Annotated in this window: 31 protein-coding genes (1 of these 31 only partly in view); 17 read left to right on the top strand and 14 right to left on the bottom strand. The window is 72.4% G+C overall.

Annotated features, from left to right (window positions below):
- Positions 1-62 carry the end of a LacI family DNA-binding transcriptional regulator gene (locus tag ACZ6CV_RS28310; protein ID WP_469253507.1) on the top strand. Its footprint begins 1,108 nt before the window's first position, so the window shows 62 of its 1,170 coding nt (coding positions 1,109-1,170); its start codon lies off the left edge, out of view; the stop codon is at positions 60-62.
- Between the two features lie 301 nt (positions 63-363).
- Here the strand turns inward: ACZ6CV_RS28310 and ACZ6CV_RS28315 are convergent, their stop codons facing one another.
- The 3 genes from ACZ6CV_RS28315 to ACZ6CV_RS28325 all read right to left on the bottom strand — a co-directional run bounded on the left by ACZ6CV_RS28315 (position 364) and on the right by ACZ6CV_RS28325 (position 2,338).
- Positions 364-1,368 carry a YdcF family protein gene (locus ACZ6CV_RS28315; RefSeq protein WP_469253509.1) on the bottom strand — a complete coding sequence of 335 codons (1,005 nt, stop codon included), beginning with the start codon at positions 1,366-1,368 and terminating at the stop codon, positions 364-366.
- 52 nt (positions 1,369-1,420) lie between these two features.
- On the bottom strand, positions 1,421-1,993 hold the full coding sequence (locus tag ACZ6CV_RS28320) for a dihydrofolate reductase family protein (protein WP_469253511.1): 573 nt from the start codon (positions 1,991-1,993) through the stop codon (positions 1,421-1,423).
- 195 nt (positions 1,994-2,188) lie between these two features.
- Entirely contained in the window at positions 2,189-2,338 is a 150-nt protein-coding gene (locus ACZ6CV_RS28325) for a hypothetical protein (RefSeq protein WP_355819660.1), read from the bottom strand.
- A 185-nt stretch (positions 2,339-2,523) separates the two neighbouring features.
- On the opposite strand from ACZ6CV_RS28325, the gene ACZ6CV_RS28330 reads away from it, so the two are divergent.
- The 12 genes from ACZ6CV_RS28330 (at position 2,524) to ACZ6CV_RS28385 (ending at position 22,711) form a co-directional block, all read left to right on the top strand.
- Complete coding sequence (locus tag ACZ6CV_RS28330; protein WP_469253513.1) at positions 2,524-3,090, top strand: DoxX family protein; 567 nt, start codon at positions 2,524-2,526, stop codon at positions 3,088-3,090.
- A 206-nt stretch (positions 3,091-3,296) separates the two neighbouring features.
- Positions 3,297-4,064 (top strand): heparin lyase I family protein, encoded by a 768-nt coding sequence (locus ACZ6CV_RS28335; RefSeq protein WP_469253515.1) that lies wholly within the window; start codon positions 3,297-3,299, stop codon positions 4,062-4,064.
- A 72-nt stretch (positions 4,065-4,136) separates the two neighbouring features.
- Positions 4,137-4,409, top strand: a complete 273-nt coding sequence (locus tag ACZ6CV_RS28340) for an LPXTG cell wall anchor domain-containing protein (RefSeq protein WP_469253516.1) — start codon at positions 4,137-4,139, stop codon at positions 4,407-4,409.
- A 64-nt stretch (positions 4,410-4,473) separates the two neighbouring features.
- Positions 4,474-5,853, top strand: coding sequence for a mycothione reductase (locus ACZ6CV_RS28345; protein WP_469253518.1), 1,380 nt, complete (start codon positions 4,474-4,476; stop codon positions 5,851-5,853).
- 358 nt (positions 5,854-6,211) lie between these two features.
- On the top strand, positions 6,212-6,451 hold the full coding sequence (locus ACZ6CV_RS28350; protein ID WP_469253520.1) for a phosphopantetheine-binding protein: 240 nt from the start codon (positions 6,212-6,214) through the stop codon (positions 6,449-6,451).
- The gene (locus tag ACZ6CV_RS28355; RefSeq protein ID WP_469253522.1) at positions 6,448-7,299 is read left to right on the top strand and encodes a siderophore-interacting protein; all 852 of its coding nucleotides are present in this window, start codon (positions 6,448-6,450) and stop codon (positions 7,297-7,299) included. Before ACZ6CV_RS28350 ends, ACZ6CV_RS28355 begins: the two co-directional genes overlap by 4 nt.
- A 125-nt stretch (positions 7,300-7,424) precedes the next feature.
- Complete coding sequence (locus ACZ6CV_RS28360; protein WP_469253524.1) at positions 7,425-8,420, top strand: ABC transporter substrate-binding protein; 996 nt, start codon at positions 7,425-7,427, stop codon at positions 8,418-8,420.
- Positions 8,417-9,451 (top strand): FecCD family ABC transporter permease, encoded by a 1,035-nt coding sequence (locus ACZ6CV_RS28365; RefSeq protein ID WP_469253525.1) that lies wholly within the window; start codon positions 8,417-8,419, stop codon positions 9,449-9,451. Before ACZ6CV_RS28360 ends, ACZ6CV_RS28365 begins: the two co-directional genes overlap by 4 nt.
- A 71-nt stretch (positions 9,452-9,522) precedes the next feature.
- A complete protein-coding gene (locus tag ACZ6CV_RS28370; protein ID WP_469253560.1) occupies positions 9,523-10,452 on the top strand; it encodes a FecCD family ABC transporter permease in 930 nt (309 codons plus the stop codon).
- 34 nt (positions 10,453-10,486) lie between these two features.
- Positions 10,487-11,272 (top strand): ABC transporter ATP-binding protein, encoded by a 786-nt coding sequence (locus ACZ6CV_RS28375; RefSeq protein ID WP_469253527.1) that lies wholly within the window; start codon positions 10,487-10,489, stop codon positions 11,270-11,272.
- Position 11,273: 1 nt separating this feature from the next.
- Complete coding sequence (locus ACZ6CV_RS28380) at positions 11,274-21,296, top strand: amino acid adenylation domain-containing protein (protein ID WP_469253529.1); 10,023 nt, start codon at positions 11,274-11,276, stop codon at positions 21,294-21,296.
- Positions 21,293-22,711: an MDR family MFS transporter gene (locus ACZ6CV_RS28385; protein WP_469253530.1), complete on the top strand. Its 1,419-nt coding sequence runs from the start codon at positions 21,293-21,295 to the stop codon at positions 22,709-22,711. The genes ACZ6CV_RS28380 and ACZ6CV_RS28385 overlap by 4 nt, the downstream gene beginning before the upstream one ends.
- Positions 22,712-22,761: 50 nt before the next feature.
- Here ACZ6CV_RS28385 and ACZ6CV_RS28390 read toward each other — a convergent pair whose 3' ends face one another.
- Genes ACZ6CV_RS28390 through ACZ6CV_RS28400 form a run of 3 tightly spaced genes read right to left on the bottom strand, consistent with a single transcriptional unit; the run spans position 22,762 to position 26,499 of the window.
- Positions 22,762-23,655 (bottom strand): geranyl diphosphate 2-C-methyltransferase, encoded by an 894-nt coding sequence (locus tag ACZ6CV_RS28390; RefSeq protein ID WP_469253531.1) that lies wholly within the window; start codon positions 23,653-23,655, stop codon positions 22,762-22,764.
- Between the two features lie 16 nt (positions 23,656-23,671).
- Entirely contained in the window at positions 23,672-25,027 is a 1,356-nt protein-coding gene (locus ACZ6CV_RS28395; protein WP_469253532.1) for a family 2 encapsulin nanocompartment cargo protein terpene cyclase, read from the bottom strand.
- A gap of 59 nt (positions 25,028-25,086) precedes the next feature.
- Positions 25,087-26,499 carry a family 2B encapsulin nanocompartment shell protein gene (locus ACZ6CV_RS28400; RefSeq protein WP_469253533.1) on the bottom strand — a complete coding sequence of 471 codons (1,413 nt, stop codon included), beginning with the start codon at positions 26,497-26,499 and terminating at the stop codon, positions 25,087-25,089.
- A gap of 475 nt (positions 26,500-26,974) precedes the next feature.
- On the opposite strand from ACZ6CV_RS28400, the gene ACZ6CV_RS28405 reads away from it, so the two are divergent.
- Positions 26,975-28,357 (top strand): FAD-dependent oxidoreductase, encoded by a 1,383-nt coding sequence (locus ACZ6CV_RS28405; protein ID WP_469253534.1) that lies wholly within the window; start codon positions 26,975-26,977, stop codon positions 28,355-28,357.
- 12 nt (positions 28,358-28,369) lie between these two features.
- Here the strand turns inward: ACZ6CV_RS28405 and ACZ6CV_RS28410 are convergent, their stop codons facing one another.
- Both ACZ6CV_RS28410 and ACZ6CV_RS28415 read right to left on the bottom strand, forming a co-directional pair.
- Positions 28,370-28,999, bottom strand: a complete 630-nt coding sequence (locus ACZ6CV_RS28410) for an alpha-ketoglutarate-dependent dioxygenase AlkB (protein ID WP_469253535.1) — start codon at positions 28,997-28,999, stop codon at positions 28,370-28,372.
- A 177-nt stretch (positions 29,000-29,176) separates the two neighbouring features.
- Positions 29,177-29,443 carry a GlsB/YeaQ/YmgE family stress response membrane protein gene (locus tag ACZ6CV_RS28415; RefSeq protein WP_362369543.1) on the bottom strand — a complete coding sequence of 89 codons (267 nt, stop codon included), beginning with the start codon at positions 29,441-29,443 and terminating at the stop codon, positions 29,177-29,179.
- Between the two features lie 258 nt (positions 29,444-29,701).
- Here ACZ6CV_RS28415 and ACZ6CV_RS28420 point away from each other — a divergent pair, with 258 nt between their 5' ends.
- Positions 29,702-31,747 (top strand): SpoIIE family protein phosphatase, encoded by a 2,046-nt coding sequence (locus ACZ6CV_RS28420; protein WP_469253536.1) that lies wholly within the window; start codon positions 29,702-29,704, stop codon positions 31,745-31,747.
- A gap of 118 nt (positions 31,748-31,865) precedes the next feature.
- On the opposite strand, the gene ACZ6CV_RS28425 is transcribed toward ACZ6CV_RS28420, so the two are convergent.
- The 6 genes from ACZ6CV_RS28425 to ACZ6CV_RS28450 all read right to left on the bottom strand — a co-directional run bounded on the left by ACZ6CV_RS28425 (position 31,866) and on the right by ACZ6CV_RS28450 (position 40,556).
- Positions 31,866-33,389, bottom strand: coding sequence for a catalase (locus tag ACZ6CV_RS28425; protein ID WP_469253537.1), 1,524 nt, complete (start codon positions 33,387-33,389; stop codon positions 31,866-31,868).
- Positions 33,390-33,671: 282 nt separating this feature from the next.
- Positions 33,672-35,405, bottom strand: a complete 1,734-nt coding sequence (locus ACZ6CV_RS28430; protein ID WP_469253538.1) for a thiamine pyrophosphate-dependent enzyme — start codon at positions 35,403-35,405, stop codon at positions 33,672-33,674.
- 51 nt (positions 35,406-35,456) lie between these two features.
- On the bottom strand, positions 35,457-37,040 hold the full coding sequence (locus ACZ6CV_RS28435; protein ID WP_469253539.1) for an FMN-binding glutamate synthase family protein: 1,584 nt from the start codon (positions 37,038-37,040) through the stop codon (positions 35,457-35,459).
- Between the two features lie 97 nt (positions 37,041-37,137).
- The gene (locus ACZ6CV_RS28440) at positions 37,138-37,782 is read right to left on the bottom strand and encodes an endonuclease (RefSeq protein ID WP_469253540.1); all 645 of its coding nucleotides are present in this window, start codon (positions 37,780-37,782) and stop codon (positions 37,138-37,140) included.
- A 48-nt stretch (positions 37,783-37,830) separates the two neighbouring features.
- Entirely contained in the window at positions 37,831-39,951 is a 2,121-nt protein-coding gene (gene glgX / locus ACZ6CV_RS28445; protein ID WP_469253541.1) for a glycogen debranching protein GlgX, read from the bottom strand.
- 122 nt (positions 39,952-40,073) lie between these two features.
- Positions 40,074-40,556 carry a pep a2 gene (locus tag ACZ6CV_RS28450; protein ID WP_469253542.1) on the bottom strand — a complete coding sequence of 161 codons (483 nt, stop codon included), beginning with the start codon at positions 40,554-40,556 and terminating at the stop codon, positions 40,074-40,076.
- A 304-nt stretch (positions 40,557-40,860) separates the two neighbouring features.
- On the opposite strand from ACZ6CV_RS28450, the gene ACZ6CV_RS28455 reads away from it, so the two are divergent.
- Entirely contained in the window at positions 40,861-41,106 is a 246-nt protein-coding gene (locus ACZ6CV_RS28455) for a DUF5133 domain-containing protein (protein WP_355819589.1), read from the top strand.
- A 58-nt stretch (positions 41,107-41,164) separates the two neighbouring features.
- Entirely contained in the window at positions 41,165-43,276 is a 2,112-nt protein-coding gene (locus ACZ6CV_RS28460; protein WP_469253543.1) for an alpha-1,4-glucan--maltose-1-phosphate maltosyltransferase, read from the top strand.
- Positions 43,277-43,433: the final 157 nt, after the last annotated feature.

Consider the following 43,433-nt stretch of genomic DNA (forward strand, 5'->3'; position numbering starts at 1 on the left):
CCCGCACCGAGCCGACCTCGTTGATCTTCGAGCCGGAGCTGGTGGTGCGGGACTCCGCCTGAGGGCTGACGCGCACGGCCTGAGGGCTGCCACCCCCGGACTGAGGGCTGCCGCTCACGGTGGCGCCGGGTCCCGGACAGAACGTGAGCGGCCGCGTCCCTGTCCCACGAAGGCGCGGCCGCTCAGCTCGGAGGTGGGCCGCCCACTGACCATTCTCAGCGGCCCCAGCAGGATGTCACCCCTGCACTGGTGCGACTGCCCACGACGGATGGGGTTACACGGATCTTTTCCGAGAGATCTCGGACGGCTTTCTCCGAGAGGCCTCGGACGGCTGTCTCCGACACATCTCGGACGGCGTTCCGGTCAGCGCGTGGCCCAGGCCAGGACCCCGCAGAGGACGAAGAACAGACTCATGGCGATGTTCGTCCGCTTGTAGGCGACGAGGACGGCCGCGAACTCGCGGATCGTCGCGTTGGGCCAGAAGTACGCCGCCGTGGTCGAGCCCACCACCTGCCCCCGTACGCCGACCCGGCGCGCCGTGAGCGCGGCACGGAAGGCGTGGTAGTTGTTCGTGACGACGACGCACCGGTAGCCGGGATCGGTCTTCTCCATGATCGCCTTGCTGAACCGCAGGTTCTCCTCGGTCGTCGTCGACCGGTCCTCCCGCTCGATCAGGTCGGCGGGGAAGCCGCGCTCCGTGAGGAAGTCGGCCATCGCGTGGGACTCCGGCAGCTCCTCGTCCGGCCCCTGACCCCCGGAGGCGATGAGCACGGGTGCGCCGCCGCGCTTGCTGAGCAGCGTGTGCACCTCCTGGGCCCGCAGGAGCCGGCTGGCGAGCAGCGGGGGCACCTTGGAGCCGCCGATGAGGCCGGACCCCAGGACGACCACGAAGTCGGCCTTGCGGCGGATCCGCATGCGGCCGTACAGGAACGCGTACACGACGAAGCTCAGGAACAGGAACGAGACGTAACAGGCCAGCCCCAGCGCCGCCACCCCTACCCCGACCAGCACGGGCGTGCGCAACACCGCCGCGGTGATCACGAGGGCCACGACGGCGACGACGCACACCGCGCCCATCAGGGAGAGCAGATTGGTGGGGCTCCTGCCCTCCTTGCGGACCATGTTCAGGCCGTTGAGGAAGAGCAGGCAGACGAGGACGAGGATGCCCAGCGCGCCGAGGCCGAGCAGCGCGGCGGCCACCACCCGCCCCGATGTGGAGCCCGCCGTGACCAGCTGGTACATCCACGCCGCGAGCCCGCACAGGGCGGCGAGGCCGAGCAGTACGGCGTTGCCGAACCGGCGGCGCTCGCGCACCATGCGCCAGCAGAAGACGAGGAACAGCAGCGCCGCCGGGGCGTAGATGACCATCCGCACAGGGTCTCCGAGTTTCCGATGGTTCAGGTCTCCGGTCGTCCGGGCCTCAGCGGACGACGTCGAAGACGTTTTTCTGCAGGCCGTTGGCGTAGACCTCGTGCTCGACCAGGCGCAGCTTCTGGGCGTCCTTGTCCGTGTCGCTGAACAGCCGCTTGCCCGCCCCGAGCAGCAGGGGGAAGACGAGCAGGTGATAGCGGTCGATGAGGCCCGCGTCCGAGAGGCTCCGGTTGAGGGCGGCGCTGCCGTGGACGATGATCGGGCCGCCCTCGGTCTCCTTGAGCGCGGCGACGTCGTCCGGCGAGCGCAGGATCGTGGTCTCGCCCCAGTTCTCCACCAGGTCCTTCTCGTCGAGGGTCGTGGAGACGACGTACTTCGGCAGCACCTTGTACCGCGCGAACTCCGCCATGTCGGGCCAGACGGCGCTGAACGCCTCGTAGCTGGCGCGGCCCAGCATCATCGCGGCGGCCTCCTGCTGCTCCCGGCCCTTGATCTCGTACGCCTCCGGGAGGAACTCGACGTCCTTGAACGTCCACCCGGAGTTCCGGTAGCCCGGCTCGCCGCCCGGGGCCTCCACCACGCCGTCGAGCGAGACGAAGGCGGTGCTGATGAGGGTGCGCATGGGCTTCTCCTGGGTGCATCGGGTGTTCGGGACACGGTCGGTCGGTGCCCCGAAGGCCGACGGTCCGGCCCGGTGCACCAACTATCCCTGAAGACCCCGGGACGTGGAGAAACTCATCGCAGGGAGACTCATCGGACTCCGCCCGGTTCGCCGTGCGAGGGCGGCGGGTCAGTGGCCGCGGTCAGGGGCCGGGGGTCAGTGGCGGCGTCCGCGCAGACGCGTGAGCAGCGAACGGGCCTGCGCCCGCTTGCGCGGGTCGGCGGCGGCGCGGCGCACCGTGTCGACGGTCTGCCGGCCCTGCGGGGTGCGGCTGTAGGCCTTGAGACGTGCGATCAGTCCGGCCATGAGGTCCTCCCGGGTTCTCACCGCCGTGGCGGCGGATGTGTGGTTGTCGTCGGGCTGCTGCTCCGGTACCCCGTAGCCGCGCCCGTACCCAGATCGGCCCGTGCGGACGCCGGGGGAGTGCGGCCCTGTGACCCGTTCGGCGCGAAAACGTGTCTGGAGGCGGCCTTTGCGGGAAGCCGAAAGACATGGCTCTTCTCAGGAAATGCGCACGTCCGATGCTCGCCTCCGTCTTCGTCAGCGGCGGGGCGCAAACCCTCCGTAACCCGGAGCGCGCGGCACCCGCCGTCGAGCCGCTCGCGGCCCCCGTCGCCTCCCGGGTCTCCTGGCTGCCCGAGGACCCCGAGAAGCTGGTCCGCATCAACGGTGCGGTGCAGCTGGGCGCAGGCCTGATGCTCGCGACCGGGCGGGTGCCGCGGGTGGCCGCCCTCGCGCTGGCCGGCACGCTGGTGCCGACGACCCTGGCCGGGCACGCCTGGTGGAAGGAGAAGGACCCCGAGCAACGGGCCACCCAGCGCACCCAGTTCATCAAGAACGTCTCGCTGTTCGGCGGACTCCTGATCGCGGCGGCCGACACGCACGGCAAGCCGTCCGTCGCCTACCGCGGCCGCGCCGCCGCGGTGACGGGGCGGCGCACCGCCCGGCGCGCCCGACGCGACGCCGTGAACGCGCTGAGCGGGGCGGCGGAGGGCGCCGTGGGGACGGTCCGCTCGATGTCCGAGAGCGCGCAGCAGGCCGTCACGCGGCATCTGTGAGGAGGGGCCGGGGCTGCGACCGGCCGACCCGACAGTGGACCTGACGGCGCGTCATCGGTACTCCGGTGGTGCGCCGTTCGGGTGTCGCGTGCCGGAGTCGTGAAGGTCGGAATCTCCGGTGTGAAAGCGCTTGCTGTCCCTGCGGGCCGGTGCCATTCTCGGCCGGTGGCCGAATCCGCCACCCTCCCCGACGCGCAGGAGCAGCCGTGCACCGTACCGGGAAGACACTGACCTCGGCGGGCGGCGTCGCCGTCGCCGTCCTCGCCGCCTGGGTCCTCGCCGCCCCCGAGTCCAGCGGCGCCCCGGCCCCCGAGCGCGACAAGAGGCCCGGCGAGACCAGGAGTGTGCTGTGGGACGGAGACGCCTCGAACGGACTCGGCGTGTTCGGCACCACCCTGTGCGAGTCGCCGGGGAGCGTCACCGTCGACAACTGGGGCGGCTCGCGCGGCGACATCTTCAAGTTCAACAAGCCCATCGGCGTGCCGCGTTGTGAGGCGCACAACGTGCGGACCGCGTCCGGCGAGTACCCCTGGCGGGAGGGCGGCACCTACTGGTTCGGCTGGGACTCGATGACCAAGACGGGCGAGGCCCAGACCGTCTTCCAGTGGAAGTCGAACGGCACCAACGACCAGCACAGCCAGAACTATCCCGTGATCATGAAGGTGGAGGACGGGAAGCTGAAGGTCTGGTACGTCGCGCCCGGCGAGGTGTGGACGCCCATCGGCTCCGCCGCGTGGTCGGCCGGTGCCTGGCACGCGATCCAGCTCGGCATCACCACCAGCTCGGGCAGCTCGGGCAAGATCTCCGTCTACCTTGACGGAGAGGAGATCGCCTCCCGCACCGGCGCCCGCACCTGGGACGACCTCGGCAACAAGCCGCGCTGGGGCACTTATTGGGGCACCGACACGAGTACGGCGTCCATCAACTGGATCGACGGGCTCGCGCTGGGGCAGGCCCGGTCGGACGTCGACTGACCGCGCTGCGGCGGAAGTTGGACCATCGCGCCGTGGAGGTTGGTTCACGGAGTCCGGGGCATTCGGCGGAGTATGACGACGCATGAAGAGCACAGTGGACCGCCCGCCATGGGGGAGATGGAACGCGGTACGTCGCAGCGACTCGAGGCGCGCCAGCGGATGTGGGGCGTGGCCTGGACGGGTCTGTGCGTCCTGCTGGCCTTGTGGTCGCTGGTCTGGGCGATCGGCGCGGCCACGGGCGAGACGAACGCGTGGGTGTACTCGTTCGCCGGGCTCGTGCTCCTGGGGTGCGCGCTGTGGGCCCGCCGCTCGGTGATCCGCAACAGCCCGCCGCGCCACCTGTAGGTGCGTACGGCCCGTAGGTGCGTACAAGAGGTGTGCGAGCGGCATACCTGGATACGCTCCGCATATGCGACACCATGATCTTCTCGTCCTCGGCGTGGGCACCGGCAACGCGGTGATCGACGACCGCTTCGCGCACCTCGACGTCGCCCTCGTCGCGGAGGGGCCCTTCGGCGGCACCTGCCTCAACGCGGGCTGCATCCCCAGCAAGATGCTCGCCGTGACGGCCGAGGTGGCCGACACGGTCCGCGATTCCGGCCGGCACGACGTACGGGCGAACCTGGAGGGCATCGCCTGGCCGGACGTCCAGGAGCGCGTCTTCGGGCGGCTCGACGCCACCTCGCGGGACGGCGAGGACGGCCGTCGCGACGACGACTTCGTGACCGTGTACCGGGGGCGCGCACGGTTCACCGGCGAGCGGGAACTGCTGGTGGACACGGCGGACGGTCCCGTGCCGGTGAGCGCGGACCGGATCGTCGTGGCCGCGGGCGGGCGCCCCGTGGTGCCGCCCGTGGTCGCCGAGTCGGGGCTGCCCTACGAGACGTCCGACACCGTGATGCGGCTCGACGAGGTGCCCCGGCGCATGGTGGTCCTCGGCGGCGGCTACATCGCCGCCGAGCTGGCCCACGTCTTCCACGCGGCGGGCACCTCCGTGACCGTCGTGGAGAAGCGGGACAAGCTCCTCGCCGAGCAGGACACCTCGGTCGCCTCGGCGTTCACCGAGATCGTGCGCCCCGTCCACGACCTGCGGCTCGGCCGCGAACTGGTCCGCGTGGAGGGGAGTCCCGGCGCGCTGCGGCTGACGCTCGACGACGACTCGGTGATCGAGGCCGACACCCTGCTCGTCGCCGTCGGGCGCACGCCGAACAGTGACCGGCTCGACCTGGACCGGGCCGGCGTCACCTGCGACGACAACGGCCTGATCGAGGTCGACGAGCAACTGCGCACGAGTGCCGACAACGTGTGGGCCCTCGGCGACATCGTCCCCGGGCCGCCCCTGAAGCACGTGGCCAACCGGGAGGGCGAGGTGGTCGCCCACAACCTCCTCCACCCCGACGAGCCCCGCACGATGTCGTACGACGTGGTGCCCTCGGCCGTCTTCACCCGCCCCCAGATCGCCCAGGTCGGCCTCACCGAACAGGCGGCCGCGGAGCAGGGCCTGGACTACGCGATCGGGACGTGCCGCTACGAGGACGTGGCGTACGGCTGGGCGCTGGAGGACACGCAGGGATTCTGCAAGGTGCTCGCCGACCGCGCTTCCGGACGCCTGCTCGGCGCGCACGTGCTCGGTCCGCAGGCCGCCACCCTCATCCAGTCGTTCGTCCTCGCCATGACCTTCGGGCTGGGGGCACGGGAGCTCGCCGAACGCCCGCTGTGGATCCACCCGGCCCTCACCGAGGTCGTCGACAACGCGCTGCGTGATCTTGACGTGGGGGAGGGCGCGTGACGGTCACGGGTGGTACGGCGGGAGTTGCCGGCCCGCCCTGTGCGGTCAACGGGCCGGTCGCTGCCGCGATGTGACGCGGCGGCGCAGGCGTGGAGTCAGGGGAGGTCACAGGGTGTGCCTCCCCTTCTTCACGCCCTTCTGCTGCGTAAGTTAGGTTAGCCTTACCTCGGTAGCTGTGGGGGAGGGGAGGCGCGTGCTGCGCTGCGTCGACGCTGCCTGTTTCGCCGCGCCGGGTGGGGGAGCGCCCCCCGTATCCCCATGCCCGTATCCCCGTATCCATGTATGCCCGTACAGCCACCGCTCGTCGGCGCGCGCAGACCGCGGCGGCGAGCAGTGACCGTCCCGAAGGAGTCATCCGATGAGCCAGACCCTGTCGCCCGAGCGTGTCCGCGCCGACATCGCGGAGCTGCTCGACTGCGACCCCGCCGAGATCATGCCCGGGGAGGACCTCTTCGACCTCGGGCTCGACTCGGTGCGGATCATGACGCTGGTTCAGCGGTGGCGCGCCGCGGGTGCCGGGGCGCTGGAATTCCCCGACCTGGCCGAGCAGCCCGAACTGGCCCACTGGACCGTGCTCCTGACGGGGCGTGCCGCATGAGACGGGTCGACCACCGCCACCGGCACCTGGAGCGGATCGCCGAGGTGCGGGAAGGGCTGCACGCCGAGAAGGTGGCCTACCCGATCGGTCTGCGCGAGGCCGAGGTCGTCCGCACGGCGATGGTCGGCGCCGGTCTGTTGCGGCTGACCCTGGGCGGCACGGGCGTCGAGGGGTTCGAGTCGCACGCGCCGGACGAGCACGTGAAACTCATCTTCCCCGAGCCGGACGGGTCGTTGCGGCTGCCCGAGCGGAACGGGTCGATGCTGCGCTGGCCGCGGCCCGCCCCCACCTCGCGGGAGTACACCGTGCGCCGGTACGACCCGGCCGCCCGTGAGCTCGACATCGACATCGTCCCGCACGACGGCGGACTCGCCTCGGACTGGGCGCACCGGGTCGAGCCGGGCGCACGCGTGCACGTGGCGGGCCCGCCCGGCGGTCTGATCGTCCCGCACACCTACGACCGCTACCTCCTCGCGGGCGACCTCACCGCCCTGCCCGCCATCGCCCGTCGCCTCGAAGAGCTGCCCCGGGCCGCGAAGGGCTGGGCCTTCGTCGAAGTCGCGGGCGCCGCGGAGGAGATCGAGCTCGCGGCGCCCGAGGGCTTCGAGGTGCACTGGCTGCACCGGGGAGCTCTCCCGGCGGGCACCGGCGGCGCGTTGGAGCGTGCCGTGACCGCGGTGACCGTACCGGAGGGGGAGCGGCTGTACGTGTGGGTCGCCGGCGAGGCGGGACAGATCAAGCCGCTGCGCCGCTGGGTCCGTGACGAGCTGGGGCTCGGCAAGGCGGACCACGACATCACCGGTTACTGGAAGCGCGGCGTCGCCGACTTCGACGAGGACGACCACTGACGCCACGGCCGACCGGCCGAGGCCGCTGACCGGAGGTCGGGCGGAACGGTTCGGATCCCGGGGTGTCCTGTCCCCCGAAAACATCAACTAAGGTGAGCCTTACCTAAGCAACAAGGAGTGAACGTATGTCCATACGCAGATCGTCGGGGCTGATCGGTGCCGTGGCGCTGGCCCTGGCGCTGACCGGGTGCGGGTCGTCGGACGGTGGCTCGAAGGACTCCGGGAAGGGCTCGACCCGGGTGTTCGCCGCCGACAACGGCAAGATCAAGATCCCCGCCGACCCGAAGCGTGTGGTCGCCACCGGCTACGCCGTGCCCGTCCTGATCGAGGCCCATGTGCCGCTGGTCGGGGTCTCGTCGTGGAAGCGCGGCGAGCCGATGATGAGCAAGCGGGATCTCACCGCGTACAAGAAGCTCCCCAAGGTGGCGGGCGAGCAGGCGGCCGAGACCAACTACGAGGCCGTCGCCGAGGCGAAGCCCGACCTGATCGTGATCGGCGTGCCGAAGCCGGCCCTCGGCGACGTCGACGTCAAGCGTCTCGAGTCCATCGCGCCCGTCGTGGCGATCGGTCCGACCGTGCCGTCCATGTGGCGTCAGCAGTCGCGTCAGCAGGCCGACGCGGCGGGCGGGCTCGAGAAGTTCGACGCCATCAAGGACACCTACGAGGCCAAGGCCGCGAAGCTGGCGAAGAAGTACCGCAAGGTGCTCCCGCAGCTGAAGCTGGGCCACGTCGGCGCGTACGGCGAGAGCGCCAAGGGCACCTGGCAGCGGGAGTTCGGCCACTCCTGGGGCACCAACATCGCCGAGGACGTCGGCGCGACGTACTACGGCAAGGTCAAGAAGAAGGGCCCCGGCTCGCGCGCCGTCAGCGAGTACCCCTCCCTCGAAGAGCTCCCCGACGCGCTCGGCGAGGCCGACGCCATCACGTACTCGGTCAACGCCGACGGGAGCATCCCGCAGCCGGTGAAGTACGTCATGGACTCCAAGCTCTGGAAGAACCTGCCCGCCGTCAAGGCCGGCAAGACCTTCCCGCTGCGCTACACCGAGGCCGCCACCTACGGCCAGGCCATGCGGACCCTGGACGCGATCGACACGTCGTTCGCGCCGCTCCTGAAGCGGTGACCGTCGCGGGCCGCGCCCCCGAGGCGCTCGCAACCCGGCGGGCCGGCCCACGGATCGGACCGCAGATCGCCCTCCTCACAGGCGGAGTCGTCCTGCTCCTGGTGGTCGCCGTGCTGAGCGTCGGCGTCGGCGCCCGGCACATCGCACCCACCGAGGTCGTCCGCGCCCTCGTCGACAGCCGGGGCACCGACGACCACGTGATCGTGCGCGACGTCCGCGCGCCCCGCGCGCTGCTCGCCGTCGCGGTGGGCGCGGCCCTCGCGGTGGCGGGCGCGCTGATCCAGACGCTGGCCCGCAATCCGCTGGCCGAGCCCGGCATCCTCGGGGTCACCGCGGGCGCCGGGTTCGCCATCACCGTCGGCTCCGGACTCGGCCTCGCCGCCGGGCAGACCGGCCAGTTGGGCTGGTCGGTCACCGGCTCGGTGCTCGCCGCGCTCCTCGTCGCCGCCGTCGGGCGCAGCTCCCCGCTGCGCCTCGTGCTCACCGGCGTGGCCCTGACCGCGGTGCTCGGCGGCATCGCTCTGGGGCTGCGGTTGATGCTCCCCGACACCTTCGACGTCTACCGGTTCTGGTCGGTCGGCTCGCTCGCGTCCCGCGAACAGGCACCGCTGGCTTGGCCGTTGACCGCCATCGCGGTGTCCCTGCTCGGCGCCCTGCTGCTGAGCCGGGCCCTCAACGCGCTGGCGCTCGGCGAGAACGTGGCGCAGACCCTGGGTGCGAGCGTGGTCCGCGTACGGTCCTTCGCTCTCGTCCTGATCACCGTGTTGAGCGGGGCGGCGACGGCGGTGGCCGGGCCGATCCTGTTCGTCGGGCTGATCGTGCCGCACCTGGTGCGCAGGCCGGCCGGCGGATCGGTGCCGTGGCTGCTGCTCCACTCGATGGTCCTCGGGCCGATCCTGCTGCTGATCGCCGACATCGGCTCGCGCGTGCTGCTGCCCACCGGCGAGGTGCCGGTGGCGATCGTCACCGCCTTCCTCGGCGGCCCGATGCTGATCTGGGCCGTCCGCCGCCATGGGGCGGAGTCGCTGTGAGCCTGCTGCACGTCCGCGGACTGCGGGCCGAACGCCGCACGGTGGTGCTCGTCGCCGTACTGGTCCCCCTGATGCTCGCCCTCGCCCTGACCGGACTCTGCTACGGCGCGTCCTGGTCCACCCCCGCCGAGGTGTTCTCCGCACTGAGCGGCACGGAACCCTCCGTCGTCATCTCGGACTGGCGGCTGCCGCGGGTCCTCGCCGCTCTGGTCTTCGGCGCCGCACTCGGCGTGGCCGGGGCCCTCTTCCAGAACCTCACCCGCAACCCGATGGGCAGCCCCGACGTCATCGGCCTCGACGCGGGCGCCTACACCGGCGCCCTCGTCGCCCTCACCGCCCTGTCCGGCACCTCCGCCCAACTGGCCGTCGGCTCCGTGACCGGCGGACTCGTCGTCGCGGCCGCCATCTACCTCCTCTCCATCGACCGGGGCTTCTCCGGACTCCGCCTCGTCGTCATCGGCATCGCCGTCAACGCGATGGTGACCGCGGTCAATTCGTGGATCGTGCTCCGCGCCGACCTGGAGGTGGCGATCGCCGCGGTCAGCTGGAGCGCCGGGTCGCTCAACGGCGTCGGCTGGGCGGACCTCGGCATCCCGTTCACGGTGATCGGCGTGCTGCTGGCCTTCATGGCCATCCGGGCGCACGCCATGCACCAAGCGTCGCTCGGCGACGCCGTCGCCGTCACCACCGGCGTCGGCCTCGACCGGCTCCGCCTCGTGATGGTCCTCGTCGGCGTCGGCTGCACGGCGACGGTGACCGCGGTGGCCGGGCCGATCGCGTTCATCGCGCTCGCCGCCCCGCAGATCGGCCGCCGGCTCGCCGGCGCCGCCGGTGTCCCGCTGCTGCCCGCGGCGCTCACCGGGGCGGTGCTGCTCCTGGGCGCCGACCTGATCGCCCAGATGCTGCTGGCGCCCGTCGCGTTGCCGGTGGGCGTGGTGAGCACCGCGATCGGCGGTTGTTACCTGATCTGGCTGCTGACCAAGGAGGTGAGGCGCGCGTGAGCGCCCGCCCGCTGACCAAGGAGGTGGTGCGCGCATGACCGCACGCCTGACCGCGCGGGACCTCACCCTGCGCTACGGGGACCGCGTGGTCTCCACCCGGCTGAGCCTCGATGTCCCCGACGGCGCGTTCACCGCCGTCGTCGGCCCCAACGGCTGTGGCAAGTCAACCCTGTTGAGGGCCTTCGTACGGCTGCTGCGCCCCGACAGCGGCCACGTCGAGCTCGACGGCCGCGAGGTCGCCGGCTACCCGGCCAAGGCCCTCGCCAAGCAGCTCGGCTTCCTGCCGCAGGACCCGCAGGCCCCCGACGACATCAAGGTCCGCCAACTGGTCGGCCGGGGCCGCTTCCCGTACCAGTCGCTCCTCGCGCTGTGGTCCGCCGCCGACGAGAAGGCCGTCACCGGGGCGATGGACGCCGCGGGCGTCAGCGACCTCGCCGAACGGCCGGTGCGGGAACTCTCCGGCGGACAGCGCCAACGGGTGTGGATGGCCATGGTGCTCGCCCAGGAGACGCCCCACCTGCTGCTCGACGAGCCGACGTCCTTCCTCGACATCACCCACCAGTACCAACTGCTCGGCCTGCTGGCCGCGTTGCGCGACCAGGGCCGCACCGTCATCGCCGTCCTGCACGACATCAACCAGGCGTGCCGCTACGCCGACCACCTCGTCGCCATGAAGGACGGCCGGGTGGCCGCCGAGGGCGACCCCACGGACATCGTGGACGCCGCCCTGATCAAGGACGTCTTCGACCTGCCGAGCGTCATCGTCCCCGACCCGGTGACCGACACGCCGATGGTCGTCCCCACCCTGCAAGGAGAATGAGTTGAGCACCGCAAGCGTCTCCTCGGACGGCCTGCTCCCGCTGACCGGCGCCCAGATCGGCATCTGGAACGCGCAGCGCCTGGAACCGGACTCGCCGTACTACGTCGCCGGCGACGTGGTGGAGATATCCGGCGGCGACCCCGTCGACGTCGACGCGCTCGTCGAGGCCGTCCGGGCCACCACCGAGGAGGCCGAGACGCTACGGCTGCGGGTGTACGACACTCCCGAAGGGCCGCGCCAGAAGGTGGATCAGGAACCGGTCCCGCCGCCCCGGATCGTCGACGTGAGCGGGGAGGCCGACCCCGTCGCCGCGGCCCACGCCCTCGTCGACGCGGAGCGGGCCCGGGTGGGCGAGGCGTGCCGGGGGATGGTGGACCGGCCGCTGTACGCGCGTACCGTCATCAGGCTCTCCGACCGCGAGGTCTGGTACACCCAACTAGGCCACCATCTGGTCTTCGACGGTTACACCGCGGCGATGCTCGCCCGCCGCACCGCCGCCCGCTACACCGCCCTGGTCCACGGGACCGACCCGCGCGCGTCAACCTTCGGCGGCTTCGCCGACTTCGTGGCCGCCGACCTCGCCTACCGGGCGAGCGACCGGGCCCGCGAGGACCGCGCGTACTGGGTCGAGCGGTTCACCCCGCTGCCCGACCTCGGCGAGCACGACGCCGCCGTCGGCGCGCCCGGCACCACCCTGACCGCCCGCGCCGCCCTCTCGCCCGAGGAGACGGCCCGGCTGCGCGCCTACGCCGACGAGCAGGGCGTCACCTGGGGCGAGGCGCTGATCGCCGGCTACGCCGCCTTCCTGCACCGCATGCTCGGCCGCACCGACATCGTGTTCGCCCTTCCGCTGATGTGCCGCGCCGGCTCGGTCGAACTGCGCACCCCCGCCATGGCGGTCAACATCCTCCCGGTCCGGCTGACCGTCCAACCCGGCGACGTACTCGGCGAGTTGAGCCACCGGGTCGCCGCCGTGCTGAAGGAGATGCGCGACCACCAGCGCTACCGAGGCGAGGACCTGCCGCGCGACCTCGGCGTGCCCGGCGCGGGCGCGCTGCTGCACGGCCGCGGGATCAACCTCAAGGCCTTCGACCTGGCCCTCGACTTCGCCGGGGCGAGCGGCGTGATGCGCAACGTCGCGGGCGGGCCGCCGGAGGACATGGGCCTGAGCGTCCTGCCGGCCCGCGACGGCGGACTGCTCCTCGGTTTCGAGGTCGACGCGCGGACCAACGACCAGGCCGCCGTCGACGCCCTCCTCGCCGCGCTGCGGACCCTGCTCTCCCGGCTGATCGACGGCCTGCCCGTGGGACGCATCGCCCTGGCCGACGACGCGGACCGGCTCCTCGCGGACCGGTGCCCGCCCGCCCTGCCCGGCACACCCCTCGACGTGCCGACGGCGTTCGACGCGATGGCCGCCGCCGACCCCGACGGCACGGCACTGGTCTGCGGCGAGCACCGGCTGACGGCCGCCGCGCTGGCCGACCGCGTGCACCGCGTCGCCCGTGCGCTGCGGGCCCGCTCCATCGGGGCCGAGGACATCGTTGCGCTGGCCCTGCCGCGCTCCGCCGACTCGGTGACCGCCCTGCTCGCCGTCATGGACGCGGGCGCCGCGTTCCTGCCCCTGGACACCGCCCACCCGGCGGAGCGGCTGCGCGACCTGCTCGACGACGCCCGCCCCGCCCTCGTCCTGACCGCCACCGACGCCGTCGACGGGCTGGCCTGGCACACCCTGCTCGACGAGGCCGCCGCCCTCTCCGGCGCGCCGCTGACCGCCGCCGAACTGGCCGCGCCCCGCCACCCCGAGCACCTCGCCTACGTGATCCACACCTCCGGGTCCACCGGCCGGCCCAAGGGCGTGCTCGGCCGGGTCGGCGGACTCGCCGCGCTCCTGCACCACCAGCGCGCCACGGTCGTCGCCGAGGCCGAACGCGCCACCGGCCGACGCCTGCGCGCCTCCCACACCTACTCGTTCGCGTTCGACTCGGCCTTCGATCACCTGGTCTGGCTGCTGTGCGGCCATGAACTGCACGTCTACGACGCCGACACCGTCCGGGACGCCGACGCGCTGCTCACCGCGTACGACCGCGACGGCATCGACATCGTGGACACCACGCCCTCCATGGCCACGCCGCTGATCGACGGCGGGCTCCTGGAGCGCCGCCCGGCGCTGCTCGTCCTCGGCGGCGAGGCCACCCCGCCCGCCCTGTGGCGGCGCGTCGCCGCCTCCGGGATCACCGCGCGCAACCTCTACGGGCCCACCGAGGCCACCGTCGACGCCACCACCGCACGGATCGAAGGCGACACCCCGACGATCGGCCACCCCCTCGCGGGCACCCGCGTCCACCTCCTCGACAGCGCCCTGCAGCCGGTGCCGCACGGTCGTACGGGTGAGCTGTACCTGGCGGGACCGCACCTCGCGCGCGGCTACCTCGGCAGGCCCGGGGCGAGCGCCGAACGGTTCGTCGCCGACCCCTTCGGCGCTCCGGGCGAACGGATGTACCGCACCGGTGACCTGGCCCGCTGGGTGCCCGGCCGGGGCGTGGAGTACCTGGGCCGCGCCGACGGACAGGTCAAGATCCGCGGCCACCGGGTCGAGACCGGCGAGGTCGAGGCCGCGCTCGGCGCGCTGCCCGGCGTCACCGCGGCGGCCGCCACCATCCGCTCCTCCCGCCTCATCGGTTACGTGGTGTCCAGCTCGGTCACCGCGGGCGCGGTGCGCGACCTGCTGGCCGAACGGCTGCCCGACCACCTGGTGCCCGCCGCGGTCGTCGTCCTCGACACGCTCCCGCTCACCCCCAACGGCAAGCTCGACCGCGCCGCCCTGCCCGCCCCCGCCTCCTTCGGCGGCGGCCGGGAGCCCGGCACCGAACGGGAGCGGCTGCTGTGCGCCGTACTCGCCGAGGTGTTCGAGGTCGAACGGGTCGGTGTCGACGACGACTTCTTCGCGCTCGGTGGCGACAGCATCACCGCCATCACCCTCAGCAGCCGGCTCCGGGCCAAGGGCCTCGACCTGCGGCCGCGCGACCTCCTGGCCCGCCGCAGCTTCGCCGCCCTCGCCGCTTCCGCCCGGCTCGTCGAGGAGGCCGCCGGACCCGTGGACGAGCCGACCGGGCCGGTCCCCGCGCCGCCCATCGTGCGCGGCCTGCTCGACCCGCACCCGGACGTGAACGTCGTCGCCGGGTACGCGCAGTGGACCGCCTTGAGCGTCGACGCACTCGACCGCGCCGACCTCGTCGCCGGCGTCCAGGCCATGCTCGACCACCACGACGCGCTGCGGCTGCGCGTGGACGACGGGCTGGAGGCGTTGCCCCGCGACGGCTTGGAGGTGCTGCCCCGCGGCGGCCTGGAGGTGCTGCCCCGCGGTGCCGTGCGTGCCGTCGTCGACGAGATGCACGGCGCGGACACGACCACCGTGGCCGAGCACCTCGCCGGTCAACTCGGCCCCCGTACCGGCGACTTGGTGCGCGCCACCCTGATCCGCACCGCTGGCGACGAAGCCGATGTGCTGGTCGTCGTCGTCCACCACCTCGCCATGGACGGCGTGTCCTGGCGCATCCTGCTCCCCGACCTGTACGCGGCCTGCACGGGCGCCGCCCTCGAACCCACCGGCACCTCATGGCGCCGCCACGCCCTGGACCTGGCCGCCCAGGGCGAGTCCGGCGCGCGACGCGGCGAACTCGACCACTGGCGGACCGCGCTCGGCTCCGCCACCCGGCTCGGCGCCCGCCCCCTCGACCCGGCGCGCGACACCGTGTCGACCGCCCACCGGTCGACCACCGTGGCGTCGCCGGAGACCACCGAGGCCCTCCTCACCACGCTGCCCGCGGCCTACCGCGCCGGCGTCGACGAGGTGCTCCTCGCCGCCCTCGCCCTCACCCTGCGCGCCTGGGGCCTGCCCGGGGACGCGGTCACCGTCTCCCTGGAGGGCCACGGCCGCGAACACCTCGAACTGTCCCGCACGGTCGGCTGGTTCACCGGCGAGTACCCGGTGCGGGTGCCCATGGAGGGCGAGGCGGGACGCGCACTGCGCGCGGCCAAGGAGGCCCGGCGCGCCGTCCCCGACGGCGGCATCGGCTACGGAGTCCTGCGCCACCTGGACCCGCAGAGCAGCCCGGAGCTCGGAGCCGTGCCGCCCCCGGACGTGCTGCTCAACTACCTCGGCCGGTTCGGGTCCCTGCCCGGCACCGGCTGGCGGCTGCCCGAGCGCGACGCGTTCTCGGTGACCGAGCCCGGCGCCAAGGCACTGGAACAGGTGCTCGCCCTCAACTGCTTCGTCCACGAGGAGGGCGCGCCCCGGCTCGCCGTCGAGTGGACGGCCGCCTCCGAGGTGCTCGACGCGGCCACCGTGACGGCCCTGCGGGACACCTGGGCCGCGACGCTGGACGCGCTGGCCGAGCACGCGCGCCACACCTCCGGCGGGCTCACCCCCTCCGACCTGGAGCACGTCGATCTCGACCAGGCCGCCATCGACGCCATCGAACGCACCGGCCGCATCGCCGACGTACTGCCCGCCACCCCGCTGCAGGTCGGCCTCTCCTTCCACACCCTGGTCCGCGACGACCAGGACGCCGACGTCTACGTCGTCCAGGCCGTGACCACCCTCGTCGGCGACCTCGAAGCCGGCCGGATGGCCGAGGCCGCCCATGAACTGCTGCGCCGCCACCCCGCGTTGCGCGTCCACCTGGCCACGGCGGGGGACGACGTCGTCCAGGTGGTCCCCGCCGACGTCACCCTTGACTGGCGCGAGGACGACCGGTTCCCGGAGGCCGCCCGCGCCGACCTGGAACGCCCCTTCGCCCCGGCACGGCCCCCGCTGATCCGCTTCCTGCTGTCCCGCGTCGGACTAGCCGAGCACAAGCTGGTCATCACCAACCACCACGCGCTGCTCGACGGCTGGTCGATGCCGCTCGTCGGCCGCGCCCTGCTCGCCCTCTACGCCGAGCTGAGCGGCGGCCCCGCCGCCCCCGCCGCCCCGCCCCTGTCCGAGTACTTCCACTGGCTGGCGGGGCGCGACCACGACGTGGCGCTCACCGCCTGGCGGGACGCGCTGGCCGGCGTCGACGACGCGACGCGCCTCGCGCCCGCGAGCGTCGAGAGCGGCGTCCAGCGCCCCTGCCGCGAAACCATCACGCTCGGAAGGGAGTTCAGCGACCGGCTGCGCGCCTTCGCCCGCGAACAGGGCGTCACCCTGACCACCGTCCTGCAGACCGCCTGGGGCCTGCTCCTCGGCAGGCTCACCGGCCGCCGCGACGTCGTCTTCGGCTGCCCCGTCTCCGGGCGGCCCGCCGAGGTCGACGGCGTGGAGTCGATGATCGGCCAGCTCGGCACCACCATCCCGGTCCGCGTCCGGCACACCCAGGACCAGACCGCGCGGGACCTCATGGCCCAGGTGCACGCCGAGAGCGTCGCACTGGCCGAGCACCACCACGTCGGACTCCCCGCGATCCAGCGGGCGGTGGGCGTCGGCGAACTCTTCGACACCATGCTGGTGATGGAGAACTTCCCGCTGTCCAGCCGTAAGCGCACCCCGCTCGCCCCGGGCCTCGACCTCGCCGGCGTCGACATCACCGACGCCACGCACTACGCCCTGACCGTGATCGTCATCCCCGACGACGAGATCACCATCGGCCTCGGCTACCAGCCGCGCGCCTTCGACGCCGCCACCGTGCGCGACCACGGCCGCCGGCTGCACACCCTGCTGCGCGAACTCGTCGCCGACCCGGCGCGCCCCGCGCTCCGGCTGCCCACGCTCGACCCCGACGAGCGCGAGCGGATCCTGCGCACCGGCACCGAGACCGTCCCCGCCAAGACCCGCGGCCACTGGCTGACGGAGTTCGCCGCCTGGGTCGACCGCAAGCCCGACGCCGAGGCCCTGGTCTGCCGCGACCGCAGCCTCAGCTATGCCGAGCTCGACCGGCGGGCCAACCGGCTCGCCCACGCGCTCATCGCACACGGGGTGCGGCCCCAGGACTCCGTCGCCGTCCTGCTCGGCCGCGACGTCGAGATGACCGTCGCCCTGTTCGGCGTGGCCAAGGCGGGCGCGGTGTACGTGCCGATGGACGCGAGCTACCCGCGCGAGCGGCTCGCGTTCATGTTCGACGACATCGCCCCGGCCGCCGTCGTCTCCACCGGCGCCGAACTGCCCGTCGCCCGCGAGATCCCGGTCCTGCGCCTCGACGACCCGGCCACCCTCGCCTCCGTACCCGACACCGACCCGGCCGAGGCCCGCGCGAAGCTCACCGACGACGCCCTCGCGTACGTCATCTACACCTCCGGTACCACCGGCAGGCCCAAGGGCGTCGGCGTGACCCACCGCGGCGTGCCCGACCTGATCGCCCTGCAGGAGGAGGTCGTCGGCGTCACCGAACACGACCGCTACCTGCACTTCGCGTCGACCAGCTTCGACGTCGCGTTCTGGCAGACCATGGTGCCGCTGCTGTCCGGCGGCACCTCCGTCATCGCCCCCGAAGAAGTGCGCGTCCCCGGCGACGAACTCCTCGACTACATCGCCGAACACCGGGTGACCGGAGTGAATTTGCTGCCGTCGTTCCTCGCCGCGATGCCCGACGACCGCACCGTCGACCCCGACGTGTTCTTCGTCGTCGGCGCCGAGCGGCTCGACCCCGAGCTGGCCCGCCGCTGGGGACACGGCCGCCGGGCGCTCTTCAACGCGTACGGCCCCACGGAGGTCACCATCAACGCGGTGACCTGGCAGTACGACCCGCAGGACGAGGGTCCGCTGCCGATCGGGCTGCCCGACCCGAATGTCCGCGCCTACGTGCTCGACGGCGGACTCCAGCCCACCGGCACCGGCGTGACGGGCGAGCTGTACCTCGGCGGGCCCAGCGTCGCCCGCGGCTACCTCGGCCGCCCCGGCCTGACCGCCGAGCGGTTCGTCGCCGACCCGTTCGGGCCGCCCGGCGAGCGGATGTACCGCACCGGCGACCTGGTGCGGTGGCGGCCCGACGGGCAGCTGGTGTTCCTCGGCCGCGCCGACCACCAGATCAAGGTCCGCGGCTTCCGCGTCGAACTGGGCGAGATCGAGTCCACGCTGACCGGCCACCCCGACGTACGGGCCTGCGCCGTGATCGTGCGCGAAGGCCGGCTCGTCGGGTATGTCATCCCGGCCGACGGCGCCGACCTGGACACCGCACAGGTGCGCGCGTACCTGGCCGACGCGCTCCCCGACCACATGGTGCCGACGGCCCTCGTCCCCATCGACCGGCTGCCGCTCAGCCCCGGCGGCAAGCTCGACCCCACCGCGCTGCCCGCCCCCGAGACGGTCACCGCCGCACGGCGCGCACCCGCGACCGAAGCCGAAGCGGTGCTGCTCGACGTCCTCCGGGACGTCCTCGGCACCGACGCCGTCGGCCCCGACGACGACTTCTTCGCCATCGGCGGCGACAGCATCGTCTCGCTCCAGGTCGTCTCGCGCGCCCGGCGCCAAGGCCTCGGCCTGACCGCCCGCGACGTGTTCGAGGGACTGACCGTCGCCGGGATCGCGGCCCGCGCCCGCGCCCTGCGGGCGGGGGAGGCGCCCGCCACCGGCGACGCGCCGCTCACCCCGATCATGCGGGACCTGCTGCGCCGGGCCGGCGCGGCAGCGGACGGGTTCTGCCAGTGGACGGAGATCTGCGTCCCGCCCGGCGGCGACGCCACCACCTGGCACACCGTGCTCGACACCCTCCTCGCCCGGCACGACGTCCTGCGCGCCCGCCTCACCGAGGATGCCCTGCACATCCCCGAGCCCGGCACGGTGACCGGCGCCGACGTACTGACCTGCGTACGGGCGACCGACGACGCCCTGCGTCCGGTCATCGACGCCCACGTCGCCGCGGCCCGCGCCACGATGAACCCGCGCACCGGCCCCCTGCTGCGCGCGGTCTGGGTCGACGCCGGGCCAGGGCGCCCGGGCAGGCTCGTCCTGATCGCCCACCACCTCGTCGTCGACGGCGTCTCCTGGCGCATCCTCCTCGACGACCTGGAACACGCTCACGCCGGAGACGCCCCGGCCCGCCACGGCGAGTCCTTCCTCGGCTGGGCGCGGACCTTGCGCGACGCCGACCGCCGGGCCGAACTGCCGCACTGGCGGCGGATGACCGCCACCCAGCCGCTCGCCGCCCGCCCCCTCGACCCCGCGCGGGACACCGTGGCGACGGCACGCCACCACGAGCTCCGCCTCGACGCCGCGTCGACCCGTGCCCTGATCACCACGCTGCCCGCCGCCTACCGCAGCACCCCGGACGCGGTCCTGCTCACGGCGCTCGCCCGGGCGGTACGGGAGTGGCGCGGCGCGCCGGAGGTGCTGGTGGCACTGGAGAGCCACGGACGACCGCACCAGGTCGACCTCTCGCAGAGCGTCGGCTGGTTCACCGCCGTCCACCCGGTACGGCTGCACGCCGACGACGACGTACGGGCGGTCCGGGAGCGGCTGCGCGCCCAGGGAGACGCGCTCGGGTACGGGATCCTCACCTCGGCGGGGCTGCTCGACCCGGTGGAGCCCGAGGTCGCCTGGAACTACCTCGGGCAGTTCCCCGGCGCACCGTCCCGGGAGACCCCCTGGCGGCCGGCCCCGGACGCCGACCCGCTCGGCTCCGGCGGCACCGACGAACTGCCCCTGCCGCACGCCCTGATGGTCAACGCCCTGGTGCGCGACGACACACTCGGCGTCCGGATCACCTGGCCCGCCGCGCTGTTCACCGCAGAGGAGATCACGGAGCTGGCCGCGTGCCTGCGGGCCGCCCTCCTCGACCTCGCCGCCGCACCGGAGATCTCCGCGCTCGACCACGACCGGGAGATCGCCGAGATCCAGCCGCTCACCCCGCTCCAGGAAGTGATGCTGCGGCACTCGCGCACCGAGCGCCCCGACCCGTACACCGTGCAGTCGACGTTCTCCCTGGCGGGCGCGCTCGACCTCGACGCCCTGCGCGGCGCGGGCGCCGACCTGCTGGCCCGTCACCCCAACTTGGGCGCCGTGTTCCCCGCCGACCTCGCGGTGATCCCCAAGTCGCCGACGCCGGACTTCCGCGTCGTCGACGGACCGGCCGACGCGGTCCTCGCGGCCGACCTGGCCGAGCCGTTCGACCTCGCCGCGGGCCCGCTGCTGCGGCTCACGGTGATCCGGACCGGACCCGAGCGCGCGGACCTGGTCATGACCAGCCACCACGTGCTGTCCGACGGCTGGTCGGCGCCGCGCATCCTCACCGAGTTGTTCGACCTCTACACCGCGCGGGTCCGCGGCACGGCACCCGACCTGCCCGCCCCCGTGCCGTTCGGCGACTACCTGCGCTGGCGCGCCGACCACGAACCCGAACTCGCGGCGTGGGTAGCCGAGTTGGACGGACTGCCCGAGGGTGCCTACCTCGCCGGGAGCGACACGGGACCGGCCTGGCAGGACCCCACCCTCATCAGCTTCGACGCGGAGCTGGTGGCCGACCTCGGCCGGCTCGCCGCACGCCGCGGACTGACCCGCAACACGCTGGTGCAGGGCGCCTGGTCGGTCCTGCTCGCCCGGCGCTCGGGCCGCACCGACGTCTGCTTCGGCGCCATGGTCGCCTGCCGCCCCCCGGAGCTGGCGGGCGTCGAGGAAATCGTCGGCCTGCTCGCCAACACCGTGCCGGTACGGGCACGGCTCACCGGCACCCTCGCGGAGACGCTCACCGAACTCCAGGCCCGGCAAAGGGCGTTGGTCGACCACCACCACGTCGCCCTCTCCGATCTGGAGCGGCTGACCGGACGGTGCAGGCTCTTCGACAGCCTCGTCGTGTTCGAGAACTACCCGGTCGACCCCGACCGCCTCCGCGAACCGGCCCCCGGCCTCACGGTCGTCGGCACCCGGTTCCGCGAGTCCACCCACCACCCGGTGACCCTGACGGTCATGCCGGACGGCGACGGCTGGACGGGTGTCCTCGCCCACCGTGCCGGAGTGGACGTCGACGGCCTCGCCGACGAACTCGTCGCCCTGCTCCGCTCCCTGGACCGCCACCTCGACGACGACGTCAGCACGTTCCTGGAGGTGCGATGACCAGCGACGTCGCACCACCGCCCGAGCGGGTCGACGGGAACCTGCTGCGGATCGCGTTCATCCTGGTGCTCGGCACCTTCATGGCGACGCTCGACGCCACCGTCGTCAGCGTCGGGATCGACAGGCTGACCAAGGAGTTCGACGCCTCCGTCGCCGACATCCAGTGGGTGAGCACCGCCTATCTGCTGGCCGTCGTCGGCGCGGTGCCCGCCTCCGGCTGGCTGGCCGACCGGTTCGGCGGCCGCCGGGTCTGGCTCACCGCCGTGGGCGTGTTCCTGCTCGGCTCGGCGCTCTGCGCGCTGGCGTGGTCGGCGGCCGCTCTGATCGTCTTCCGGGTGGTCCAGGGCCTCGGTGGCGGGCTGCTGCCCGCCACCGGGCAGGCGCTCCTGGCCCGGGTCGCGGGACGGCACCGCACCGGCCGGGTGATCAGCGTCGTCGCCGTCGTCCCGCTGCTCTCCCCGGTGTTCGGCCCGCTCGTCGGCGGCGCCCTGCTCGGGGTGGCCTCCTGGCCGTGGCTGTTCCTGGTCAACCTGCCGATCGGCGTGGTCGCTGCCGTCCTCGCCCGCCGGTACGTGCCCGACGTGCCGCCCTCGCCGCGGCGCACGGCGTTCGACCTCAGGGGCGCCGCGCTGCTCTCGCCCGGTCTGGCCGTCCTGGTCTACGGGCTGACCGAGGTGGCCCACGGCCGCACCCTGCCGGCCGTCGTCGGTGTGGTGGCGGGCGCGGCGATGCTGGCCGCCTTCACCGTGCACGGGCTGCGGACCGCAGGGACGCCGCTGGTCGACCCGCGCCTGTTCACCCGGCCGCCGTTCGGCGCCGCCGCGCTCGCGCTGCTCGTCCTGGGCGCGTCGGTGTTCGGCACGACGTTCCTGCTGCCGCTGTACTTCCAGACGGGCCGGGGCCTGACCCCCTGGGAGGCGGGACTGCTGCTCGCGCCCCAGGGGCTCGGGGCCGTCGCAGGATCGGTCCTGGTCAACCGGACCATCGACACGGTGGCGCCGCGGACCCTGGTGGTCACCGGCATCGTGCTGATCGTCGCCGGCACGGTCCCGTTCACCCAGCTCGGCCACGCACCTCCCGATGCGGTGATCATCGCGGCGCTCGCGGTGCGCGGCACCGGTATGGCGATGATCGGCGCGCCGGTGATGAACATCGTCTACAGCCGCATCGAGCCCGAACACCTGCCGCGGGCGTCCGGCGCCCTCAACCTCCTGAACACGGTGGGTGGTTCGGTGGGCACCGCCGCCCTCGCCGTGGTCCTGCAGAACCGGCTGTCCGCCCGGTCCGCGGAGTCGACGGAGTCCACGGACATCGCGTCGGCGTTCGGCGACACGTTCTGGTGGGTGCTCGCCTTCTGCCTGCTCGCGGCGGCGGGGGCGACGCGACTGCCCCGTACGCGGCCCAAGAGGGCATAGGCGAGGGGGCGGGCCCGCGACTGTCGGGCCCGCCCCGGTCGTTCCGTCGCTCAGACGCGGTCGGCCGCGATCAGCAGGTACTGGAAGGACCCGTCACGGTAGGAGTTGATGAACGCGTCCTCGATCCCCGTCACCAGCGAGGACGTCGCCCGCAGCTCCCAGTAGGGCAGCGTGTCGGGCGTGAGGTCGATGACGGCCTGCGGCACGAGACGGTTGTCGGCCATGGCGCGCAGGTACTCACGGCGCGAGTGGATGTTGCACTCGAAGTGCGCGTTGATCTGCGAGACCCACTTCGAGGGCTGGCCGTACCGCGGGTTCCAGCAGCCGGTGATGGTCACGTAGCGGCCGCCGACCTTGAGGACTCGTGAATGCTCCGCGAAGAGGTCATCGAGGTCGACGTACATGCTCGACTCGTTGTTCCACGACGCCGCGGCCTGCCCGGTCTCGAAGGGCGTGGCGAGCATGTTGCAGACGCGGGCCCGGACGTGGTCCTGGATGCGCAGTTCGTGGGCGCGCCCGTTGGCGAAGTCGGCCTGCTTCGCCGAGAGCGTGACCCCCTCGACCTTGCAGCCGAACCGCTGGTGCGCCATCACCATCGAGCCGCCGCGACCGCAGCCGGCGTCCACCAGCATGTCGTCGCGTCCGATGTCGCCGAGGTGCCCGAGGAGATACTCGGCCTGCGCCGACTCCAGCCGGTGCAACTCGGCGATCAGCTTCTTCTCGCTCTCGCTGTCCCCGGGGTCGCCGAGCGCGCTCCGGTCGACCTCGCCGATGCCGTAGTGGTGGTGGTACAGACCGTCGACATCGCCGAGACGCAGGTTCACGGGCCGGGCCTCGCCGTCCCAGTAGCGGGCGATGTCCCCCTGGTAGGGCGTCGCCGGGCCGGGGATGCGCAGCGGGGTGGCGGCGGTGGCCGGGGTGGCGGTGAGTTCGGTGCTGGTCACAGGTGTATCCATTCTCTTACCAGAAGTCGGGCAGGCTGTAGCGGTAGGTGTTCGTCCGGTGCCAGTGGTGGTTGCCGTCGACCCATGCGGCCACGCCCCGCAGGAAGCGCTGCACGGTCGGCACCGGACAGGCGGCGGCCAGGGCGGCGGCCTCGGCCTCGAAGTCGTGCATGAGGTCGTTGTGGACCTCGACCGACTTCAGATAGGCGTCCCGTTCGGAGAGCCCCTCACGCTCGGCGATCACCACCGGCAGGTTCAGGTGCCGGCCGGGGGAGGCGAGCTCCTTGGTGTACGAGTACAGGTCGTTGACGATGGTCGTCGCGTTGCCCGCGAGCGCGATGACCTTCTGCATGGCGGGCTGTGCGTGCAGATCCGCCGGCAGTTCGTAGCCGCCGACGGTGTCGGTGATGGTGGGGCAGGGGCGGAAGTTGTTGAACTGGCGCATCGCCAGGTACTCCCACACCTCCGGTACGTGGTCCAGCTGCGCCCAGGCCGCCTCGGCGAGGTAGCCGAGGTGGAGCCTGGCCATGTCGTGCCGGTACCGGTCGGCCTGGGAGGCGCTGGACGCCTCGACGAAGTACTCCATGGCGGAGCGGTAGGCCCGCCGGGGGGCGTCCGAGTGGAGCGACTTCTCCCACTGCGGCTGGTACTCCCGTGTGGTGTACAGCGGGTCGAGGGCGGTGTGCGCCAGGAGCAGCCGCTCGCCGAGACCGTCGGGGGAGCCGCCGTGGTCCTCGCAGTAGCAGTCGTCCACCGCGTTCTCGGCCACCATCAGCCGGGTGGCGAGCATCAGATGGTCGACGGTGGGGGCGTCCGGGTGGCAGCCCACCATGTAGCGCCCCACCAGGAAGCCGTCGAACTCCTCCTCCCAGTCGTCGGGGTAGAGGCTCACCTCGTCGAGGGCCCAGGACTTGATCCGGCGGCTGACCTCCTCGACCCGCGCGGGGTCCGGCTCGGGCACCGGGTGGTGGTAGAGGCCCGGGATCGGGGTGCCCTCCGCCGCGGAATCGGACGGCGCGGCGGCCGGGGCCGGGGGCACTTCCGGCGGTGGTGGCTCCTCGCGCGGGACCAGGCGCAGCCCTGCGGTGCCGATCCCGCTGGGGCCGCTGAGCAGCCGCGTCAGGCCGCCGCCGGTCCCCGGCACGTCGGCCGGTGCCTCGGCGGCGGAGGCCTCGGCGGCAGAGGCCTCGGGCGGTGCGGCAGGCGCGGGCAGGTCGGGCACGGGGGGCGCGGCGGGCGCGGCGGGTGGGCCGCCGAACGCGGCCCTGATGTCGCGGGCGCGGGCCGTGGCGTCCGCGAGGACGCCCGCCCCGAAGGGGGTGACGGCCTCCGGCGCACTCGGCTGCGGGGGTGTCGGCTCAGGCGCGGGCATCGATGGCTCCTTGAAGGTGGGCCGCTACGGGGGTCGCTACGCGACCGCTACGGGGATCGCTACTTGGGCCAGCGGCCGATCTGTACGTTCTCCAGGACGCCGACCGCGTCCGGCACGAGGATCGCGGCGGAGTAGTACGTGCTGACGAGGTAGGAGGTGATCGCCTGCTCGTTCAGGCCCATGAAGCGGACCGAGAGGCCCGGCTCGTACTCGTCGGGGAGGCCGGTCTGGTGCAGACCGATGACGCCCTGGTTCTCCTCGCCGGTACGCATGCAGAGGATCGAGCTGGTCTTCTCCTTGGTGATCGGGATCTTGTTGCAGGGGAGGATCGGTACGCCGCGCCAGGCGGGGACCTGCTGGCCGCCGAGGTCGACGTGGTCCGGGTAGACGCCGCGCGCGTTCAGCTCACGCCCGATCGCCGCGATCGTCTTCGGGTGTGCGAGGAAGAACTTGGATCCGCGGCGGCGGCACAGCAGTTCGTCCATGTCGTCCGGGGTGGGCGGGCCGGAGTGCGGCTGGATGCGCTGCTTGAAGTCGGCGTTGTGGAGCAGGCCGAACTCCCGGTTGTTGATCAGCTCGTGCTCCTGGCGCTCCCGCAACGCCTCGATGGTGAGCCGCAGTTGCTCCTTGGTCTGGTTCATCGGGCCGTTGTAGAGGTCGGCGACCCTGGTGTGGATCCGCAGGATGGTCTGGGCGACGGAGAGTTCGTACTCCCGGGGCTTCTCCTCGTAGTCGACGAACGCGCCGGGCAGTTCCGCCTCGCCGGTGTGGCCGGCCGACATCGCGATCTCCGCCTCGCCGCGATGGTTCTGCCGGCGGTCGGCGCGCGACTTGTACGCCTCGATGTGGTCGCGCAGGCTCGACGCCGAGTTGAGCACGGAGGCGAAGTCCTCGCGGGACAGGGTGAGCAGCGTGCCGGAGGTCTCGGCGGTCGCCGTCTGCTCCCAGCGGGCGTCCTCGTCGAGCAGCGCGTCGTCCCCGAACCGGTCGCCGTCGGCCAGCACGTCCAGGGCGACCTCTTCGCCGTACGGACCCTCGGTGGTCTGGCCGATGCGGCCGTGGGCGATCAGGTGGAGCCGGTCCGCGGGGGCGCCGCGCTGGACCAGCGTCTCGCCGACCTCGAAGTCGCGCTGGACGCACCGGTCGGCGAGGGCGCGGAGCACCTCCTCGTCGTCGAAGCCGCGCAGCGGGGCCAGTTCACCGAGCTCGCCGGGGATGACCCGGACGGTGCCGCCGTCCTGGATGAAGTCCACGCGCCCGTCGCCGACGGTGAAGGTCAGCCGGCGGTTCACGCGGTAGGCGCCGCCCTTGGTCTCCACCCAGGGGAGCATCCGCAGCAGCCAGCGGGAGGTGATCTCCTGCATCTGCGGGGCGGACTTGGTGGTGGTGGCGAGGTTGCGGGCGGCGGCCGTGCCCAGGCTGGACTGCTTGGGCGGCGCGGTCCGGGCTTCCGGGCTGGAGTCAACGGTCATCAGGCGGGCTCTCCTCGGTCATGGCAGGGACGCGCCGATACGGGCGCCATCGGGCAACAGGAGGGAAAAGGGGTATAGGAACGGGAATCCGTCCAGATCCAGGGGAACACTAAGGGCCGCTCCGCTCGCCGGACCAGGAAAAGCCGACGACATTAACTCGATACGATGATCGCGCCCTTGCGATGTTTGCCTGGGTACCGACGGGATCCAGCCGTGATGTGCGGGGTGTTCCCCGACGCGCCGTGCGGCTCGGTTGCGCCCGCACCCTGCGCATGCCCGTCGCATGTGCCGCCGTCGAGCTCACCGACGGCCGTCCGAATCGGGTCAGAGCACGGCACGACGGGGCGGCGTGTGCGGTCACACTTCGGTGAGCGCCGCGTCATGTCCCGTGCGCGGCACGGCACTTCCGTCCGAGCCCCTCGCGCCCGCCGCCCGGAGCGCGAGCGGGGCGCCGCGTCGAGAGAACGGACCGGCCATGGCCGACCACCAGCACCGCCCGTCGTCCGGTACGCGCTGGGGGCGGGCCGTCGTCGTCGGCGGCGGATACGCCGGCCTCGTGACGGCGCGGGTCCTGTCCGACCACTTCACCGAGGTGCTCGTCCTGGAGCACGACCCGGTGGGCGCGGAGACCGGCGTCCACCCCCATGTCCCGCAGGGCTATCACGCGCACGCGCTGCTCGCCCGGGGCGGCGAGGCGCTGGAGGTGCTCTTCCCCGGGTTGCGGGCCGAGCTCGCCGGGCTCGGCGCCCCCGTCTTCGACTACGGGGAGCGGATCAGCTTCCTGCTGCCGACCGGATACGCCCCGCCCGACCCGGTCGGCGTCCCCGTCCAGACCTTCACGCGTGACGAGCTCGAACGGCGCCTGCGGCAAAGGGTGTCGGCGCTGCCGACGGTCCGCGTGCTCGCGGCGACCCACTGCGAGACGGTGACGTCGAGCACCCCCGGGCGCCTGGACCGGGTCCGTTACCGCGCCGACGACGCCGACCCGGCCGACGGCGCCACCGACCTCACCGCCGACCTGGTCGTCGACGCCTCGGGCCGCGCCACCTCCGTCGACCAGTGGCTCGCGGACGCGCGGCTGCCCGCCTCCGCCAAGACCGTCGTCAAGGCCAAGATCACCTACACCTCGGCCTGTTACGAGCGCCCGGCCGGCGACGCGCAGGACTTCGACATCGCGTACCAGATGGCCTTCGCGCCCGACGTGCCGCGCGGCGGTGTGGTGCTCGCCGTGGAGCACCACCGCTGGATGTGCTCGCTCCTCGGCGTGGACGAGCACGTGCCGCCCACCGACGACGAGGGCTATCTGGACTTCGCCCACAGCCTCGGCAACCCGCGCCTGGCCGAACAGATCAAGCGCGGCACCCGGCAGGGGCGCATCCACCGCTACACCAACCCCGGCAACGAGTGGCGCCTGCACCACAAGAACGACCGCTGGCCCGAACGCCTCGTCGCGGTCGGCGACTCGCTCTGTGTCTTCAACCCCGTGTACGGGCAGGGGCTCACCGTCGCCGCCCTGGAGGCGGAGCTGCTGGGCCGGCTGCTCGGCCGCCGGCGGGCACGGGCCGCCGGACTCGACGGCCTCAGCCGCGACTACCAGCGCGCCGCCGCACGGATCATCCAGGTCCCCTGGACCATGGCGACCAGCTCGGACCTCATGTGGGCGCCCACCCGGCCGCCCCGGTCCGCGCGCTTCGCGCACTGGTACAACCGGCACGTCTTCGCGCTCGCGGTGCGGGACCCGGATGTGTGGGCGCGGTTCGTGCGGGTCCTGAACATGACGGCCCCGCCCTCGCTGCTGTTCCGCCCCTCCGTGCTGGGCAAGGTGGTACGGCGCGCGCTCACCCGCTCCACGCCCTGAGGACGCGGGAGGTCAGCGCACCCCGTGCGGCCGGAACTGGACGCTGATGCGTCCGCCGGCGGCCCGGGTCGACTTGGGGATCGCGTGCTCCCAGGTGCGCTGGCAGGAACCGCCCATCACGATCAGGTCGCCGTGTCCGAGCGGCCGCCGTACGGTCCCGCCGCCGCGCAGCGGGCGCAGCAGCAGGTCGCGGGGTGCTCCCACGGAGAGGATGGCGACCATCGTGTTCTCGCGGGCGCCGCGTCCGATGCGGTCGCCGTGCCAGGCGACGCTGTCCCGCCCGTCGCGGTAGTGGCACAGGCCCGCCGTCGTGAACGGTTCGCCGAGCTCGTCGGCGTAGTGGGCGGAGAGGGCCTGCCGGGCCTCGTCGAGGACGGGGTGGGGGAGCGGTTCGTCGGCGCCGTAGAAGGCGAGCAGGCGCGGCACGGCCACGACCCGCTCGTACATCTGCCGGCGTTCGGCCTTCCAGGGGACGTCGGTGGCGAGGCGTTCGAACAGTTCGTCGGCGCCCTTGAGCCAGCCCGGCAGGAGGTCGATCCACGCCCCGTCGCCGAGGACCGTCCTGCGGATGCCGTTCAGGGAGCCCAGGCGTACGTCGTCGCTCTGGTCGAAGAGCGATCCCTGGAGCTGGTGGCCGGACATGCGACAAGGCTACACCGGATTCGAACGTGTGCGCTAATGCCGCCGTGAGGGTGTCGGCGCCCGGCCGACGGTGTCCACGCACGAGCGCGTACGAAAAAGCGCCCGCCCGGTGCCGACGGCGGAGAGGACCTCCGCGTCGTCGGCACCGGGCGGGCGCCGCGCGTTGCGCCGTTCGGGTCAGTGCGCCCGCCGGCCGGTGATCAGCCGGTACAGGAACAGCACGATCACGGAGCCGATGATGGCGGCGATCCACGTCGACAGGTGGAAGAAGCCGTTGATCGAGTGAACACCGAAGATGACCTTGCCCAGCCAGCCGCCGAGCAGGCCGCCCACGATGCCGATCAGCATCGTCACGAGGCAGCCGCCCGGGTCCTTGCCGGGCGTGAGGGCCTTGGCGATGGCTCCGGCGATGAGACCGATCAGGATCCAGGCGATGATGCCCACGAGTACGTTCCTTTCGCTTGTGTACATGACGGTCGCTTGCGTGCGTACGGCACGCGATCCGCCGTCCGACACCGTGACGGATGTCCCGCCCCGGCCCTTTCACACAGGACCAAGGTCACCTGCCACGGGACCAAGGTCGGGGTTTCGACGCCAGCCGGTGGCGGGGGGCCTGCGGTCACCATCGTCGCCCGAGGTGCCCGGCCGCGCGCGCCGGACGGTTGGCGCATAGGGTGGCGGGGCGGCATACCGGAGACAGACATGACGTCAGCCAAGAAGCCCTCCATCGATCTGGAACAGTGCCTGCTCCTGACCGGCGTGGGCTGCTTCGACTGGGACCTGCGCAGTGGTGCGCTCAGCCTCGACGCGGGTTCTCTGGCCCTGCTCGACCTGCGCCCCGAGGAGTTCGAGGGCACTGTCGGCTCGCTCCAGCGCAGGCTGCCCCCCGAAGAGGCCGTCCGGATCAACTACGCGGTCACCGAGGCCGTGAACACCGGCGCCGACCACTACGGCGTCTACTTCCGCGCCCGGCACCGCGACGGCTCCCTGCACCTCGGCCACGCCCGCGGCCACATCACACGCTCCCCGGAGGGACTGGCCGTACGCGTCCTCGGCACGCTGCGGGACGCCGCCAACGACGGGACCGAACTCGCCGCCACCGACGCCCGTGAGGAGCGCCGCCAGGGCATCGCCCTGATGGTGCAGGGCACCACGGAGGCCCTCTCGCGGGCCGTCACCGTGGACGACGTGGTGGCCGTCCTCTCCGGCGCGTCCGGCCTCGACCGGTTCGCCGCCGACGGCCTCGTGCTCGGCCTCGTCGAGGGCGAGAACCTGAAGCTCATCGCCCTCGTCGGCCACTCGATGCAGGTCCTCGACGAACTCAAGCTGTACAAGGTCGACGAGTCGCTGCCGCTCGCCGAGGCCGTCATGACCCGCCAGCCCCGCTTCGTGGGCTCGCTGCCCGACCTGGCCCGGCGCTTCACCCGGCTGCGGCCCTACATCGAGAGCATGAAGCTGGACTCGGCGGCGTTCCTGCCGCTCGTCGCGCAGGACCGCGCCATCGGCGGGCTCGCGCTCTTCTACCGGGGCCGCAGGGACTTCAGCGACGCGGACCGCAACCTGTGCATCGGCCTGTCCGGCATCGTCGCCCAGTCGCTGCAGCGCGCCATGCTCTTCGACGAGGAGCGCGACCTCGCCAAGAGCCTGCAGGCCACGATGTTGCCGCGAGGGATCCCCGAGGTCGCGGACACCGAGGTCGCCGTGCGCTACCACGCCGCCTGGGGCGGCCGCGACGTCGGCGGCGACTTCTACGACGTCATCACCCTGCCCCGCGGCCGCATCGGCCTGGTCGTCGGGGACGTCCAGGGACACGACACCCACGCCGCCGCCATCATGGGGCAACTGCGCATCGCCCTGCGGGCCTTCGCCGGCGAGGGGCACCCGCCCGCGACGGTGCTCTCACGCACCTCCCGCTTCCTGGCCGAGCTGGACACCGAGCGGTTCGCCACCTGCACCTACGCCCAGTTCGACCCCGCCACCGGCATCGTGCGCGCGGTGCGGGCCGGGCATCTGCCGCCGCTCGTACGCCACCAGGACGGCCGGGTCGGCGTGCCCCGGGTGCGCGGCGGGCTTCCGCTCGGGCTGGCCACCGAGTTCGGCATGGAGGACTACCCCGAGGTCCGGCTCGACCTGGTGCCGGGGGAGACCATGGTGCTGTACACGGACGGGCTCGTGGAGGACGCCGGGCTCGACCTCGACACCGGGATGCGCAACCTCGCCGAGGTGCTGGGCGCCGGCCCCGATGCGGCGGAGGACCTGGCGGACCACCTCTCGAACGCGCTGTGGGAGCGCTGGGGCACCGGCGACGACGTGGCCCTCCTGGTGCTGCGCCGCCACCCCGACCCCGGCACCCCCCAGGAGCCGCGCATCCACCGGTACGTGCACCAGGCCGACCCCGAGGGCCTCGCCGACGCCCGCGCGGCGCTGCGGGAACACCTCGCCTCCTGGGGCCTCGGCGAGGTCGCCGACGACGTCGAGGTGGCCGCGGGCGAACTCCTCGTCAACGCCCTGGTGCACACTGAAGGCGGCGCGATCCTCACCCTGGAGGTGCTCACGGGACCGCCGCGCCGCGTCCGGCTGTGGGTGAAGGACCGCTCCAGCGACCGCCCGCGCAAGCGGACGCCGGGGGAGACCGCCACATCGGGGCGGGGGATGCTCCTGGTGGAGGCGGTCGCGTCCGGCTGGGGCGTCGAACCCCGGGGCGAGGGCAAGGCCGTCTGGTGCGACTTCGCGGTGCCGGACGCCTGATCACCCGTACGCGGACCCGACCGGCGGCACACACGCGGCAGACCGGTGCACATGGGTGTGCCGCCACCCCTCGGGCGGCGGCACACACCGGGTGTCACGTCGGACGCGGGTCAGACCGTCAGGCCTTGTCCTGCATGCTGCTGCGCGCCGGGTTGGCCTGCGCGGCGGCCTTGGGGTCCTTCTCGTTCGCCTTGGCGCGTACCCCCTGCTCGATGCGCTCGCCCACCGACTTGTCGATGTTCTTCCAGTACTCGAAGGCCCGCTGGAGCACCGGCTCGGTCACGCCGTTGAGGAGATGCCCCACGACGTTGTCCACGAGGCGGTCGCGCGCCGCGTCGTCGAAGACCTCGCGCACCATGGTGCCCGGCTGGCTCCAGTCGTCGTCCTCGGCGTGGTCGACGTAGGCGGCGCGGGTGATCTCGCCGTCCGCGTGCCAGCTGGGCGGGTTGCCGTAACGGGCGGTGTCGGCCGCCGGGCCGCCCTTGGAGTTCGGCGCGTACACCGGATCCGTGACCTTGCGGTAGGCCATGGCTCCGTCCTTGGAGTAGGAGTGCACCGGCACGACGGGCGCGTTGACGGGCAGCTGCTGGTAGTTGCCGCCGATGCGGTGACGGTGCGCGTCGGCGTAGGAGAACAGCCGCGCGAGGAGCATGCGGTCGGGGCTGGGACCGATGCCCGGCACCAGGTTGTTCGGCTGGAACGCCGCCTGCTCGATCTCGGCGTGGTTGTCCGTGGGGTTGCGGTCCAGGGTCATCCTGCCGACCTCGACCAGCGGGTAGTCGCCGTGCGGCCACACCTTGGTCAGGTCGAACGGGTTGAACCGGTAGGTGGCCGCCTCCTCGTACGGCATGATCTGCACGTACAGCGTCCAGCTGGGGAAGTCGCCGTCCCGGATGTGCTCGAAGAGATCCCGGGTGTGGTAGTCGGTGTCGGCCGCGGCCATCTGGTCGGCCTCGTGCTGGGTGAAGCACTCCACGCCCTGGTCGGTCTTGAAGTGGTACTTCACCCAGAACCGCTCGCCCTGCGCGTTGATCCACATGTACGTGTGCGAGGTGTAGCCGTTCATGTGGCGCCAGGTGCGCGGGATGCCCCGGTCGCCCATCAGCCACGTGACCTGGTGGGCCGACTCCGGCGAGAGGGTCCAGAAGTCCCACTGCATGTCGTGGTCGCGGAGGTTGTTGTCCGCCCTGCGCTTCTGGGACCGGATGAAGTGCTGGAACTTCATCGGGTCCTTCACGAAGAAGACCGGGGTGTTGTTCCCGACCATGTCGTAGTTGCCCTCGGACGTGTAGAACTTCAGCGCGAAACCGCGCGGGTCACGCCAGGTGTCCGGGGATCCGCGCTCGCCGGCCACGGTGGAGAACCGGGCCACGAGCTCGGTCCGGGTCCCGGGCTGGAAGACTGCGGCCTTCGTGTACGCGCTGACGTCCGCGGTGACCTCGAAGTGACCGAAGGCGCCGCTGCCCTTGGCGTGCGGCTGCCGTTCGGGGATGCGCTCCCGGTTGAACTGGGCCATCTGTTCGATCAGATAGCCGTCCTGCAGGAGGATCGGGCCACCGGCGCCAACGGTGAGCGAGTGTTCGTCGCTCTCGACCGGAACGCCGGCATCGGTGGTGGTCGCTTTACCTGTGGCGTCGTTCATGAGGTACGTGTGCCTTTCCTGCGGCGGTGTCTGGCGTTGGCGCCAAGTCCATATTGCGGCTTTTTCGACAGTGCTGCTCTGTCGCCGAACCGGGCGCGGCCTACGACTCCGGTGCGACCCGGGTGGATCTCTCACCGGACAGCCATCGAGTGCCCTGCTTGGCGCCGCCAATACCTGCTCCGCACATCTGTTTGGGCGGATGCGGAGGGCGACGGGTTCAGTGCCCTGAGGAACTGGATCAGTGCCCTCCCGGAACTGGATCAGTGCCCTCCCGGAACCGGATCAATGGCCTTCGGAGCTGGTGAGGTTCTCGCGGATCTTGGCGATGGCGAAGCCCCAGCCCTGCTGGACGGTCGGCTTGGCCGGCACCGCGATCTCCTCGGGGTTGGTGAGGACGTCCAGGAGCACCGGTCCCGGCGTCGCGAAGGCCCGCTCGACGGCCTCGGTCAGCTCCTCCGCCCGGGTCACCCGGATGCCCGTGATCCCCATCGACTCGGCGACGGCCGCGAAGTCCGGGTTGTCGAGCTCGGTGCCGAACTCCGGCAGGCCCGCCTCCTCCTGCTCAAGCTTCACCATCCCGAGCCGCTGGTTGTCGAAGACGACCAGCTTGACCGGCAGCTGCTTGCTGCGGATGGTCATCAGGTCACCGAGCAGCATCCCGAGGCCGCCGTCGCCGCAGAAGGCGACGACCTGCCGTTCGGGGTCCAGGAGCTGCGCGCCGATCGCCTGCGGCATCGCGTTCGCCATCGAGCCGAGGTTGTACGAGCCGAGCAGCCGGCGGGACCCGCGCATCTCGACGAAGCGCGACAGCCACACCGTGGCCATGCCGGTGTCGGAGGTGAAGACGGCGTCGTCGGCGGCGATGGTGTCCACCGCGGCGGCCAGCGCCTCCGGGCGCACCAGATGGTCCCGGTTGTCGAAGGCGGACCGCACCTTGCCGATCAGCCCGTCGTCGTGGTCGGGGCGGGCGAGCCGCTGCTGGCCCTGCTGCCACTTGGCGAACTTCTCCCGCGCCCCGTCGAGGTGCCCGCGGTCCTCACGCCGCTTCAGGCGGGAGAGCAGACCGCGCACCGTGGGGCCGACGTCGGCGGCGAGCGCCACGTCGACCGGCACGCGCCGGCCGATGTGTTCGGCGACCCGGTCGACCTGGACGACCTTCTTCCCCTCCGGATACCACTCCCGGTAGGGGAAGTCCGTGCCGAGCAGCAGCAGGGTGTCGGCGTCGTCCATCGCGTGGGCGGCGGCCGGGTTGCCGATCAGCCCCGTCTGGCCGACCTGGTAGGGGTTGCCGTCGCCCTCGAACCCCTCCTTCGCCTTGAGGGTGAGCACCATGGGCGCGGCGAGCCGGTCGGCCAGGGCGAGGACGTCCTCGCGGGCGCCGCGTGCCCCCCGGCCGACCAGCATGGTGACCTTGCCGCCGTCGTCCAGCGCGGCGGCCGCCTCGTCCAGAACCGGGTCGTCGGGCCGGTTGGCGGACTCGGCCACGGAGAGCCGGGCGGGCCGGTCGTTCTCCAGCTCCTTGCCGCCGATGTCACCGGGCACGGTCAGCACGGCCACGCCGCGGCGCCCGATGGCGGAGCGCACGGCGATCTCCAGCAGGCCGGGCAGCTGCTCCGGCGAGGTGACGGTGGCGCGGAAGACGGCGACGTCACGGAAGAGAAGGTCGTTGTCGACCTCCTGGAAGTAGTCGGTGCCCACCTCGGCGAGCGGCACCTGGCCGGCGATGGCGAGCACCGGGGTGCCGCTCTTGGCGGCGTCGTACAACCCGTTGAGCAGGTGCACGGAGCCCGGCCCCACGGTGCCCATGCAGACCCCGAGTGTGTCGGTGAGCTGGGACTGGGCGCCGGCGGCGAAGGCGGCGGCCTCCTCGTGCCTGCAGCCCACCCAGTCCACGGAATCGGAGGCGCGGATGGCGTCGGTGAAGGGGTTCAGGGCGTCGCCCACCACGCCGAAGACGTGGCGCACTCCGAGCTCTTCCAGGGCGTCGACCACGACACGGGCAACAGTGCGGGACATGGGGATTCCTTTCGGGGGGATCGAGGAGTGATCGGGAAGGTGGGGGCGCCGTCAGAGGGTGAAGGCGTCCGGGTCGGCCGCGCGCCAGTCCGCGGCCCAGCTCTCCGGGGGCTCCGCGAGCAGCTGGCCGGGGGAGAGCCACTCGTACAGCTCGGCGTAGGAGCGGAAGTGGCCGCGGTCCTCGCGGCGCCGCAGCAGGTGCGGGCCGAGCTGCGCGGTGTCGTGCACGCCCATCGCGGCCATGATCCGCAGCGCGCTCTGCACGGTGGCCTGCTGATAGCGCGTGACGCGGGCGGACTTGTCGGCGACGTCGAGGGCGCGGGCGCGGCGCGGGTCCTGGGTGGTGACACCGGTCGGGCAGCGGTTGGTGTGGCAGCGCTGGGCCTGGATGCAGCCGACCGCGAACATCATCGCGCGGGCCGCGTTGGTGTAGTCGGCGCCCATGGCGAGCCGCTTGACGATGTCGGCGCCGGTGGCGACCTTGCCGCTCGCGCCGATGCGGACGCGGTCCCGCAGCCCGGTGCCGGTCAGCGCGTCGTGGACGGTGATGAGGCCGTCGGTGAGCGGCAGACCGAGGTGGTCGGCGAACTCCAGCGGGGCCGCGCCCGTGCCGCCCTCCGCGCCGTCCACGACGATGAAGTCCGGGGTGATCCCCTCGGCCGCCATCGCCTTGCACACGGCGAGGAACTGCGTCCGGGAGCCGGGGCACAGCTTGAACCCCACCGGCTTGCCGCCCGTTAGCTCCCGCATCCGGGCGAGGAAGAGGACGAGCTCGCGCGGGGTGGAGAAGACGCGGTGGTACGGCGGTGAGACGACGGTCCCGCCCTCGGGCACCCCGCGTACGGAGGCGATCTCGCTGTTGACCTTGGAGCCGGGCAGGACGCCGCCGATGCCCGGCTTCGCGCCCTGCGACAGCTTGAGCGACACACAGCGCACCGCGGGGTGGGCGGCCTTCTCGGCGAACTGTCCGGCGTCGAAGTCCCCGTCGCGGGTGCGGCAGCCGAAGTAGCCGGTGCCGATCTCCCAGACGAGGTCGCCGCCGGGCCCCAGGTGGTACTCGGACAGGCCGCCCTCGCCGGTGTCATGGGCGAACCCGCCGCGCGCCGCGCCGGTGTTGAGGGCCAGCACGGCGTTGGCGGAGAGCGAGCCGAAGCTCATCGCCGACACGTTGAGGAGCGCCATGTCGTACGGCCGGGTGCAGTCGGGGCCGCCGACGCGGACCCGGGGCGGCTCGTGGGGCACGTCCACCGGGGCCATGGACGGCACGAGCAGCTCATAGCCGCGCTGGTCCATGTCGCGCTCGCTGCCGAACGGCTCCTCGGCGGAGACGCCCTTGGCCCGCTCGTAGACGATGCTGCGGGTGTCGCGGTCGAAGGGCCTGCCGTCGTAGTTGCGCTCCACGAAGTACTGCTGCAGCTCCGGGCGCACGGCCTCCATCAGGTAGCGCAGATGCCCGAGCACGGGATAGTTCCGCAGCACGTTGTGGCGCCGCTGGACGAGGTCGTACGCGCCGGTGAGCGCCACGGCCACGAGGGGCGCCGCGAGCAGCCACCACCACGGCGACACCAGCAGGGCGAGGAGCACACCGCCCACCGCGCCGACCACCAGCAGGCCTACCGTTGCAAATCGGGTCATGATCCTCACGTGACCCGAATCCGGCAGGTCACACGTCCCCCGGGCCACCGAATCCATGGCCCGGGGGTGCGCGGCGGCCGGACGTGCGGACGGCGCCCTAGCCTGCCGCCTCCAGGCACTCCTCCGCGATCTTCTCGTCGAGCGCGGCCCGCACCAGCGCGGCGGCCACCACGCTCGGCCGCTCGTCGGTGAGCCGCAGCAGCGCGGACGGGTCCCGCGGCAGGCCGAGGCGCTCCGCCCCCTGCAGCACCTTGGCGTCGAGGTGCGGCCGGTACTCGGGCCACACGTCCTGCACCTCGCGGAGGAAGATGTCCACGCCGGTGGGGCCGAGACCCGGCACCCGTCGCAGCATGCGCTGCACGGCGGCCACGTCGCCGTCGGCCTCCTCCCGGACCCGGCGCAGGTCGCCGTGCCACGCGTCGAGCACCAGCCGGGCGCCGTCACCGAGCTGGGTCGCGGTCCGTTCGTCGTAGCGCCGGTAGCCGCCGCGCCCCAGGGCGTCGACGCGCTGCTGCCAGGTGGCGTCGGCCATCTGCCGGGGCCCGCGCATCCCCGCGTCGTACAGCGCACGGGTGCTCGCCACCGCGGCGGAGGCCCGGATGCGGGCGCTGAGCAGACAGGACAGGACGAGCGTGCGGTAGAGCGGCTGCGGGGTGCCGGTCAGCCGGATGCCCGCCTCGGCGGCGTACGTCTGTCCCGAGATCCTGAGCAGTTCCCGCAGCACGGCCTGCTTGCCGGCCATGGCGCACCTCCTTGGCGTGGTTCTCGTCCGACCGGGTTCTCCTGCCCGCTACGACGCGGTGTCCACGGAGGGACGCGAGAGCACGAGGAGGCTGTGCGGGGCGACGGTGACCTCGGCGCCGGCCTTGTGTTCCGTCTCGTCCGAGAGGCCCCGCGGATCGGTGGTGTCGAGGCGCGTCTCCCAGCGCTCGCCGTACGCGGCGTCGGGCAGCCGGAAGACGACCGGGTCCCCGCAGCTGTTCAGGAGCAGCAGGAAGGAGTCGTCCACCACGGGCCTGCCCTGCGCGTCGGGCTCGGCGATGGCGTCGCCGTTGAGGAAGACGCCGACGGCGTGGGCGTCGGGGCGCTGCCAGTCCTCGTCCGTCATCTCGCGGGCGTCGGGCCGCAGCCACACCAGGTCGGGCAGGGGCCGGCTGTCGCGGGCCGGCGGCTCGCCGCGGAAGAAGCGGCGCCTGCGCAACACCGGGTGCGCGGCGCGCAGTTCGATGGCCCGGCGGGTGAAGCCGATCAGGTCGCGCTGCTCGTCGTCGAGGTCCCAGTCGACCCAGGAGAGTTCGTTGTCCTGGCAGTAGGCGTTGTTGTTGCCCTGCTGGGTGCGGCCCAGCTCGTCGCCGTGCGCCAGCATCGGGATGCCCTGCGAGACCATCAGGGTGGCGAGGAAGTTGCGCTGCTGGCGGGCGCGCAGCTCCAGGATCCGCTCGTCGGTGGTGGGGCCCTCGGCGCCGCAGTTCCACGAGCGGTTGTCGCTCTCGCCGTCCCGGTTGTCCTCCGCGTTGGCCTCGTTGTGCTTGGCGTCGTACGAGACCAGGTCGCGCAGCGTGAAGCCGTCGTGGGCGGTGACGAAGTTCACGCTGGCCCGCGGGCGGCGCCGGTCGTGCTGGTAGAGGTCGGACGAGCCGGTCAGCCGGGAGGCGAACTCGGCGAGCGTGTGGTCCCCGCACCGCCAGAAGTCCCGTACCGCGTCCCGGTACTTGCCGTTCCACTCCGACCACAGGGGCGGGAAGTTGCCCACCTGGTAACCGCCGTCACCGACGTCCCAGGGCTCCGCGATGAGCTTGACCCGGCTGACCACAGGGTCCTGCTGGACCAGGTCGAAGAAGGCCGAGAGCCGGTCCACGTCGTGGAACTGCCGGGCCAGCGTGGCCGCCAGATCGAAGCGGAAGCCGTCGACGTGCATCTCGGTGACCCAGTACCGCAGCGAGTCCATGACCAGCTGCAGGACGTTCGGATGCCGCATCAGCAGGCTGTTGCCGGTGCCGGTGGTGTCGAAGTAGTGGGCCCGGTCGTCCTCCGGCAGACGGTAGTACGAGGCGTTGTCGAGGCCGCGGAAGGCGAGTGTGGGGCCGTTCTCGTTGCCCTCCGCCGTGTGGTTGTAGACCACGTCGAGGATCACTTCGAGGCCCGCCGCGTGCAGCGCCTTGACCATCGACTTGAACTCGTCGACCTGCTCGCCCCGGGCGCCGCGCGCCGCGTACCCGTTGTGCGGCGCGAAGAAGCCGATGGAGGCGTACCCCCAGTAGTTGGAGAGACCGCGGTCGCGCAGGAAGCCGTCCTGCACGTACTGGTGCACGGGCATCAGCTCGACGGCGGTCACCCCGAGGGAGGTGAGGTGGTCGATGACGGCGTCGCTCGCGAGGCCCGCGTACGTGCCGCGCAGCTCGGCGGGGACGCCCGGATGCCGCTGTGTCAGACCGCGGACGTGCGCCTCGTAGACGACCGTCTCTGCGTACGGCCGACGGGGTGGCCGGTCGTCCCCCCAGGCGAAGGACGTGTCGACGACGACCGAGAGCGGGGTGTGCCCGGCGCTGTCCGCCCGTTCGGGTCCCTGCGCCGCGCGCTCGTACAGCGAGGAGTCGTTGTCCATCTCCCCCTCGATCGCCCGGGCGTAGGGGTCGAGGAGCAGCTTGGCGGGGTTGCACCGGTGGCCCGCGGCGGGATCCCAGGGGCCGTGCACCCGGTAGCCGTACCGCTGGCCGGGGCCGACCCCGGGGAGGTAGCAGTGCCAGACGAAGCCGTCGACCTCGGTGAGGGTGACGTCGTCGTGCGTGCCGTCGTCGTGGAAGAGGACGAGGACGACGCGCTGGGCCACTTCGCTGAACAGGGCGAAGTTCGTGCCCTCCCCGTCGTAGGTGGCGCCCAGGGGGAAAGGGGATCCGGTCCAGGTGCGCACACGGCTGCCTTCCTGACGATGGGCGGAGGCCCCGCGCCCGTAAGGGCAGGGCCTCCGCCTCCAGTTGCGGGAGTGGCGTGGGGCCGTCGCCGGTGGGGCGAACGGGCCGCTGCGCGCCGGGTTCACGTCTCCGGCACACCCGCCAGGACTGCCATGATCTCCTCCCGCGGCACCTCGAGCGACTCGGGCACACAGGGCACCGGCGTGATCGGGGAGAGGGTGGCGTGGTCGGGCGTACGGTCGCGGTGGGCGAACCAGATGATCTTGCCGTCGGCCGCCGGGCAGCTGCCCCAGCCGTCGCTCAGCGCGGCGATCTGGGCCAGGAACCCCTGCGGTGCGTAGTGCGGTCCGAGGTCGCGGTCCTTGTCCGACACGCCGGTGATCAGATGGTGCCCCGTCCACCACAGCTCGACGGCCGCCTGCTTGTTCGTTCCGTGCTCCTCGATGGCCCGCAGCAGCACACGGGTGCAGTGGCCGACGGGTTCGACGAGGATCCCCAGGCCCCAGTGCCGGAGATGGGCCGCCAGAATGCGATCGATCTGGTCGATCCTCTCCGGGCTGATCTCCACATCGAGGTGGTAGTAGCGGGGGGTTGCCGACTTCATTGCGCTTGGCTCCTCTCGGCGGAGCTCTCGCTCCTCTTCGGCCCTGCGGACCGAGCCCCGAACACGAAGCGTGAGCACTGATCGCTCCTGAGTAAGTCTCAGGGTGAGAGCACTACTCCATTCGCGCAACACGAGCACCTGAGGCCACTTGTTGAATAGCCAACAAGACGCTGCGTGGTCGAGCGTGCACCATGAGTCTGGAAACACCGATGTCGGCGCGAGCCGTCCGGTCCTCCATGTGCGGTGCCGTTCCGCGTCGGCCAGGCGCTCCGGTCGCACCCGTCGCAGAACGTAGGTGAGCAGCATGGTGCTGTTGCCCGCCAAAGATGTCGTCGCACGGCATCTGAGTCAGTACCGGTCGTGGGAACGGCTGTTGTTCGTCCGCCCCGCCGACCGTGACGTGCGCACGCACTTCGAGAACACCGCGTACACCCTCTGCGTGCTGATGGGGGAGTGCACGGCGCGGGCGGCCGCCGAGGCGGCCGAGGAGTACCTGCGTCCGCGCGCCGCGTGCCGGCCGAGGCCGGCGCCCGAGCGTCTGGGGCAGTAGTCACGCGCGGTCCTGCTCGGGGCCGCGCCCACCACGAGCGCGGCGGAGGAGAGATTCGATGACCGCAGTTCCGGAGACGAACGCCGCCTCCGCGGCGCCGAGTTCCCCCCGCGCGCGGACGCGGACGCAGCAACGGACACAGGCGCAGACACAGCCACGGACACAGGCGCAGGCGCCGGTGCTGCCCGTGCCGGTACGGGACGTACGGCCGCGCGTCGACGACGGACGCCGCCCGGCGAAGGCCGTGCCCGGCGAGACGTTCCAGGTCACGGCGACGCTGTTCGGCGAGGGGCACGGGGCGGTCGGCGCCAACGTGGTGCTGCTCGGCCCCGACGGGCGGAGCGGCCCCTGGACGCCGATGCGCGAGCTGTCCCCGGGCTCCGACCGCTGGGGTGCCGAGGTCACCCCGGACGCGGAGGGCCGCTGGACGTACGCCGTGGAGGCGTGGACGGATCCCGTGGCCGAGTGGCGTCGCGCGGCCGAGGTCAAGATTCCCGCGGGCATCGACGTCGGGTTGGTCCTTGAGGAGGGCGCGGCGCTGTACGAACGGGCCGCGGCCGGCGCCCCGGAGGGTACGGAACGCCGGACCCTGCTGGCTGCCGCGGCCGCGCTGCAGGACGACCTGCGCACGCCCGCCGCACGGCTCGACGCCGCGCTGGCCCCCGCGGTGACCGCGGTCCTCGCACGGTTCCCCCTGCGCGAGCGCGTCACCCGGTCGGACGCCCTGCCGCTGCTGGTCGAGCGGCGCAGGGCGTTGTTCGGCTCCTGGTACGAGTTCTTCCCGCGCTCCGAGGGCGCCGAGGCGCGCGAGGGCGCGCCGCCGGTCTCCGGCACCTTCCGCACGGCGGCGCGACGCCTCCCCGCGATCGCGGCCATGGGCTTCGACGTGGTGTACCTGCCGCCGATCCACCCCATCGGCACCACCTTCCGCAAGGGCCCCGGCAACTCCCTGTCGGCAGGCCCCCACGACGTCGGTGTGCCGTGGGCGATCGGTTCGCCCGAGGGCGGTCATGACGCGGTCCACCCGGACCTGGGGACGCTGGAGGACTTCGACGCGTTCGTACGCGAGGCCGGGCGGCTCGGGCTCGAAGTGGCGCTCGATTTCGCGCTGCAGTGCTCGCCCGACCACCCCTGGGTGGAGAAGCACCCCGAATGGTTCACCCATCGCCCGGACGGCTCCATCGCGTACGCGGAGAATCCGCCGAAGAAGTACCAGGACATCTACCCGATCGCCTTCGACCGCGATCTGCCGGGCCTGGTCGAGGAGTCCGTGCGGCTGCTGCGCTTCTGGATGGGCCACGGCGTACGGATCTTCCGCGTCGACAATCCGCACACCAAGCCGGTCGCGTACTGGGAACAGGTCCTGGCCGACATCAACGCCACCGACCCCGACGTGCTCTTCCTCGCCGAGGCGTTCACCAGGCCGCCGGTCGTGCGGGCGCTGGCCCAGGCCGGGTTCCAGCAGTCGTACACCTACTTCACCTGGAAGAACACCAAGCAGGAGCTCACCGACTACCTCACCGAGCTCGCCGGGGAGACCGCCCCGTATCTGCGGCCCAACTTCTTCGTGAACACCCCCGACATCCTCTCGGAGTTCCTCCAGGCGGGTGGCCGTCCCGCTTTCGAGCTGCGGGCCGTGCTCGCCGCGACCCTCGCGCCGAGCTGGGGCGTGTACGCCGGGTTCGAGCTGTGCGAGAACGCCGCGGCCGGCCCGGGGAGCGAGGAGTACCTCGACTCGGAGAAGTACCAACTGCGGCCGCGGGACTGGGCGGCGGCCGAGCGCGAGGGACGCACCATCGCCCCGCTCCTCACCGCGCTCAACCGTGTCCGACGGGACCACCCGGCCCTGCAGCAACTGCGCGACCTGCACTTCCACCAGGCCGACAACGACGCGGTGATCGCCTACAGCAAGCGCTCCGGTGACGACACGGTCCTGGTGGTGGTCAACCTGGACCCGCACCACGTCCGCGAGGCCACCGTCCGCCTCGACATGCCGCGCCTGGGCCTCGACTGGGACGAGTCCGTGCCGGTACGGGACGAGCTCACCGGCGACACCTACCACTGGGGCAGGACCAATTACGTGCGCCTCCAACCGGGCCAGGCCCCGGCGCACGTCTTTGAGGTCCTGCGACCGTCTCCACCACTGAACGGAGGGTCACCCACGCAATGATCATCAACGAGCCCGTCAAGGACACCTTCGAGGACACTCCGGAGAAAGATCTCGATCCGGAATGGTTCAAGCGTGCCGTCTTCTACGAGGTGCTTGTCCGTTCCTTCCAGGACAGCAACGGTGACGGCATCGGCGACCTGAAGGGCATCACCGCCAA

Source organism: Streptomyces sp. NPDC041713 (assembly GCF_055591085.1).

Bases quoted from the DNA above. Each gene is read 5' to 3' on its own strand.
- ACZ6CV_RS28315 (WP_469253509.1), bottom strand. From the start codon at position 1,368: ATGGTCATCTACGCCCCGGCGGCGCTGCTGTTCCTCGTCTTCTGCTGG.
- ACZ6CV_RS28320 (WP_469253511.1), bottom strand. From the start codon at position 1,993: ATGCGCACCCTCATCAGCACCGCCTTCGTCTCGCTCGACGGCGTGGTG.
- ACZ6CV_RS28325 (WP_355819660.1), bottom strand. From the start codon at position 2,338: ATGGCCGGACTGATCGCACGTCTCAAGGCCTACAGCCGCACCCCGCAG.
- ACZ6CV_RS28330 (WP_469253513.1), top strand. From the start codon at position 2,524: ATGGCTCTTCTCAGGAAATGCGCACGTCCGATGCTCGCCTCCGTCTTC.
- ACZ6CV_RS28340 (WP_469253516.1), top strand. From the start codon at position 4,137: ATGACGACGCATGAAGAGCACAGTGGACCGCCCGCCATGGGGGAGATG.
- ACZ6CV_RS28345 (WP_469253518.1), top strand. From the start codon at position 4,474: ATGCGACACCATGATCTTCTCGTCCTCGGCGTGGGCACCGGCAACGCG.
- ACZ6CV_RS28350 (WP_469253520.1), top strand. From the start codon at position 6,212: ATGAGCCAGACCCTGTCGCCCGAGCGTGTCCGCGCCGACATCGCGGAG.
- ACZ6CV_RS28355 (WP_469253522.1), top strand. From the start codon at position 6,448: ATGAGACGGGTCGACCACCGCCACCGGCACCTGGAGCGGATCGCCGAG.
- ACZ6CV_RS28360 (WP_469253524.1), top strand. From the start codon at position 7,425: ATGTCCATACGCAGATCGTCGGGGCTGATCGGTGCCGTGGCGCTGGCC.
- ACZ6CV_RS28370 (WP_469253560.1), top strand. From the start codon at position 9,523: ATGCTCGCCCTCGCCCTGACCGGACTCTGCTACGGCGCGTCCTGGTCC.
- ACZ6CV_RS28375 (WP_469253527.1), top strand. From the start codon at position 10,487: ATGACCGCACGCCTGACCGCGCGGGACCTCACCCTGCGCTACGGGGAC.
- ACZ6CV_RS28385 (WP_469253530.1), top strand. From the start codon at position 21,293: ATGACCAGCGACGTCGCACCACCGCCCGAGCGGGTCGACGGGAACCTG.
- ACZ6CV_RS28395 (WP_469253532.1), bottom strand. From the start codon at position 25,027: ATGCCCGCGCCTGAGCCGACACCCCCGCAGCCGAGTGCGCCGGAGGCC.
- ACZ6CV_RS28400 (WP_469253533.1), bottom strand. From the start codon at position 26,499: ATGACCGTTGACTCCAGCCCGGAAGCCCGGACCGCGCCGCCCAAGCAG.
- ACZ6CV_RS28405 (WP_469253534.1), top strand. From the start codon at position 26,975: ATGGCCGACCACCAGCACCGCCCGTCGTCCGGTACGCGCTGGGGGCGG.
- ACZ6CV_RS28410 (WP_469253535.1), bottom strand. From the start codon at position 28,999: ATGTCCGGCCACCAGCTCCAGGGATCGCTCTTCGACCAGAGCGACGAC.
- ACZ6CV_RS28420 (WP_469253536.1), top strand. From the start codon at position 29,702: ATGACGTCAGCCAAGAAGCCCTCCATCGATCTGGAACAGTGCCTGCTC.
- ACZ6CV_RS28425 (WP_469253537.1), bottom strand. From the start codon at position 33,389: ATGAACGACGCCACAGGTAAAGCGACCACCACCGATGCCGGCGTTCCG.
- ACZ6CV_RS28430 (WP_469253538.1), bottom strand. From the start codon at position 35,405: ATGTCCCGCACTGTTGCCCGTGTCGTGGTCGACGCCCTGGAAGAGCTC.
- ACZ6CV_RS28435 (WP_469253539.1), bottom strand. From the start codon at position 37,040: ATGACCCGATTTGCAACGGTAGGCCTGCTGGTGGTCGGCGCGGTGGGC.
- ACZ6CV_RS28440 (WP_469253540.1), bottom strand. From the start codon at position 37,782: ATGGCCGGCAAGCAGGCCGTGCTGCGGGAACTGCTCAGGATCTCGGGA.
- ACZ6CV_RS28450 (WP_469253542.1), bottom strand. From the start codon at position 40,556: ATGAAGTCGGCAACCCCCCGCTACTACCACCTCGATGTGGAGATCAGC.
- ACZ6CV_RS28455 (WP_355819589.1), top strand. From the start codon at position 40,861: ATGGTGCTGTTGCCCGCCAAAGATGTCGTCGCACGGCATCTGAGTCAG.
- ACZ6CV_RS28460 (WP_469253543.1), top strand. From the start codon at position 41,165: ATGACCGCAGTTCCGGAGACGAACGCCGCCTCCGCGGCGCCGAGTTCC.